This window comes from Streptococcus sp. 27098_8_75, assembly GCF_041432475.1.
Lineage (GTDB): Bacteria > Bacillota > Bacilli > Lactobacillales > Streptococcaceae > Streptococcus > Streptococcus gordonii.
The window spans coordinates 57,672-115,342 of the sequence record NZ_JAPVZR010000005.1; the positions used below are offsets into that span (position 1 = coordinate 57,672).

General features: G+C 40.7%; 51 protein-coding genes and 1 riboswitch (1 of these 52 only partly in view). Of the genes, 41 read left to right on the top strand and 10 right to left on the bottom strand.

Annotated elements, in window-relative coordinates:
- Window positions 1–9: 9 nt before the first annotated feature.
- From O3640_RS08825 to O3640_RS08835, 3 genes are all read left to right on the top strand, one after another.
- A complete protein-coding gene (locus O3640_RS08825; protein WP_002899779.1) occupies window positions 10–945 on the top strand; it encodes a manganese-dependent inorganic pyrophosphatase in 936 nt (311 codons plus the stop codon).
- Window positions 946–1,035: 90 nt separating this feature from the next.
- Window positions 1,036–1,548, top strand: coding sequence for a YiiX/YebB-like N1pC/P60 family cysteine hydrolase (locus O3640_RS08830; protein WP_045773095.1), 513 nt, complete (start codon window positions 1,036–1,038; stop codon window positions 1,546–1,548).
- The gene (locus O3640_RS08835; RefSeq protein ID WP_045773096.1) at window positions 1,541–2,194 is read left to right on the top strand and encodes a DUF1803 domain-containing protein; all 654 of its coding nucleotides are present in this window, start codon (window positions 1,541–1,543) and stop codon (window positions 2,192–2,194) included. The genes O3640_RS08830 and O3640_RS08835 overlap by 8 nt, the downstream gene beginning before the upstream one ends.
- A 253-nt stretch (window positions 2,195–2,447) precedes the next feature.
- Here the strand turns inward: O3640_RS08835 and O3640_RS08840 are convergent, their stop codons facing one another.
- Window positions 2,448–3,893: a UDP-N-acetylmuramoyl-L-alanyl-D-glutamate--L-lysine ligase gene (locus O3640_RS08840; protein ID WP_045773097.1), complete on the bottom strand. Its 1,446-nt coding sequence runs from the start codon at window positions 3,891–3,893 to the stop codon at window positions 2,448–2,450.
- 97 nt (window positions 3,894–3,990) lie between these two features.
- On the opposite strand from O3640_RS08840, the gene O3640_RS08845 reads away from it, so the two are divergent.
- From O3640_RS08845 to O3640_RS08905, 13 genes are all read left to right on the top strand, one after another.
- Window positions 3,991–5,622 (top strand): polysaccharide biosynthesis protein, encoded by a 1,632-nt coding sequence (locus O3640_RS08845; protein WP_223361938.1) that lies wholly within the window; start codon window positions 3,991–3,993, stop codon window positions 5,620–5,622.
- 151 nt (window positions 5,623–5,773) lie between these two features.
- The gene (locus tag O3640_RS08850; RefSeq protein ID WP_223361939.1) at window positions 5,774–6,868 is read left to right on the top strand and encodes a cystathionine gamma-synthase; all 1,095 of its coding nucleotides are present in this window, start codon (window positions 5,774–5,776) and stop codon (window positions 6,866–6,868) included.
- A 1-nt stretch (window position 6,869) separates the two neighbouring features.
- The gene (locus tag O3640_RS08855) at window positions 6,870–8,036 is read left to right on the top strand and encodes a MalY/PatB family protein (RefSeq protein WP_223361940.1); all 1,167 of its coding nucleotides are present in this window, start codon (window positions 6,870–6,872) and stop codon (window positions 8,034–8,036) included.
- Between the two features lie 83 nt (window positions 8,037–8,119).
- A riboswitch (M-box (ykoK) riboswitch) is annotated at window positions 8,120–8,276 on the top strand.
- Window positions 8,277–8,548: 272 nt separating this feature from the next.
- Window positions 8,549–11,209: a magnesium-translocating P-type ATPase gene (mgtA, locus tag O3640_RS08860; RefSeq protein WP_268723244.1), complete on the top strand. Its 2,661-nt coding sequence runs from the start codon at window positions 8,549–8,551 to the stop codon at window positions 11,207–11,209.
- A 97-nt stretch (window positions 11,210–11,306) separates the two neighbouring features.
- Entirely contained in the window at window positions 11,307–11,936 is a 630-nt protein-coding gene (upp, locus tag O3640_RS08865; RefSeq protein WP_002903228.1) for a uracil phosphoribosyltransferase, read from the top strand.
- A 172-nt stretch (window positions 11,937–12,108) separates the two neighbouring features.
- Complete coding sequence (locus O3640_RS08870) at window positions 12,109–12,726, top strand: ATP-dependent Clp protease proteolytic subunit (protein WP_256262209.1); 618 nt, start codon at window positions 12,109–12,111, stop codon at window positions 12,724–12,726.
- A 77-nt stretch (window positions 12,727–12,803) separates the two neighbouring features.
- Window positions 12,804–13,073 carry a YlbG family protein gene (locus O3640_RS08875; protein WP_012130691.1) on the top strand — a complete coding sequence of 90 codons (270 nt, stop codon included), beginning with the start codon at window positions 12,804–12,806 and terminating at the stop codon, window positions 13,071–13,073.
- 89 nt (window positions 13,074–13,162) lie between these two features.
- Entirely contained in the window at window positions 13,163–14,329 is a 1,167-nt protein-coding gene (locus tag O3640_RS08880) for an ABC transporter substrate-binding protein (RefSeq protein ID WP_061594369.1), read from the top strand.
- 158 nt (window positions 14,330–14,487) lie between these two features.
- Entirely contained in the window at window positions 14,488–15,357 is an 870-nt protein-coding gene (locus O3640_RS08885) for a branched-chain amino acid ABC transporter permease (protein ID WP_008809556.1), read from the top strand.
- A gap of 3 nt (window positions 15,358–15,360) precedes the next feature.
- On the top strand, window positions 15,361–16,314 hold the full coding sequence (locus tag O3640_RS08890; protein ID WP_046165252.1) for a branched-chain amino acid ABC transporter permease: 954 nt from the start codon (window positions 15,361–15,363) through the stop codon (window positions 16,312–16,314).
- On the top strand, window positions 16,314–17,078 hold the full coding sequence (locus O3640_RS08895) for an ABC transporter ATP-binding protein (RefSeq protein WP_223361942.1): 765 nt from the start codon (window positions 16,314–16,316) through the stop codon (window positions 17,076–17,078). The genes O3640_RS08890 and O3640_RS08895 overlap by 1 nt, the downstream gene beginning before the upstream one ends.
- Entirely contained in the window at window positions 17,078–17,788 is a 711-nt protein-coding gene (locus tag O3640_RS08900; protein ID WP_008809553.1) for an ABC transporter ATP-binding protein, read from the top strand. Before O3640_RS08895 ends, O3640_RS08900 begins: the two co-directional genes overlap by 1 nt.
- 451 nt (window positions 17,789–18,239) lie before the next feature.
- Window positions 18,240–18,896: a CBS domain-containing protein gene (locus O3640_RS08905; RefSeq protein ID WP_060970182.1), complete on the top strand. Its 657-nt coding sequence runs from the start codon at window positions 18,240–18,242 to the stop codon at window positions 18,894–18,896.
- A gap of 62 nt (window positions 18,897–18,958) precedes the next feature.
- Here O3640_RS08905 and O3640_RS08910 read toward each other — a convergent pair whose 3' ends face one another.
- The 4 genes from O3640_RS08910 to O3640_RS08925 are packed head-to-tail and all read right to left on the bottom strand — an operon-like array spanning window position 18,959 to window position 23,535.
- Window positions 18,959–20,194, bottom strand: a complete 1,236-nt coding sequence (locus O3640_RS08910) for an aminoacyltransferase (RefSeq protein WP_060970183.1) — start codon at window positions 20,192–20,194, stop codon at window positions 18,959–18,961.
- A 14-nt stretch (window positions 20,195–20,208) separates the two neighbouring features.
- Window positions 20,209–21,423, bottom strand: a complete 1,215-nt coding sequence (locus O3640_RS08915; protein WP_061595992.1) for an aminoacyltransferase — start codon at window positions 21,421–21,423, stop codon at window positions 20,209–20,211.
- Window positions 21,423–22,232 carry a sugar-phosphatase gene (gene yidA, locus O3640_RS08920; RefSeq protein WP_082307447.1) on the bottom strand — a complete coding sequence of 270 codons (810 nt, stop codon included), beginning with the start codon at window positions 22,230–22,232 and terminating at the stop codon, window positions 21,423–21,425. The genes O3640_RS08915 and yidA overlap by 1 nt, the downstream gene beginning before the upstream one ends.
- A 1-nt stretch (window position 22,233) precedes the next feature.
- Window positions 22,234–23,535 (bottom strand): HD domain-containing protein, encoded by a 1,302-nt coding sequence (locus tag O3640_RS08925; protein ID WP_045503982.1) that lies wholly within the window; start codon window positions 23,533–23,535, stop codon window positions 22,234–22,236.
- A 104-nt stretch (window positions 23,536–23,639) separates the two neighbouring features.
- Between O3640_RS08925 and O3640_RS08930 the strand changes: the two genes are divergently transcribed.
- The 5 genes from O3640_RS08930 to O3640_RS08950 all read left to right on the top strand — a co-directional run bounded on the left by O3640_RS08930 (window position 23,640) and on the right by O3640_RS08950 (window position 30,385).
- Window positions 23,640–24,026 (top strand): DUF1934 domain-containing protein, encoded by a 387-nt coding sequence (locus O3640_RS08930; RefSeq protein ID WP_082307448.1) that lies wholly within the window; start codon window positions 23,640–23,642, stop codon window positions 24,024–24,026.
- 220 nt (window positions 24,027–24,246) lie between these two features.
- A complete protein-coding gene (locus O3640_RS08935; RefSeq protein ID WP_082307449.1) occupies window positions 24,247–26,943 on the top strand; it encodes a cation-translocating P-type ATPase in 2,697 nt (898 codons plus the stop codon).
- Between the two features lie 538 nt (window positions 26,944–27,481).
- Window positions 27,482–29,026, top strand: a complete 1,545-nt coding sequence (locus O3640_RS08940; RefSeq protein ID WP_061593560.1) for a peptide chain release factor 3 — start codon at window positions 27,482–27,484, stop codon at window positions 29,024–29,026.
- Between the two features lie 314 nt (window positions 29,027–29,340).
- Window positions 29,341–29,589 carry a hypothetical protein gene (locus tag O3640_RS08945; protein WP_008809542.1) on the top strand — a complete coding sequence of 83 codons (249 nt, stop codon included), beginning with the start codon at window positions 29,341–29,343 and terminating at the stop codon, window positions 29,587–29,589.
- Between the two features lie 31 nt (window positions 29,590–29,620).
- On the top strand, window positions 29,621–30,385 hold the full coding sequence (locus O3640_RS08950) for a CPBP family intramembrane glutamic endopeptidase (RefSeq protein ID WP_227221434.1): 765 nt from the start codon (window positions 29,621–29,623) through the stop codon (window positions 30,383–30,385).
- A 151-nt stretch (window positions 30,386–30,536) separates the two neighbouring features.
- Here O3640_RS08950 and O3640_RS08955 read toward each other — a convergent pair whose 3' ends face one another.
- The gene (locus tag O3640_RS08955; RefSeq protein WP_223349820.1) at window positions 30,537–30,941 is read right to left on the bottom strand and encodes a hypothetical protein; all 405 of its coding nucleotides are present in this window, start codon (window positions 30,939–30,941) and stop codon (window positions 30,537–30,539) included.
- A 368-nt stretch (window positions 30,942–31,309) separates the two neighbouring features.
- Here O3640_RS08955 and O3640_RS08960 point away from each other — a divergent pair, with 368 nt between their 5' ends.
- From O3640_RS08960 to icd, 4 genes are all read left to right on the top strand, one after another.
- The gene (locus O3640_RS08960) at window positions 31,310–32,218 is read left to right on the top strand and encodes a magnesium transporter CorA family protein (protein WP_223349821.1); all 909 of its coding nucleotides are present in this window, start codon (window positions 31,310–31,312) and stop codon (window positions 32,216–32,218) included.
- Window positions 32,219–32,430: 212 nt separating this feature from the next.
- Complete coding sequence (acnA, locus tag O3640_RS08965) at window positions 32,431–35,094, top strand: aconitate hydratase AcnA (protein ID WP_227221433.1); 2,664 nt, start codon at window positions 32,431–32,433, stop codon at window positions 35,092–35,094.
- 2 nt (window positions 35,095–35,096) lie between these two features.
- Complete coding sequence (locus O3640_RS08970) at window positions 35,097–36,215, top strand: citrate synthase (RefSeq protein WP_061603125.1); 1,119 nt, start codon at window positions 35,097–35,099, stop codon at window positions 36,213–36,215.
- Complete coding sequence (gene icd, locus O3640_RS08975; protein ID WP_227221432.1) at window positions 36,202–37,413, top strand: NADP-dependent isocitrate dehydrogenase; 1,212 nt, start codon at window positions 36,202–36,204, stop codon at window positions 37,411–37,413. Before O3640_RS08970 ends, icd begins: the two co-directional genes overlap by 14 nt.
- A gap of 28 nt (window positions 37,414–37,441) precedes the next feature.
- On the opposite strand, the gene O3640_RS08980 is transcribed toward icd, so the two are convergent.
- The gene (locus O3640_RS08980; protein WP_061600706.1) at window positions 37,442–37,840 is read right to left on the bottom strand and encodes a hypothetical protein; all 399 of its coding nucleotides are present in this window, start codon (window positions 37,838–37,840) and stop codon (window positions 37,442–37,444) included.
- 357 nt (window positions 37,841–38,197) lie between these two features.
- Here O3640_RS08980 and O3640_RS08985 point away from each other — a divergent pair, with 357 nt between their 5' ends.
- Entirely contained in the window at window positions 38,198–39,769 is a 1,572-nt protein-coding gene (locus O3640_RS08985) for a DEAD/DEAH box helicase (RefSeq protein WP_045773117.1), read from the top strand.
- A gap of 306 nt (window positions 39,770–40,075) precedes the next feature.
- Window positions 40,076–40,822 carry a DeoR/GlpR family DNA-binding transcription regulator gene (locus tag O3640_RS08990; protein ID WP_227221431.1) on the top strand — a complete coding sequence of 249 codons (747 nt, stop codon included), beginning with the start codon at window positions 40,076–40,078 and terminating at the stop codon, window positions 40,820–40,822.
- 17 nt (window positions 40,823–40,839) lie between these two features.
- Here the strand turns inward: O3640_RS08990 and O3640_RS08995 are convergent, their stop codons facing one another.
- From O3640_RS08995 to O3640_RS09005, 3 genes are all read right to left on the bottom strand, one after another.
- A complete protein-coding gene (locus O3640_RS08995) occupies window positions 40,840–41,106 on the bottom strand; it encodes a GIY-YIG nuclease family protein (RefSeq protein WP_227221430.1) in 267 nt (88 codons plus the stop codon).
- Window positions 41,096–41,842 (bottom strand): tRNA1(Val) (adenine(37)-N6)-methyltransferase, encoded by a 747-nt coding sequence (locus O3640_RS09000; protein ID WP_061596289.1) that lies wholly within the window; start codon window positions 41,840–41,842, stop codon window positions 41,096–41,098. The genes O3640_RS08995 and O3640_RS09000 overlap by 11 nt, the downstream gene beginning before the upstream one ends.
- Window positions 41,843–41,946: 104 nt before the next feature.
- On the bottom strand, window positions 41,947–44,316 hold the full coding sequence (locus O3640_RS09005; protein ID WP_268723243.1) for a cation-translocating P-type ATPase: 2,370 nt from the start codon (window positions 44,314–44,316) through the stop codon (window positions 41,947–41,949).
- Window positions 44,317–44,445: 129 nt separating this feature from the next.
- On the opposite strand from O3640_RS09005, the gene O3640_RS09010 reads away from it, so the two are divergent.
- The 14 genes from O3640_RS09010 to arcC all read left to right on the top strand — a co-directional run.
- Window positions 44,446–45,186, top strand: a complete 741-nt coding sequence (locus O3640_RS09010; RefSeq protein WP_061596285.1) for a 1-acyl-sn-glycerol-3-phosphate acyltransferase — start codon at window positions 44,446–44,448, stop codon at window positions 45,184–45,186.
- Window positions 45,187–45,224: 38 nt separating this feature from the next.
- Entirely contained in the window at window positions 45,225–45,752 is a 528-nt protein-coding gene (locus O3640_RS09015; RefSeq protein WP_061596283.1) for an HXXEE domain-containing protein, read from the top strand.
- 96 nt (window positions 45,753–45,848) lie between these two features.
- Window positions 45,849–46,514 carry a helix-hairpin-helix domain-containing protein gene (locus O3640_RS09020; RefSeq protein WP_227221455.1) on the top strand — a complete coding sequence of 222 codons (666 nt, stop codon included), beginning with the start codon at window positions 45,849–45,851 and terminating at the stop codon, window positions 46,512–46,514.
- Window positions 46,498–48,738 carry a DNA internalization-related competence protein ComEC/Rec2 gene (locus O3640_RS09025; RefSeq protein WP_227955674.1) on the top strand — a complete coding sequence of 747 codons (2,241 nt, stop codon included), beginning with the start codon at window positions 46,498–46,500 and terminating at the stop codon, window positions 48,736–48,738. The genes O3640_RS09020 and O3640_RS09025 overlap by 17 nt, the downstream gene beginning before the upstream one ends.
- A 90-nt stretch (window positions 48,739–48,828) precedes the next feature.
- On the top strand, window positions 48,829–49,866 hold the full coding sequence (gene holA, locus O3640_RS09030) for a DNA polymerase III subunit delta (RefSeq protein ID WP_227955673.1): 1,038 nt from the start codon (window positions 48,829–48,831) through the stop codon (window positions 49,864–49,866).
- A gap of 72 nt (window positions 49,867–49,938) precedes the next feature.
- Window positions 49,939–50,544, top strand: coding sequence for a superoxide dismutase (locus tag O3640_RS09035; protein WP_045773124.1), 606 nt, complete (start codon window positions 49,939–49,941; stop codon window positions 50,542–50,544).
- Window positions 50,545–50,655: 111 nt separating this feature from the next.
- Window positions 50,656–51,729 (top strand): serine hydrolase, encoded by a 1,074-nt coding sequence (locus O3640_RS09040; RefSeq protein ID WP_125443582.1) that lies wholly within the window; start codon window positions 50,656–50,658, stop codon window positions 51,727–51,729.
- A 205-nt stretch (window positions 51,730–51,934) separates the two neighbouring features.
- Window positions 51,935–52,723 (top strand): YhfC family intramembrane metalloprotease, encoded by a 789-nt coding sequence (locus tag O3640_RS09045; protein WP_223351792.1) that lies wholly within the window; start codon window positions 51,935–51,937, stop codon window positions 52,721–52,723.
- A complete protein-coding gene (locus O3640_RS09050; RefSeq protein WP_012130660.1) occupies window positions 52,701–52,982 on the top strand; it encodes an autorepressor SdpR family transcription factor in 282 nt (93 codons plus the stop codon). The genes O3640_RS09045 and O3640_RS09050 overlap by 23 nt, the downstream gene beginning before the upstream one ends.
- Entirely contained in the window at window positions 52,969–53,466 is a 498-nt protein-coding gene (locus tag O3640_RS09055; protein WP_045773126.1) for a DUF1648 domain-containing protein, read from the top strand. The genes O3640_RS09050 and O3640_RS09055 overlap by 14 nt, the downstream gene beginning before the upstream one ends.
- A gap of 76 nt (window positions 53,467–53,542) precedes the next feature.
- Complete coding sequence (locus O3640_RS09060; RefSeq protein ID WP_008809520.1) at window positions 53,543–54,229, top strand: Crp/Fnr family transcriptional regulator; 687 nt, start codon at window positions 53,543–53,545, stop codon at window positions 54,227–54,229.
- Between the two features lie 259 nt (window positions 54,230–54,488).
- Window positions 54,489–55,718 carry an arginine deiminase gene (arcA, locus tag O3640_RS09065; protein ID WP_012130657.1) on the top strand — a complete coding sequence of 410 codons (1,230 nt, stop codon included), beginning with the start codon at window positions 54,489–54,491 and terminating at the stop codon, window positions 55,716–55,718.
- Between the two features lie 50 nt (window positions 55,719–55,768).
- The gene (gene argF, locus O3640_RS09070) at window positions 55,769–56,785 is read left to right on the top strand and encodes an ornithine carbamoyltransferase (RefSeq protein WP_012130656.1); all 1,017 of its coding nucleotides are present in this window, start codon (window positions 55,769–55,771) and stop codon (window positions 56,783–56,785) included.
- 175 nt (window positions 56,786–56,960) lie between these two features.
- Window positions 56,961–57,671: the 5' portion of a carbamate kinase gene (gene arcC / locus O3640_RS09075; protein ID WP_008809517.1), read on the top strand. The gene runs 237 nt beyond the window's last position; 711 of the gene's 948 nt are visible here — the first part of the coding sequence; its start codon is at window positions 56,961–56,963; its stop codon lies off the right edge, out of view.

Below are 57,671 nucleotides of genomic sequence, written 5' to 3' on the forward strand. Positions count from 1 at the left end.
AGGTTTATCATGTCTAAAATTTTAGTTTTCGGTCACCAAAATCCTGACTCAGATGCCATTGGTTCATCTTACGCTTTTGCTTACTTGGCTCGTGAAGCTTATGGCTTGGATACAGAAGCTGTTGCATTGGGAGAGCCTAATGAAGAAACTGCCTTTGTTTTAGATTACTTTGGTGTAGCTGCACCGCGCGTGATTACATCTGCTAAGGCAGAGGGTGCTGAGCAGGTTATTCTGACAGACCACAATGAATTCCAGCAGTCTGTAGCAGATATCGCTGAAGTTGAAGTTTATGGTGTAGTTGACCACCACCGTGTTGCTAACTTTGAAACAGCTAGTCCACTTTACATGCGTTTGGAGCCAGTTGGTTCTGCTTCATCTATTGTTTACCGCATGTTCAAGGAGCATGGCGTAGCAGTTCCAAAAGAAATTGCAGGATTGATGCTGTCTGGTTTGATCTCTGACACTCTCTTGCTCAAGTCACCAACTACTCATCCGACTGACAAGGTCATTGCACCAGAATTGGCTGAGCTGGCTGGTGTAAACTTGGAAGAGTATGGTTTGGCAATGCTTAAGGCAGGTACAAACTTGGCTAGCAAGTCTGCAGAAGAATTGATTGACATCGATGCGAAAACATTTGAGTTGAATGGAAACAATGTCCGTGTAGCACAGGTCAATACTGTTGACATTGCAGAAGTTTTGGAGCGTCAAGCAGAAATCGAAGCTGCTATTGAAAAAGCAATCGCTGATAATGGCTACTCTGACTTTGTCTTGATGATTACAGACATCATCAACTCAAACTCAGAAATTTTGGCTATCGGAAGCAACATGGATAAGGTTGAAGCAGCTTTCAACTTTGTTCTTGAAAACAACCATGCTTTCCTAGCAGGCGCTGTTTCTCGTAAGAAGCAAGTGGTGCCTCAACTAACAGAAAGTTTTAATGCTTAAAGAGCTCATTTAACGAAAAAAATTACTAGGAGGGGCTATCCCCCTCATACCTAAAAGGAGTTTTGACTCCTTTTTTGATAGGCGAGAGAAATGAAGATTCAAGATTTACAAGACGGAGATTTGATTTTTACAGTCGGATCTTCAGAAATTGCTGAAGCCATTCGAGCAGCAACTGGTTCATATAGCCACGTGGCCATATTTTTTAATGGAGATATTTATCATGCAACCCATGAGAATGGTGTTGTCAATCAAGATTTGTCTGATTTTTTACAGGATGACGATGTTTATGACGTGTATCGCTATCCAGCTATTGATGCAGATGCTGTCTTTAAAAAGGCCAAATTGCATCTAGGAAAGCCTTACAATTTCGGCTTTTATCCGCAGTCCGATGGTTTTTACTGTTCGGAGTATATTGCGGAAATTTTGCCGATTTTTGATACGATTCCCATGCAGTTTGGCGATGAGGAAAATCTGATTTCTGATTTTTGGAAGGCTTATTATCGAGAATTGGACTTAGATGTGCCTTTAAATCAGCCCGGAACGAATCCTAGCCAGTTGGCTCAGTCAAGCAAACTTATCTATAAAGGAGAACTCCATGATTAAAATTATCAATCCCAGCCGTTTGACACGCCAGCCATTTTTTCAGGAGCTGATTGATTATTTGGATCAACATGAAGAGGTTATTTTGCGGGAGATAAAGCGAGAATTTGCAGGTGTAGCTAATATTGATCGCTCAATCGAGGACTACATTAAGGCTGGCTACATCAAGCGGGAGAACAAGCGATATTACTTATCACTGCCTCTTTTGGAAAGTTTGGAGGATTTGCAATTGGACCAGGAAGTCTTTATCCGTGATGACAGTCCCCTCTATCAGGAACTGTTGGAGCTACGCTTTGAGACCCAGCTTTCCAATCAGACCAATGCGGCGGTCTTGCTGGAAGAGACAGATTTTCTGCGGGATGAGCTGACTTTGGCTAATTATTTTTATAAAATGGAGCATCAATATCCGCTGTCTGAAGCACAAAAACCTCTCTATGCGATCTTGGGCGATGTCAATCCAGAGTATGCACTTAAGTATATGACGACCTTTCTTCTCAAATATGTCCGCAAGGATGAGCTCATGCAGAAGCGGCGGGACATTTTTGTCGATAGCCTCGTAATCTTGGGCTATATTCGGCAAAACGAAGCAGGTAAATACGAGCTAGAGGCTAGCTTTGACAAGGAAAAGTTGAGTTTTCGTTTGAACTGATATTTTAGAAGAATCAGAACTCTTGAGATTTAAAAATGAGAGATTTTTCAGTTTAAAAGGAAAAACAAGGAAAGCAGACAGGAGACAGCAAAACAGAAACGAAAGGTCTTGTAGAAAAGACAATCTCCAAAGTAAAAGAAGTCATTGGAGATGCTAAAAGGTGCTGTTGAAGACGCAGTTTAAGGTATTAACACTAGCTTGAATAAATAATTGTAACTAAAAAGAGAGTTAAATGTTAACTCTCTTTTTATTGTTATAGATAGTTTTCTGCAATTTGATAGTCACCTAGATAGGCTACTTTTTTATCGTGGACAATCTGATAAGCATCGGCCCCTTTACCGGCTAAAATAACAGCATCTCCTTCTTGTTCAGTAAGACTCATTGCTACCTTTATAGCCTCAGCACGATCAGCGATAATGGTGACATCGTGGGATATATAACTAGCGATTTCTTTGGCAATGGTTACAGGATCTTCGCGATTAGGGTCGTCAGCAGTCAGGATGACTTGAATCTCTGGGTGTTTATTGAGTAAGATTCCAAAATCCTTTCGTCTACTTTCCCCTTTGTTTCCAGTTGCTCCTAGAACAAGAACGGTCTGGCCCTTTTGATGTTCCTGGACTACACTGAGCAGTTTGGTTAAACTGTCTCCATTATGAGCGTAATCAACAAAGACTTTAGCACCATTTTTTTGGGTCAGTACTTCCATTCGTCCCGGAACACGAGTCAGAGCAATTCCCTTTTGAATGTCTGTTAAGCTAGCACCTAGTCTAAGACAGGCGAGGCCCGCAGCTAGAGCATTTTCTTGATTGAAACGCCCGATAAGCTGAATGTCGTATTTTCCAGCTAGCTTGCCACTTGCTTCAAAGCTAAAGGCTTGAGAATCTATGATGGTGTTGCTAGAGTTTTCTCCATAGAAATCATGTTCTATCGAAGAGACTTGCTCTTTCACGATTTGGAAATGATCCATGCCACTGTTAACAACCACTGCTCTGCTATTTTCCATCAAGAGCCGTTTATTGTAGAAGTAGTCTTCAAAAGTGGGATGTTCAATTGGCCCGATATGATCAGGACTGATATTGAGAAAAACACTGGCATCAAAGGTTAAACCATAAACACGTTTTTTTAGATAGGCTTGACTGGAAACTTCCATAATCAGATGAGTGCGGTCATTAGCTACAGCCTGGGCCATCATTTTAAATAAATCTAAGCTCTCTGGCGTTGTTAGGCTGGACTTGAAGAAGTTCTTGCCATCTAAGGTGGTATTCATGGTGGATAGGAGGGCTGGTCGGTGACTTTGCGATAGGATTTGGTAGGCAAAGTAAGCAGACGTTGTTTTTCCCTTGGTTCCTGTAAAGGCTAAAATTTTAAGCTTGTCTTGCGGATTACCATAAAACTCCATGGCAATCAAGCTCATAGCCTGCTTGATATCATTAACAACAAGTACAGGGATTCCTACTTCAAAATCGCTCTCACTGATATAAAATTTCAGGCCAGACTCTACAGCACCTTCTAGGAATTCTTTTTTGAAGTTTTCGCCTTTAACAAAGAAGAGGGTCGAATCTGTCACATTACGGCTATCATAGCTAATTTTGTCAAAAGTCAGTCCACCGTCATGAAAGAAGTAGTGGCCGTCTTTGATGATTTCACGAAAATTATGATCTTTTTTTAAAATATCTATTATTGTTTCAATTTTTATCATAATCTTATTGTAAACTTAATGGCTGGGTTTTACAAGAGGAAAGGAAAAGTTTATAATAGGATAAAAGCTATTAAATGATAAGATGAGGTTTGATCGTATGAGTCAAGAAACGACAAGTCAGCAGCAGCAGATGCTGCGGGGAACTGCCTGGCTGACTGCTGGAAACTTTATTAGCCGTCTTTTGGGGGCTATTTATATTATTCCTTGGTATATTTGGATGGGCAAGCATGGTGCGGAGGCTAATGGTCTTTTCACTATGGGCTACAACATTTATGCTTGGTTTTTGCTGATTTCAACAGCTGGAATTCCAGTTGCTGTAGCCAAGCAAGTGGCTAAATACAATACGATTGATCAAAGGGAACATAGTTTTACCCTAATCAGAGAATTTCTCAAGTTCATGTTGTTTCTTGGTGCTGTTTTTGGAATAATCATGTATCTTCTATCTCCTCTCTTTGCTAGTTTATCTGGTGGCGGGAAAGATTTGATTCCAATCATGCAAAGTCTCTCATGGGCGGTGCTGATTTTCCCTTCTATGAGTGTTATCCGAGGATTTTTCCAAGGCTTTAACAATTTAAAACCTTATGCAATCAGTCAAGTGGCTGAGCAGTTGATTCGAATCATTTGGATGCTCCTTGCGACCTTCTTTATCATGAATGTTGGTTCAAAAGATTATGTTTCTGCAGTCACTCAGTCAACATTTGCTGCTTTTATTGGGATGATTGCCAGTGTAGGAGTTTTGGCTTATTTCCTTTCTAAGGAAAATATGCTCCAAGCAATTTTGAAAAAATCGCCAAGCGGAAGCAGTATCGATACCAGAGCTTTGCTTTGGGATACGATTCGTGAAGCCATTCCTTTTATTATCACTGGATCGGCTATCCAGCTCTTCCAAATTATTGATCAGATGACCTTCATCCATGTAATGAGTTGGTTTACGGATTACACTAATACCCAGCTCTTAGTCATGTTTAGTTACTTCTCGGCTAATCCCAATAAAATAACTATGATTTTGATTGCTGTAGCGACTTCTATTGGTGGGGTTGGGATTCCGCTTCTGACAGAGAATTATGTCAAGGGAGATTTTAAGGCTGCTGCTCGTTTGATTCAGGACAACCTAACCATGTTGCTTTTGTTTATCTTACCTGCAACGATTGGTGCCGTTCTGGTTGCTCGGCCTCTCTATACGGTCTTTTATGGTCAGCCAGATAAACTTGCTTTGGGACTTTTTGTATTTGCCCTTATACAGACAATTATTTTGAGCTTTTATACAGTGCTAGCTCCCATGATTCAAGCCCTCTTCCAAAACCGTAAGGCCATTGTTTATTTCTTATACGGTGTTGTGGTAAAGTTGATCTTACAAATTCCTCTGATTTGGCTATTCAGAGCTTACGGGCCTCTGCTCTCAACGACAATTGGTCTGATTGTTCCAATCGTCTTTATGTATCGTGAAATTCGTGATATCACAGGACTCAATCCTCAAAACCTGATCAAACGTAGTTTACTGACTTGTATTTTAACGCTTTTAATGATAGTTGTCATTGCATTAGCTGATTTGCTTCTTGGTTTCTTTTTCCATCCAGCTGGACGTGTCTCAAGTATGATTTATTTGGTTCTAATTGGTGGAGTTGGTATTGCAGTTTATGGTGGCTTGGCCTTGCGTGTTCGTTTGCTTGATCGCTTCGTAGGAGAGGCAAAAGCAAGCAGTTTGAGAAGGAAATTCCATATTTCTTAAATGTTAATTCATAACTATTTACCTCAGCCACTTGAAGGCTGGGGTTTTTATATAGTTTCAGACTATACCTAGCTCTTGAAAAGAACAAAGCGCAGAACTTTCACAAGATGTTACAATAGAATAAGATTTACGAGATTGTGAGGAATAAGAAATGAGTCAAGCATTAAACTTGAATACCATATTGGCCCAAGCTGGGGTGAAAACGGATGCAACAACTGGTGCCTTAACAACACCCCTGCATTTTTCAACGACCTACCAGCACCCAGAGTTTGGCCAATCAACTGGTTATGACTACACTCGGACCAAGAATCCAACACGTGTTAGCCTGGAGGAGACTCTGGCTGCTATCGAAAGTGCAGATTATGCTCTTGCGACTAGTTCTGGTATGTCGGCTATTGTGCTGGCCTTTAGTGCTTTTCCAGTCGGAAGCAAAGTTTTGGCTGTTCGAGATCTCTATGGTGGCTCTTTCCGCTGGTTTGCACAGGCTGAAGCAGAAGGACGATTCGCCTTCACCTATGCTAATACAGAAGAAGAACTTCTGAACAAATTGATAGAAGATATAGATATTGTCTATATTGAGACACCAACCAATCCTCTTATGGTAGAGTTTGATATTGCTCGTATTTCCCAAGTGGCTCATGAGAGTGGTGCAAGGGTAATAGTAGACAATACTTTTTACAGTCCCATTTACCAAAGACCGTTGGAAGATGGTGCTGATATTGTCCTGCACTCTGCGACCAAGTATCTAGGCGGGCACAATGATGTCTTGGCTGGAGCCGTTATGACCAATGACGCGGATATCTATGATAAGCTTTTCTATAATCTGAACACAACTGGAGCGGTTCTTTCTCCATTTGACAGTTATTTACTTTTACGTGGCCTTAAGACACTGGCTCTCCGCGTGGAGCGCTCTACTCAGAATGCCCAGGAAGTGGTTGCTTTTCTAAAGCAATCTCCTGCAGTAAAAGAGGTTCTCTATCCAGGCAAGGGTGGTATGATCTCCTTTAAGATTGTAGATGAAGAAAAGATCCCTCATCTCCTAAACAGTCTTAAAGTCTTCACTTTTGCAGAAAGTTTGGGAGGAGTGGAGAGTTTGATTACCTACCCGACAACTCAAACTCACGCTGACATTCCAGCTGAAGTACGTCATTCCTATGGATTGACTGATGATTTGTTGCGCCTGTCAATTGGGATTGAGGACAGCCGAGATTTAGTGGCTGACTTACGAGTTGCCTTGGAGGACTAGTATGGAAAAATATAATTTTGAAACAGCCCCTAATCGTTTTGGCCATCATACTTATAAATGGAAAGAAGCTGAAGAAGATAGAGATGTCCTGCCTGCCTGGATTGCGGACATGGATTTTGAAGTCCTGCCTGAAATTCAACAGGCTGTTCATGATTACGCAGATCACTTAGTCTATGGCTATACCTATGCTAGTGAGGAGTTGATTAAGGCTGTGCTAGATTGGGAACGGGATGAGCATGGCTACGCTTTTGATAGGGATGCCTTGGTATTTATCGAAGGAGTTGTCCCTGCTATTTCAACGGCTATCCAGGCCTTTACTAAGGAAGGCGATGCCGTTCTAATCAACACTCCTGTTTACCCACCTTTTGCTCGCTCTATCAAGCTCAATAATCGTCGACTGATTACCAACTCTTTGGTAGAGCAAGACGGCCTTTTTCAGATTGACTTTGAGCAGCTGGAGAGGGACATCGTAGATAACGAAGTCAAGATTTATGTTCTCTGTAATCCTCACAATCCCGGAGGGCGAGTTTGGGAACGGGAAGTGTTAGAGAAAATTGGCCGCCTCTGCAAAAAGTACAGTGTCATTCTGGTATCAGATGAAATTCATCAAGATTTGACATTGTTTGGGAATGAACACCAGTCCTTCAATGCTGTTTCTCCGGATTTTAAGGACTTTAGCCTGATTTTATCCAGTGCAACTAAGACCTTTAATATTGCTGGAACTAAAAATTCCTATGCTGTGATTGAGAATCCTAGCCTGCGCCATCAGTTTAAAAATCGCCAACTGGCTAACAACCAACATGAAATTTCAGGCCTTGGTTTTGTGGCAACAGAAGCTGCTTACCGTTATGGTAAATCCTGGTTGACAGAACTTAAGACAGTCTTGGAGGAAAATATCGATTTTGTAGTTGATTATTTTGCCAAAGAGGCACCACGCTTGAGGGTTATGAAGCCCCAAGGAACCTATCTAGTTTGGCTGGATTTTTCAGATTATGGCCTGGCTGATGATCAACTCTTCCAGTTACTGAGGGAAGAGGCAAAGGTCGTCCTGAATAGGGGAAGCGACTTTGGTCAAGAAGGAAAGAGTCATGCTCGACTGAATGCAGCAGCACCAAAGGATATGGTTGTAGAAATTTGTAAACGTATTGGAGCTGTTTTGCCTAAATAGTGGGTTTTAGCATAGGTTTGCAAAAAATTTTAAAATTAGTGATTTCTTTATTGACAATCCTTGCAAAGAGGAGTATAGTAAGAATGGAAAATCGGTAGGTGAGGCTACCATAAGGATACGGGTGACTACCGCAAAGCAGTGGAGACACTACTCGTTGGTCAACAGTCCTGATCGCCAAGGTCAAGACTAAGCTCATTTCATTGCCTTATGGAGTTAAAGCTTGAACGGTAAATACTTGCTTTATCTGTGTTTAAAACAATGAGGCGAATAACCTGACATGCAAACAACCCTGCCGAGAATTGGCGGGGTATTCTTTTTTCTTGAAAATTTTTCAAGTATACAAATAGTTGATTGCCTGCTACTTAAGAAAAAGAAAGGGGACACGCGATGCAAATTGACGATCATCCGGAACCGCACATACACAGCCAATCGCTGATTTGTGTCGTTCGGTCCTTATAAAGTGATTGGTCTCTGTGTATGAACTAGATTATTCATACATGAAGGAGAAACCAATGAAAACAGTAAAAGAAAGATTAGTTGCTGCTTTGCAGCTTCCTATGCAAGAAACCTTGGCCTTTTACAAGACCGCCTTTCGTGGCCTGACAGAAGAGCAGGTCGAAGAAAATCGTGACCTCTATGGGGAAAATATCATCACAAAGGGTCAGGAAGACTCTATTCTAAAGAAAATTTACGAATCTATTATCAACCCCTTTACGGTTATATTACTAGTAATTGCTCTGGTGTCCTTAGTGACCAATGTCTGGCTGGCTAAGCCCGGAGAGGAAGATCCGACAACTTCCATCATCATTGTCGTTCTGGTCTTGATTTCTGGAGGTATTCGTTTTATTCAGGAATTGCGGAGTGACCGAGCTGCTAGCAATCTATCTCGGCTGATTGTCAACACGGCTACAGTCATCAGAGAAGGAGTAGAACAAGAACTTCCCATTGATGAGATTGTTGTAGGAGATATCATCAAGCTTAGTGCTGGAGACATGATACCTGCAGATGTCTTGTTGCTAGAATCACGTGATTTCTTCGTTCAGCAGTCTGGCCTGACAGGCGAAAGTGATGCAGTAGAAAAGGTGTGTCTTGCTAAGGCTGATGGGCAAAACTTTGATAGCCTTTTAGAAACAGAGTCGCTGGCTTTCATGGGAACCAACGTTATTTCCGGAAGGGCAACAGCTCTGGTGCTGGTAGTTGGTGACGAGACCATGATGGGAGCCATTGAGCAGACGCTGAACACCTACGATGAGCCGACTTCTTTTGAGCGTGATATGAATAGCATTTCTTGGCTCTTGATTCGTCTGATGCTCGTTATGGTTCCTGTTGTTTTCTTCATCAACGGACTGACAGATGGAGACTGGTTGGAAGCAGGAGTCTTTGCTCTTAGTGTTGGGGTTGGCTTGACTCCAGAAATGCTACCTATGATTATCACAGCCAGCCTGGCCAAAGGTTCTATTATCATGGCTCAGGAAAAGGTCGTGATCAAAAAACTGAATGCTATTCAGGACCTAGGAGCTATTGATATCCTTTGTACGGATAAGACGGGCACATTGACCCAAGACGAGATTGTCTTGGAATACCCTCTGGATATTCATGGTGATTTGGATTTGGCAGTGCTCCGTCGTGCCTTTCTAAATTCCTACTATCAAACCGGACTCAAAAATCTCATGGATCGGGCCATCATCAACCGGACGGAGAAAGAAGCAGAGAAGCATGAGCTTGTTCGTGATTTAGACCAAACCTTTAAGAAAATTGATGAACTGCCCTTTGATTTCGAGCGTCGTCGCATGAGCGTCATCGTCAAGGATGATGAAGATGTCATCAGCATGGTGACCAAGGGCGCCTTGGAGGAAATGCTGGCGATCTCTAGTTATGTGGAATACAAGAATCGTATTACGGAACTGACTGAGGAAATTCGTCAGGAAATTCTTGCGGAAGTGGCTCAACTTAATGAGCAAGGGCTGCGCGTGCTTGGTGTTAGCTACAAGTCAGACTTAGAAGAAGATTATGACTATGAGGTCAAGGATGAGTCTGATATGATTTTGACGGGCTACCTAGCCTTTCTGGATCCGCCTAAGTCATCTGCAGCTCCAGCCATTGAAACCTTGGCTGAGTACGGTGTTGCCACTAAGATTTTGACAGGTGATAATGAAAAGGTTACTCAGGCAGTCTGTGAAAAGGTTGGCCTTGATGTAGAAAATATCTTGCTAGGCGTAGAGGTAGATGCTTTATCAGATGAGGAATTGAGCAAAGCAGTAGAGAATACAACGGTCTTTGCTAAGCTCTCTCCTGATCAAAAAGCTCGGATCATCCTTCAACTCAAAGCCAATGGACACAAGGTTGGCTACATGGGTGATGGTATCAATGATGCTCCTTCAATGAAAGTAGCAGATGTTGGGATTTCTGTTGATACAGCTGTCGATATAGCCAAGGAAACGGCAGATGTCATTCTGCTGGATAAGGACCTCATGGTTCTGGAGAAAGGGTTGGTAGAGGGACGCAAGGTCTATGCCAACATGACTAAGTACATTAAGATGACGGTCAGTTCCAATTTTGGGAATATCTTTTCTCTCCTCTTTGCCAGTATTTTTTTACCTTTTCTGCCTATGGCACCAGTTCATCTGATTGTTCTTAATCTGGTTTATGATCTGTCCTGTATAGCTTTGCCTTTCGATAACGTTGACAGTGAATTTCTCAAGAAACCACGGATTTGGTCTGCTAACTCTATTACTCGCTTTATGGCTTGGATTGGGCCTATCTCATCCATTTTTGATGTTTTGACATACTTAGCCCTCTACTTTATCATTGTTCCTATGATAACAGGAAGCAGTTATCAAGCTGGCACTGAACAGGCGGCGACCTTTATCACTCTTTTTCAAACTGGGTGGTTTATTGAGTCTATGTGGACCCAGACTATGGTTATTTATATGTTACGCTCCCCTAAGCTGCCTTTTGTGCAAAGTCGTCCTGCTTTGTCTGTCATTGTTACCACCATGGCGGCTGTTCTCTTTGTTACTTCCTTGCCATACAGCCTTTTTGCGTCTGTTCTCAAAACAGCTCCGCTCAATGGAGCATATTTCCTTTTCCTCCTATTGATTATTGTGCTTTACATGGTTAGTGTAACCTTTGTTAAACACTTGTATATCAAGCGTTATAAGGAATGGCTTTAGAACCAAGAAAAACTCTGAAAAGGTTTGCTTATGGCAAGCCTTTTCAGTCTTTTTTTGATATAATAAGAAGAATAAATTGAAAGAAGGAAATCCAATCATGGGAAAACTTGAAGTTATCGCTCATCCACTAATTCAGCATAAATTGTCTATCTTGCGTCGTACAGATACCTCTACCAAGGCTTTTCGTGAATTAGTTGATGAAATCGCAATGCTCATGGGATATGAAGTCTTGCGCGATTTACCACTTGAAGATGTCGAAATTGAAACACCGATTACGAAAACCATTCAAAAGCAGATTGCAGGGAAAAAATTAGCAATTGTTCCTATTCTTCGTGCGGGTATTGGCATGGTCGATGGACTTCTAAGCTTGGTTCCAGCAGCGAAGGTCGGCCACATTGGAATGTACCGTGATGAAGAGACTTTGAAACCAGTTGAATACTTAGTTAAGCTACCAGAAGATATCGACCAACGCCAGATTTTCGTTGTCGATCCAATGCTAGCTACAGGTGGTTCTGCGATCTTAGCTGTGGATTCTCTTAAAAAACGTGGTGCTAGCCACATTACATTTGTATGTTTAGTTTCTGCACCAGAAGGAGTGAAAGCCTTGCAGGAAGCACACCCAGATGTCGATATTTTCACGGCTGCCTTGGATGACCATCTAAATGACCATGGTTATATCGTACCAGGATTGGGAGATGCTGGAGACCGCTTGTTCGGAACCAAATAAGGTTTTGCTGAAGGCGGATCCGAAATCTAAGAATAGGAAAGTAGAGTTGTTTTGAAGAATAGGATTCTCAAGGTCAATATACTTCCTAATCGATTCAAAAATTTGACCTTTATTGACCAAAGAGTTATAATAGATTCATCCTTTGAATATTCTATTTCCTATTTGATAGAAAATCCAACTAACAGAAAGTGAGAAAACTATGATTCCTGTAGTTATTGAACAAACAAGCCGTGGGGAACGTTCTTATGATATTTACTCACGTCTATTAAAAGATCGTATTATTATGTTGACTGGACCGGTCGAGGACAACATGGCTAATTCAGTCATTGCTCAGCTTCTTTTCTTGGATGCACAAGATAGCACCAAGGATATCTACCTTTATGTTAATACACCAGGTGGTTCAGTCTCAGCAGGATTGGCTATTGTTGACACCATGAACTTTATTAAATCTGATGTCCAAACAATCGTTATGGGTATGGCGGCGAGCATGGGAACAATCATCGCATCAAGCGGTGCCAAAGGCAAACGTTTTATGCTTCCAAATGCTGAATACATGATTCACCAGCCAATGGGAGGTACTGGTGGTGGTACTCAGCAAACGGATATGGCTATTGCTGCAGAACATTTGCTGAAGACTCGGAAAACTTTAGAGCAAATTCTTGCTGATAATTCCGGTAAAACAGTTGAGCAAATTCATGCTGATGCAGAACGTGATTATTGGATGAGTGCTGAAGAAACTCTTGCTTATGGATTCATTGATGAGATCATGGCTAACAATAATTTGAGTTAATCATATAAAATCAAATTGCCCCTAAGGGGCTTTTTTGATATAATCAGTAAGTAGTTCTAGTTTGGGAAGGATCGTTTATGTATCAAAAAGAAGAACGAGTTGGAATAATTGTTTATCTTTATTATAATCGTGATGTAAAAAAAGTTGCTGCTTTTGGAGATATAGTTTACCATTCTAAAAAACGTCGGTATCTTCAGCTTTATATACCAAAGACGCAGGCGGAAGACTTGCAGAAGAAGCTGGGACAGGAAAAATTTGTAAAAAAAGTTCGTGCCTGTCATATTCAGGAATTGGACAAAAACTTCGTTGGTAGTCTATATCGTCAAGAGGAAAACGTTATCATTTAAAAAGCGTTTGTTTTTATATTGACAATTTTCTGATAATTCGGTATATTCTTACTATATAGTTTTGAATACACATAAAGGAGAACATTTTGATGAAGAAAAAATTTGCATTAACTTTGGTTAGTCTTGCAAGTGTTGCATTGCTAGCAGCCTGTGGAGAGGTTTCTACAACAGGAAATTCTGGCTCTGCTTCAGGAACTGAGATTGGCAAGACACTTAAAATTGGTTTCAACTTCGAAGAAACTGGTGACGTTGCTTCCTATGGAACTGCTGAACAAAAAGGTGCTAAGTTAGCTGTTGATGAAATCAACAAAGCAGGTGGAGTAGACGGCAAACAAATCGAAGTTACAGATAAGGATAATAAATCCGAGTTGAGTGAAGCTTCTACAGTTTCTACAAACTTGGTGACCCAGGCTAAGGTAAATGCCATCATTGGCCCTGCGACTTCAGGTGGTACTGGTGCAGCGATTACAAATGCTGCCAAAGCTTCTGTTCCTTTGGTTACTCCAAGTGGTACTCAGGATGATTTGACAAAAGGTCAAGACTACTTGTTCCGTGCAACTTTCATCGATAGTTTCCAAGGAAAAATTCTTAGCAAATATGTCACAGACAATTTGAAAGCTAAAAAAGTTGTTCTTTACTACGATAACTCAAGTGACTATGCAAAAGGAATGGCTAAGGCTTTCCAAGAAGAGTACAAGGGTGAAATCGTTGCAACTGAAACATTTGCCTCAAAAGATACGGACTTCCAAGCAGCTTTAACTAAATTCAAAGGTAAAGACTTTGATGCCCTAGTTGTTCCAGGTTACTACACTGAAGCTGGTAAAATCGTAAACCAAGCTCGTGGTATCGGAATTGACAAACCAATTGTTGGTGGAGATGGATTTAACAGTGAAGAGTTTATCTCACAAGCAACTCCAGCAGCTGCAACTAATGTTTACTACGTATCTGGCTACTCAACTAGCGGAGATATGACAGCTAAAGCCAAGAAATTCTTGGAAGCATATAAAGCGAAGTATAATGAAGAACCATCAATGTTCTCTGCTCTTGCTTATGACTCTGTTTATATGGTAGCAGAAGCTTCTAAGGGTGCGAAAAACTCAGTTGATATCAAAGAAAACCTTGCTAAGTTGAAAGACTTCGAAGGGGTGACTGGTTCTATCACAATGGATAAAAATCATAACCCAGTTAAGTCAGCCTTGATGATTGGCTTGAAAGATGGTAAAGTTGATACTGTGGAAACAGTAAAACCAAACTAAGCAATTCAACTGAATTTCTAGAATCTTACAAAAGAAGGAAAAGGAATTGTATTTAAATCAGAATACAGTTCCTTTCTGCGGGTGAGGTGATGAATTCAATTTCTAGGATTGAGTTTGTCTCTTGCCCGATTTTATTATATTAGAAAGTGTGGTGTCTTATGCTCCAACAGCTTGTCAATGGTCTAATTCTAGGAAGTGTCTATGCACTGTTAGCCCTAGGTTACACCATGGTCTATGGTATTATTAAGCTCATCAATTTTGCCCATGGTGATATTTATATGATGGGTGCTTTTATGGGGTATTTCCTCATCAATTCATTGAAATTAAATTTCTTTTTAGCTCTAATTGTGGCTATGATTGGAACAGCTATTTTAGGGGTTGTCATTGAATTTCTGGCTTATCGCCCATTACGAAATTCAACTCGTATTGCTGCCTTAATTACAGCAATTGGGGTTTCCTTCCTTTTGGAATACCTCATGGTTTATTTTGTCGGTGCTAGTACCTTACCATTCCCTCAGGTGATTCCAACTGTTCGTTTTAACTTAGGACCTATTACAGTCTCAAATATTCAGTTGATGATTTTAGGAATCTCTATTTTCTTGATGTTGGCTTTGCAATTTATTGTACAAAAGACCAAGATGGGGAAAGCTATGAGGGCAGTTTCGGTAGATAGTGATGCTGCTCAATTAATGGGGATTAATGTCAACAGGACCATTAGTTTCACCTTTGCATTGGGTTCTGCACTAGCAGGAGCAGCAGGTGTCCTTATCGCTCTTTACTATAACTCATTAGAGCCTTTAATGGGGATGACTCCAGGTATTAAGTCCTTTGTTGCCGCTGTATTGGGTGGTATCGGAATTATTCCAGGGGCTGCCTTGGGTGGTTTTGTTATTGGTCTTTTAGAAACCTTTGCAACAGCCTTTGGTATGTCAGACTTCCGTGATGCGATTGTATATGGTATTTTGATTATCATCTTGTTAATTCGTCCTGCGGGAATCCTTGGGAAAAACGTGAAAGAGAAGGTGTAAGATATGAAGCAAAATCTGAAAGTAAATCTTCTATGGCTTGCTTTAATTCTTGCAGGCTTTGTCTTGATTACTGTCTTAGCTGGTGGAGGAATACTGAACGCCTTCCATTTGCAAATCTTAGAAGAAATCGGTATTAACATTATTCTAGCTGTTGGTCTCAACCTAATTGTTGGATTCTCAGGGCAATTTTCTCTAGGCCATGCTGGTTTCATGGCTATTGGTGCCTATGCGGTTGCGATCATCGGAACAAAATCTCCAACCTATCCTGCCTTTTTTGCTGCTATGATACTAGGGGCTTTCATTGCAGGACTTGTTGCCTTGGGAGTTGGGATTCCTACACTTCGACTAAAGGGAGACTACTTGGCCATTGCAACTCTTGGAGTATCTGAAATTATTCGTATCTTGATTGTGAATGGTGGAGAAGTTACTAATGGTGCTGCTGGTATTTTAAGTATTCCTGGCTTTACTAGCTGGCAGATGGTTTATTTCTTTGTTGTTATTACTACTTTGTTCACATTGAACTTTTTGCGTAGTCCTCTGGGGCGTAAAACCTTGTCTGTCCGTGAAGATGAGATTGCAGCAGAGTCTGTAGGTGTTAACACAACTAAGGCTAAAGTCGTTGCCTTTGTCTTTGGGGCGATAACAGCATCAATTGCAGGTGCTTTGAAGGCTGGTTTTATCGGAGCAGTTGTGCCTAAGGATTACTCTTTTACCAACACGATCAATGTCCTAATCATTGTTGTATTTGGTGGTTTAGGATCTATGACAGGAACAGTTATCGCAGCAATTGTACTCGGTATTTTGAACATGCTCTTGCAAGAGTTCTCAAGCATTCGAATGATTATCTATTCACTCGCTCTTATCTTGGTTATGATCTTCCGTCCAGGTGGACTTCTAGGTACTTGGGAGCTGCAATTGTCACGCTTTTTCAAAAAAGATAAGGAGGTCAAAGAATAATGGCACTTCTTGATGTAAAAAATTTAACAAAACATTTTGGTGGTCTGACAGCCGTTGGAGATGTGACTTTAGAGCTAAATGAGGGAGAATTGGTCGGACTTATCGGGCCAAACGGTGCTGGTAAAACAACTCTCTTTAATTTATTGACGGGGGTATACGAGCCAAGTGAAGGGACAGTGACTTTAGATGGTCACTTGCTAAATGGCAAAGCTCCATATAAAATTGCATCGCTCGGACTTGGACGTACCTTCCAAAATATCCGTCTCTTTAAAGATTTGACAGTTTTAGACAATGTCTTGATTGCTTTTGGGAATCACCACAAGCCACATACTTTTGCCTCCTTCTTCCGCCTACCAGCTTTCTATAAAAATGAAGAAGAGTTGAAAAATAAGGCTCTGGATTTGCTGAAGATTTTTGACTTGGACAAGGAAGCTGAGACTTTGGCCAAAAACTTAGCTTATGGACAACAGCGACGTCTAGAAATTGTTCGTGCTTTGGCTACCGAACCCAAAATTCTCTTTTTGGATGAGCCGGCTGCTGGTATGAACCCACAAGAAACAGCAGAATTGACCGAGCTAATCCGTCGTATCAAAAACGAATTCAACATTACCATTATGTTGATTGAGCATGATATGAGCTTGGTTATGGAAGTTACTGAACGAATCTATGTATTGGAATATGGTCGTTTGATTGCTCATGGTACACCTGATGAAATCAAGAGCAATGACCGAGTTATTGAAGCATATCTAGGAGGTGAAGCCTGATGACTATGTTAAAAGTTGAGAATTTATCAGTCCACTATGGCATGATTCAGGCTGTCCGTGATGTCAGCTTTGAAGTCAATGAAGGAGAAGTTGTTTCTTTGATTGGCGCTAATGGTGCTGGTAAAACAACCATCCTTCGGACGATTTCTGGCTTGGTTCGTCCGAGTGCTGGTAAAATTGAATTTTTAGGAAACGAAATCCAGAAAGTCCCAGCTCAGAAAATCGTAGCAGCTGGTCTTTCTCAGGTTCCAGAAGGCCGTCATGTCTTTCCAGGTTTGACAGTTATGGAGAATCTAGAAATGGGAGCCTTCCTAAAAACGAACCGAGAAGAAAATCAAGCCAACTTGAAGAAGGTCTTTTCTCGTTTCCCACGCTTGGAAGAGCGTAAAAACCAAGATGCTGCAACTCTCTCTGGTGGAGAACAGCAGATGCTAGCGATGGGACGGGCCTTGATGTCTACTCCTAAACTACTTCTTTTGGATGAGCCTTCTATGGGATTGGCACCTATTTTCATTCAAGAAATTTTTGACATCATTCAAGATATCCAAAAACAAGGGACAACGGTTCTCCTTATTGAGCAAAATGCCAATAAAGCACTTTCGATTGCAAATCGTGGCTACGTTCTTGAGACTGGTAAAATTGTTCTTTCCGGAACAGGACAAGAACTCCTCGCTTCAGACGAAGTCCGCAAAGCATATCTAGGTGGTTAAAAAGGTCCATTGGACCTTTTTAAGTTGCAGATAAAGAAAACCAAGTTTTCGTCAGAATTTCCGGGGGATTGTTTCAGGTTGAAGATTTTGGTTTTTAGGATAGAAATGACAGTAGATCTTTCATATTCTGCTTTTTATTAATTTAATTTGAATAAGCAGGAGAAATCACAAAGTTTTGAAGAATACCCTTATATATTAGGATAGGTAGGTTGGTTATAAGATTATTTATATTTAAAAATGTGATTTTGAATAGAATGAGTCTTAAGCTTAAGCCAGATAATTTTTAGAAACTTGAGTAATTCTCCAGTAGTTTTTCATTGAGGTTCTTCCAATTTTGCCAATAGCTGGATTTTTCTTAATTTTGAAAAAGTAAGAAAAATGATGAAAGCGTTTGAAATTGCGAAAAAAAAACAGTATAATAAAAGAAAGAAAAAATAGAGGAGAGACTCTTATGGCAGTAAAAGATTTTATGACACGCAAAGTCGTTTATATTAGTCCTGATACGACGGTTGCTCACGCAGCAGATATTATGCGAGAGCAAGGTTTGCACAGATTGCCAGTTATTGAAAATGATAAATTGGTTGGTCTTGTGACAGAAGGGACAATTGCTGAAGCTAGCCCATCTAAAGCAACTAGTCTATCCATTTATGAGATGAACTACCTCCTCAACAAAACAAAGATTAAGGATGTCATGATTCGAAAGGTCATCACGGTATCCCAATATGCCAGTCTAGAAGATGCGATTTACCTGATGTTGAAAAATAAAGTCGGCATTCTTCCAGTCGTGGACAATGAGCAAGTTTATGGTGTGATAACGGATCGAGATATCTTTAAAGCCTTTTTAGAAGTATCTGGTTACGGAGAAGAAGGAGTTCGAGCGCGCTTTGTTACTGAAGATGAAGTCGGTGTTTTGGAACATATTGTTCGCTTATTGGTGGAAGAAAACCTGAACATTTCAAATACAGTTAATATACCGAGAAAAGATGGTAAAGTTGTCATTGAAGTTCAAATTGATGGCAAGGTGGATTTAGAATCGCTCAAGAAAAAATTTGAAGACAATCAGATTCATGTGGATAGCATCGTTCATACAGAAGCGAAAGCCTTATAAAATATACAAAAGGACTGGGAATCATGTTCCCGGTCCTTTTGTATATTTTAGATTTACGCATCTTAACGTCTTAAAATTTTCTTTATGAGCTGAATGATTTTAAATTTAAGAGGGTTAGGATAATAACGGAAAGTTCCCATTTTTCGGACGATGAAGCCGTTGAAGTTCTGCTTGAAGCGCAGAACTCCATCAGAACCATCGAAAATTCCCATAATGCCGAGGAAATTATAAAATGGAATGCCTCGCTTGATGCTTTCAGTCATAACGTATTCCTGCAGCAGAGCAGGAGCGTAGAATTTGTTAAACTCAGGATAAGAGCCGCTGAAGAGATAGGTCGCTTCCTGAGGGGTGTAGATAAATAGGCTGGCAGCCAGAACTTGGTCTTTGTCACCGTATTTGTCAATCAGATCTTGAGCCTCTGCTTTACGGGTTTCAAAGCTGTCAAACTGACTGGAAAGCTCTCGCAACTGGTTTTGCTTCTTTTCAGATTGAGGATTGTTTTCCAAGTCAGCCTGTAGTTTCTGGATTTTCTGGCCCAGTTTCTCTTGGTCTTTTTGTAAGTTCTGAAGATAGTCCTTGAAGTTAAGGCTGGCTACCATAAAGTCCGCCTGCTGTCCAAAGCTATCATAAAAATCTTGATAGTAGTCTAGTGGCTTGTCGTCATATTCCCGTCGGTCAGAAGTGGTAGCTGTGATGTCTTTAAAAATGCTGAGTTGGTCACGTTCCAGCCTTGTTAGCTTGATACCAAAGGTGTTAGCCTTTTTGACGGTCGCCTTGCCGTTTTTACTGAAGGACTTGAGCAAGTCTTTCTCCGTCAGACCAGCTAGGTCTTTGACATAATGCCAATCAGGCTCCCCGCCTGGATAGCCTGTCTGCAGGCCGTCAAAGTCAAAGCCCAAATCAGTCAGTTGCTGGATAAGCTCGACCTTTTCATCAGATGTGGGCTGGCCATTGCTGTCAAAGGTCTGATAAGTCTCGTAGGGCTTGATGATGAGCTCTAGGGCACCTTCTTTTTTAGCATAGGCTTGCAAAGCTTGATAGAAAGGAGGCAGGTATTGAGCGTCAGTAGAGACAGGACCGCAGTTGATTTCCATATGAAGGCCACCAGTCATAGGCATGCTGTAGAGGACAGCTGACACCACTACCTGTCCCTGTGGGTCAGTGTAGCCGACATACTGGGTGCTGAAGCCCCTCTTGCTCAGTAGCTCTGCCATTTCCACGGTCTGCATAAAAGAGCGTTGGGAGCTAGCTGAGGTATGCTGGATGAATTCTTCTTGACTGAGAAGTTTAAAGGTCATAGGCTTCCTTTCTTTTAATGCTTGCTACGCAGTTTCTTTCTGATAGTGTAGGCCAGATTGGAGAGGTGGTAAAGAGGATTGGTTGGCAGGTTAAACTCACCAGCAAATTCCTCAATGGTCGGATTGAACTTGGATTTAAAGCTGTAGAGACCGCCCTTAAGATCGTTTTCGATTCCACCCATATTTTGCCAATCTGCTCCGCGCTCAAAAGCATGTTTGGCTGTTTCGTACCAAGTGATGATGGCAGGCTGATAACGACGGTATTCCTCGTCCATTCCGGCATAGATATTTTCAGAGGTTTTGCCGTATTCCAAGACCAGTGTACCAGACAGGGGAACGACAGTAGCACCTTGGCTAATTTTGTCCTGCAGAAAGTCAATCTCTTCTTGGAGGCGTTTCTGTTCTTGCTGGTTATTCTCAATCTTGCCAGGCTTGGTTTTCTCGGTAAATTTCTCTGCTTCCTTGAGTGTCTTGGTCAGCTGAGCCTGCAAGTCTTCCAATCGTGCCTTTAGATCAATACTGGACAAGGTGATGTAGGAGTGGTCAGGATAAGTATCCAAGAGTTTTTGATAATAGTTTTTGCCACGCAGGTGGATGTTTTTTCTGTTTTCTGTCTTTTTCATCAGGGCTGAAAAGTCATCCAGTAATTCTGCTCCGCCAAATTGGATTTGAATACCTTTGTTACGGGCTGTACGAATAGCCTGGCGAGTACTTTTAGAAAGCAAATCCTCACTGAAATCTTCTTTATGGATGTTAGCCTGCAAGCGAGGCTGGATGGTTTCGTCCAGAGACTCAGTCCGTCCGACCCAGACAGCTCCAGCATGCTGCAGCTCTTGAATCAGCTTTACCGTCTCGGCTTTGTCTTGCAATTCGCCACCCATCTTGCTTTCTGCCAGAAAGAGGCTAGGGTCAAACTTGACAAAGAGCGCTTTTTTCTCCTTGGCAAATTTCTTGAGCGACGCCAAAACAAAGGTCAGCAGCTCCTTGTCACCATAGTCCATGATGGGACCCCGAGGGATATAAAGCATGGTCATTCCCAAGGGCAGTGGTTTGATCAGGACACTGGCTACAGCAACCAAGTGGTCGTCTTTATAGAAGCCCAAGCGCTCATTAGCCCAGTTATCTTTGATCTGAGCCCAGGCTGAACTCTGCAGGAGATTGGCCTGGGGATGAGCCGTGACAAAATCGTCGTGTTCTTGAGCTGAAATTCCAATTTTGTAACTAAACATTATTTTAAAACCCACTCTCTAATGGCGTATGCTACGCCGGATTCGTCGTTTGATTTGGTGATGTATTTGGCGATTTTCTTGAGTTCTTCCTTGCCGTTTTCCATGACAACAGGAGAGCCGACAGCTTCTAGCATGGCGCGGTCGTTTTCTTCATCGCCGATTGCCATAGTTTGCCCTTTGTTTAAGCCAAGTTTTTCAGCCAGATGCAGGACAGCAGCCCCTTTATTGACAGTCTTTTTGACAATTTCCAGATAGAAAGGAGCTGACTTAACCAGTGTATATTTTTCGGCTAATTCCGGTGGTAGCTTAGCAATGGCTGCATCCAGAATTTCTGGCTCATCAATATACATACATTTGACGATTTCTTTATCAGCCATTTCTTCAGGCGTACGATAGAAGATCGGCATGCTGACCAGATTGGACTCGTAAACAGTGTACTTGCCGATGTTGCGATTGGCTGTATAAATGCCGTCCTTGGTGATGGCATGCATGTGGACACCTAATTTTCGCCCGAGCAGTTCGATATCCAGATAGTCGTCATAGGTCAGTGTTTCTTTGATTAATTCTTGACCTGTAACAGTATCCTGCACCAGTCCGCCGTTGAAGGTAACGACATAGTTATCTGGTTGATTAAGCTCTAGTTCCTCGAGGAGTCTTTGAACGCCAGCAATAGGACGACCGGTTGCAATGACAATTTTGACTCCAGCAGCTTTGGCATCCTGGATAGCAGAAAAGACTTCTGGTGTGATTTCTTTTTTGCTGTTTAACAAGGTGCCATCAATATCGATGGCGACTAGTTTAATGGACATCTTATTCTCCGTAAATAAAAGTATCGTTTTTCATATAGCTTAGAAAAGCTTGGCTATTTTCATTGAACAAACCAGCATCTGTCAGCATTTCTTTAGGAAAATAGAAACGGTTGTCCCCTTGACGTGTACCCGTAAGAGACTGGACAATTGGGGAAAGGCTAGACAGTTCAGCTAAACTACCGTCTTTTTGAATGATTTCAATCTGAGTACGTGGCTTTTCAACGTCTGGACGATAAAAATCATAAGGAAGGTCAAAATTACGGTGAATAGCGGTGTAATAATCAGGTTCAAAACCAACTTGTTTGACGAGTTGCCGTAGGACATCCAGATGTTTTTCATTTTCCTCTGAGAAAATCATGGATTTAAAAACTTTTCGGTTGACATATCGCTGAGCAAGGTCAGATAAGATGGTGTCAGGACTGGTCATCCAGCTTTGGAAGTAGGTGTTCATGACTCCATCGTCCAAAGCTAAATAGTCTTGCAAACTAAATCTTTTTTCAAAGAAAGGTAGTAAATTTGGCGAAGTCAATTTGAAGAAATCCTTCTGATCTTCGTAAAGGAATTTGGCTCTTTTTAGTAAGTTTTGCAACAAAACTTCCATGGCTCGACTAGCTGGATGGAAATAAACCTGCATGTACATCTGATAACGACTGACCACATAATCCTCCACGGCATGCATACCATTACGTTGAAAAGCAATTCCGTTCTCAACTGGTCGTATAACCCGTAAAATTCTTGTCAAGTCAAATTGACCATAAGAAGCGCCGGTATAAAAGGAGTCCCGTAAGAGATAGTCCATCCGGTCCACATCAATCTGACTGGAAATCAGCTGGACCACTTGCTTGTTAGGATAGGTGTGGTTAATGACGCTGGCCACTTTTTCAGGAAAATCTGGTGAAACCTGAGTCAATACACGATTAATCTCGGTTTCAGGACTTGTGATAATCTGGCGTGTGATTTCTTCATGATCGGTATCAAATAAACGCTCAAAGCTATGAGAGTAGGCTCCGTGTCCTACATCGTGTAAAAGAGCGGTGACCATTACCAAAAGAGACTCGTGATTGTCCCAGGTTTGAAGATATTTCTCATCGAAGATTTTGGTAATCCGTCGAGCGATTTCATAGGCCCCCAGACAATGCGAAAAACGGCTATGCTCACCACCATGGAAAGTGTAACCAGATGTTCCCAGTTGCTTGATGCGGCGTAGTCGTTGAAATTCTTTAGTATTAATTAAGTCGTAAATAACTTGGTGGTCCACATGGATATAGGTGTGAACTGGATCACGAAATACTTTTTCAATCATGCTTCTATTATAACACAAATGGCTTTGTAGAGAGTAGAAGAAGAAAAAACCGATAAAATTTGTTAAAATAGAAAGGAAAAAGACTAGATTGAGAGATAAAACTTATGAAGATTCGGATGAAAAACCAGATTCAATTAGATGGTCAGACAGAATTAATTGATCAAATTTACGATGCTGAATGGACTCAAAAAGGTAATCATCATTACTTACTGTTTAAAAACGAGGAAGACGAGAAAGTGGTGCTTAAATTTCATGATACGGAATTGACCATGACCCGCTTTTCTAATCCTAAAACTCTGATGCGGTTCATCAAAGATGACAGAGCCTTGGTTGGGGTGCCTACTCCTATGGGGATGCAGACCTTGATGACGGATACTCAACGATATTATCTGGATCTAGATAAGCAAATCATTTGTCTAGATTACCAGCTTAAAACACCTGATGGAGAACGATTATTTGCTGATTACCAGATGGAGATTTCTTGGTTGTAAAAAATGTGAAATTTTTTCAAAGAAGCTAGAAGATTTTCTTGCGAAAAAAGAGAAATTTTGATACAATGATAAACAACTCAAGGGAGTAGCTAACGGAATAACCGTTACATGGTCGTCAATACGAAAGCAATTTCCGGCCTTGTATGAAATAGCGAGACTTGTTTAATAAACAGGTCTCTTTTTCTATTTTAAAGAGACCCTATAAAAAGGAGGAGACAATTTGTCTAAAGAACAGAAACGTCAGGCTTTCTATACTCAGGATCAAGACTTAGTCTTGCAAGAGATGGAGACGTCTAAAGAGGGATTGACCAGCAGTGAGGTTGCAAAACGCTTATCTGAATATGGTCGCAATGAATTGGATGAGGGTGAAAAGAAATCTCTCCTCGTGAAATTTATCGAGCAGTTCAAGGATTTGATGATTATTATCTTGCTAGTAGCTGCTGTTCTTTCAGTTGTTACATCTGGTGGAGAAGATATTGCGGATGCCATTATTATCCTGGCCGTTGTTATCATCAACGCTGCTTTTGGTGTCTACCAAGAAGGTAAGGCTGAGGAAGCTATTGAAGCCCTCAAATCTATGTCTAGTCCAGCAGCGCGTGTTCTTCGTGATGGACATGTAGCCGAAGTGGATTCAAAAGAACTGGTCCCTGGTGATATTGTCATTTTAGAAGCTGGAGATGTTGTTCCTGCGGATTTACGTCTCTTTGAAGCCAACTCTCTTAAAATCGAGGAAGCTGCTCTGACAGGTGAATCTGTTCCTGTTGAAAAAGACTTGTCTGTAGAACTTGCTGAAGATGCTGGTATCGGTGATCGTGTTAATATGGCCTTCCAAAACTCTAATGTCACTTATGGTCGTGGGATTGGTGTGGTTGTAAATACTGGTATGTATACGGAAGTAGGGCATATTGCTGGTATGCTACAAAATGCTGATGAGACTGATACCCCACTCAAACAAAATTTGAATAACCTTTCTAAAGTTTTGACATACGCTATTTTGGTGATTGCAGCAGTTACCTTTGTAGTTGGTGTCTTTATCCAAGGAAAAGATCCACTTGGTGAGTTGATGACGTCTGTTGCGCTTGCTGTTGCTGCCATTCCAGAAGGTCTGCCTGCTATCGTAACTATCGTTCTTGCCCTGGGTACTCAAGTTTTGGCCAAACGAAACTCTATCGTTCGTAAGTTGCCAGCAGTAGAAACACTTGGTTCAACAGAAATCATTGCTTCTGATAAGACTGGTACTCTTACAATGAATAAGATGACGGTTGAAAAAGTCTTCTACGATGCAGTCCTACATGACTCAGCTGATGAGATTGAACTGGGCTTGGATATGCCTCTTCTTCGTTCAGTTGTTTTGGCTAACGATACCAAGATTGATGCTGAAGGAAACCTGATTGGGGATCCAACTGAAACAGCCTTCATCCAGTATGCCTTGGACAAAGGCTATGATGTTAAAGGGTTCTTAGAGAAATATCCTCGTGTGGCTGAGTTGCCATTTGACTCAGACCGCAAGCTCATGTCTACCGTTCATCCACTTGCAGATGGTCGTTATCTTGTAGCGGTTAAGGGAGCTCCTGATCAACTCTTGAAACGTTGTGTTTCTCGTGATAAGGCCGGAGATATTGCAGCAATTGATGATGCTACATCGCATCTGATTAAATCAAATAACTCAGAAATGGCTCACCAAGCCTTGCGTGTCCTAGCTGGTGCCTACAAGATTATCGATAGTATTCCAGCAAACCTTACTTCTGAAGAACTTGAAAACAACTTGATCTTCACTGGTTTGATTGGGATGATTGACCCTGAACGTGCCGAGGCAGCAGAAGCGGTTCGTGTCGCTAAAGAAGCTGGAATCCGTCCAATCATGATCACGGGTGACCACCAAGACACGGCAGAAGCCATTGCCAAACGTTTGGGAATCATTGATGAAAATGATTCTGAAGACCATGTATTGACAGGTGCTGAGCTCAACGAACTTTCAGATGAAGAATTTGAAAAAGTAGTTGGCCAATACTCTGTTTATGCACGTGTATCTCCAGAACACAAGGTTCGTATCGTCAAAGCTTGGCAAAATCAAGGTAAGGTTGTTGCTATGACAGGTGATGGTGTCAACGACGCTCCTGCTCTGAAGACAGCGGATATTGGTATCGGTATGGGGATTACCGGTACAGAGGTATCTAAGGGTGCTTCTGACATGATCCTAGCTGACGATAACTTTGCTACTATTATCGTTGCCGTAGAGGAAGGACGTAAGGTCTTCTCTAATATTCAAAAGACTATCCAATACCTCCTTTCAGCTAATACTGCTGAAGTTTTAACCATCTTCCTAGCCACCTTATTTGGATGGGATGTCTTGCAGCCAGTTCACTTGCTTTGGATTAACTTAGTAACGGATACCTTCCCAGCTATCGCTCTTGGTGTTGAGCCAGCTGAGCCTGGTGTCATGACTCATAAACCGCGTGGGCGCAAGTCAAGTTTCTTCTCAGGTGGTGTCTTGAGTTCTATCATTTATCAAGGTGTCTTACAAGGAGCATTGGTTCTGTCTGTTTATGGTTATGCTATTGCAAATCCAGTTCATGCGGGAGATCATACAGCTATTCACGCAGATGCTCTTACTATGGCCTTTGCAACTCTGGGATTGATCCAGCTCTTCCATGCTTATAATGTGAAATCTGTTTACCAGTCTATTTTGACAGTTGGTCCATTCAAATCTAAAACCTTTAACTGGTCAATCTTGGTATCCTTCATTTTACTAGCAGCAACGATTGTTATCGATCCATTAGAAAGCATCTTCCATGTAACCAAGCTTGACTTATCACAATGGGCGGTTGTTCTCTTGGGTAGCTTCTCTATGGTTATCATTGTAGAAATTGTTAAGTTTGTTCAACGTAAAATGGGATTGGATAAAAACGCGATTTAAAACTTGGTTTAATAATAAATATCATTGAGGGGGAATCGGAAAGGTTCCCTCTCTTTACATTATCTACTGCTGAAAATATAGTTTAAGATAAAATCACGGAATGAGAAAATTTTTTTACATGATTTGTCCATGATGTAAGTCAATGTCAAAAAAATAGATTTTAGGCATGAAAAGAGTGAAATGAAGATAGAAGATTTTATCCTCTATCTCTAAAAACGGAACAAAGCTGTTTTATCATGACAATTGAAGAAAAAGAAGAACTGGAAATCAGGAAAGAACGACTACTCTATTTGCTGGTTTTAATCCTAATCTTTGTAATTTTCCTCTTTAGCAATGCCATGTCAGATTTTTGAGATGAATTATATTGATAGAAATGACAGAATCGCTCACAAGGGCGATTTTTTATCTTTTCTAGATAATTGAAAAAAAGGTCTAAATCCGCTATAATAGGTAGGTTGAAAGAACTGGACTATTCCGATGTAAAATAGAAGAAAAATGAACATTCACCATTATCCTAAAACGAGAGAAAGAGAAGAAAATGAATTTACAAGAAGAAATTAAGAAACGTCGTACCTTTGCCATCATCTCCCACCCGGACGCAGGTAAGACAACCATCACTGAGCAGTTGCTTTACTTTGGGGGCGAGATTCGTGAGGCCGGTACTGTAAAAGGAAAGAAAACAGGGACTTTTGCCAAGTCTGACTGGATGGATATCGAGAAACAACGTGGGATTTCGGTAACTTCGTCTGTTATGCAGTTTGACTACGATGGCAAGCGCGTGAATATCCTAGACACGCCAGGGCACGAGGACTTCTCAGAAGATACCTATCGTACCTTGATGGCGGTGGATGCTGCGGTAATGGTAGTTGACTCTGCCAAGGGTATTGAGGCTCAAACCAAGAAATTGTTTGAGGTTGTCAAACACCGTGGCATTCCAGTCTTTACCTTTATGAATAAGTTAGACCGTGACGGTCGTGAGCCACTGGATCTCTTGCAAGAATTGGAAGAAGTCTTGGGCATTGCTAGCTACCCTATGAACTGGCCAATCGGTATGGGGAAAGCCTTTGAAGGCTTGTATGACCTCTATAACCAACGTTTGGAGCTTTATAAAGGGGATGAACGTTTTGCTAGTCTAGAAGATGGGGATAAGCTTTTTGGTAGCAATCCTTTCTACGAGCAAGTGAAAGAGGATATTGAACTTCTAAATGAAGCCGGAAATGAGTTTTCAGAAGAAGCTATTCTTGCTGGAGGATTAACACCAGTCTTCTTTGGGTCAGCCCTGACAAACTTTGGGGTGCAGACCTTCCTTGAGACTTTCTTGAAATTTGCTCCAGAACCACATGGACACAAGAAGACAGACGGAGAAATTGTGGATCCTTATGACAAGGACTTCTCAGGATTTGTCTTTAAAATCCAAGCCAACATGGACCCTCGTCACCGTGACCGTATCGCCTTTGTTCGTATCGTTTCAGGCGAGTTTGAGCGCGGTATGAGTGTCAATCTGCCTCGTACTGGGAAGAGTGCCAAACTATCTAATGTCACTCAGTTTATGGCGGAAAGTCGTGAGAATGTGACCAACGCTGTAGCAGGAGATATCATCGGGGTTTACGATACCGGTACTTATCAGGTTGGGGATACCCTGACTGTTGGAAAAAACAAGTTTGAATTTGAACCACTTCCAACCTTTACACCTGAGATTTTCATGAAGGTTTCAGCTAAGAATGTCATGAAGCAAAAATCCTTCCATAAGGGGATTGAGCAGCTGGTACAAGAGGGAGCCATTCAGCTTTATACCAATTACCAGACGGGCGAGTATATGCTGGGTGCTGTTGGTCAACTCCAGTTTGAAGTCTTTAAGCACCGGATGGAAGGCGAGTACAATGCTGAGGTGGTCATGACACCAATGGGCAAAAAGACTGTTCGTTGGATTTCTCCAGATGACCTGGACGAGCGTATGTCATCTAGTCGAAACATCCTGGCCAAAGACCGCTTTGACCAACCAGTCTTCCTTTTTGAAAACGACTTTGCCCTACGTTGGTTCGCGGACAAGTATCCGGATGTCAAGTTGGAAGAGAAGATGTAACGTACTAAGATTGCTTGGCTACATAGTAGTCTAAGCAATCTACGCCATGTCCTATGGGACCATGGCTAAGTACCTTACTAACTGCATTTGGCAAATAAAATCGATTTGCCAAACTCCGTGTCGTAACGCATTGTTTACCTGATTTAGGCTGATTCATTGACTGAATCTGAATCAAAAGTTGCTAATCAGTTGATGGCAATCGCTATGGTGATTGTCTAGCTATCTTACTAATTTTGGCGAGTAATTTGCCTCTATTTGTTTGATTTCATGTTGTAATTAATAGAAGGAATATAATTAGTGAAGTCAACTACATTGTGGATAATGAGGAAAAAGAAATTATATGGAAAATGCCTTTTAATCCATTAAAAGACAAGGCAGCTAAAGAATATATGATTAAAGAAAATGCAGAAATGCAATTATCTTACAATATAACAGAGCAGATAGGTGGACAGTTGAAGGCAGGGTTCACTTTACTTGATATATATGAAGATACGAATGGCTCTGGTAGGCTTCATGAACTGAATATTAAAACCTATATTGCAATTAAATCAGTTAAAAGATAGAAATGGGTAAATTAAAATTTAGGGGAAATTTATGAGTCGAAAAAAAGCGATCTTCCTTTATTTATTAGGGACCCTAGGTCAAATATGGCTTATATCTATTATAGTTTTTGTATTGCGTCATTTGGGAATGGTTGTAGATTATAGGACGCCAATGGGAATGCTTGCTATTGGCATAGGTGGCCTTTCCACTGCTCTATGGGGAACTATTATTGCAGTTAGATACAAAAAGTACAGTACGAAGAAAATATTAAAGGATTTTTTCGCTATAAAGCAAAACAGGGGCAGTTATTTATTTGCTATTGTGTTCTTGTTTTTGGATTTTTGCTATGTTGCATTTGATGGGGAATTAGCGTTTAATACGTGGTATATTCCTATTATCTTATTTCTTAAAGCAATCCTTTTTGGTGGAATTGAAGAAGTAGGGTGGAGATATGTTTTTCAACCAATTATGATGGAACGCCATAGTTATATTAGTTCAACTATATTTACTTTTGTTCCATGGGGAATATGGCATTTTTCTTATTTCTACATTGAAGGCACATTGCCGCAGGTACAGGCATTGGGATTTTTGCTTGGATTGTTGACTAATTGCTTTATTTTATCCGCATTATTTATAAAGACAAACAGTTTGTGGATATGTGTGATGACACATTCGGTAATAAATGTTTTCTCACAATTAGCGGTAGGTGGTAATCAAAATATATCTTATGCTTGTAGAATAATTATTATAGTAATGGCAACTGTTCTTTCGATTAGAGAGCAAAATAAAAAAGTAACTGGTGTGTCAGTTCTTTAAAGAGCAACAAATTTCAGTTTGTCTAACTTAAACAATTAAATAAAATGCTACAACATACCATTACTTTAGCTAAAGCTGTTTTGCGTTAGTTCTAACTAAAGTTTTGAAATGGATTGCTAATAAAAACACCTAAAGCGACTAGGAGATTTCTCTAATCAGGAGAAGTCTCTTGGTCACTTTTCTTTCTTTTTTTCATTTCAATGCTTAATCCAATTATCCACAAAAGCACGAGCAGATGATTCTCAATCCAGCCCACCAAATTAGCTTGATTGGATTGCTCTAGATAACCTATTAAATGGTTTGTACCAAAACCTAGTCCTCCTAGTATCAATGTTAGTAGGGGCATCTGCAGGTAAAACCGGTCATACTTGAGGTTGACTGCTAATAGCAAGGGTAAAATGGCTAGATTCCAAAAGCCGATTTTCCGCTGCCAATGAATAGATAGACCATAAGCTGATTTCTCGCCTAAAAGGTGAGGTAGAAAAATTTGGATGATTGCAACGCTCAGCATAGCTAGAATAATCAAAATAAATTTAGCACGTAAAAATTTATTCATAGTTCGCCTCCTTTTCTTATCAATTACAACTTATTTGAAAGTGATTTTAAATTTTTCATTTTGTTTCAAAATGAGTGTTAAATAGAAATGATTTTATATTCATGTTCTATCTTTTTATGTACTTTTGTGATATACTAGGTAAGTGACAGTTCTGTTTGAGGAGTAATATGCTATTCCTATTGAGATATTGCAGCAGATACAATGGGAGGCGATTCCCTATATTGGACGCTAGCCACTACTGTACGGACTGGCTACCTGCCATACTCAATATAGTGGTAGATTCTATTTGAGTGCAAAAACTTAAGGTCAAATCAGGCAGGCTTGTTGCTAGTTCTTGAGCCGAGATTCAAGACTCAGAAAGGAGTTCCATGTTTCTAGAAAGAAAACTAAAAGATCAATCTGTCTGGATCAACATTGACTCAGATAATTTCAAAAGAAATGCCCGAATTTATCAGGATTATAAGATTGATCAGGAGACCATCGAGTATGCGCTGGATAAGAACGAGCGGGCTCACATGGACTACAATCGTGAAAATGGAACGGTTACTTTTATCTATAATGTTTTAAATTTGGAGATGGGAAAGGATTATTACGAAACCTTACCTATGACTTTTATCGTCCAGACCAATCGCTTGATAACAATTAGCAACGCAGACAACGCTTATGTTGTTGCTATGATGGATAATTACTTGAAACATCATGAACCGGTAACTGTTTATAAGTTCCTTTTTGCAAGTTTGGAATTTATCAGTAATTCCTATTATCCGATTATTGAAAAAATGGATAAGAGCAAAGATGAAATTAATCGCTTGCTAAGAAAAACAACGACCAAGAAGAATCTATTTGCACTCTCTGACTTGGAGACATCTATGGTCTACTTGGTGGCTGCAGCAAAACAAAACCATATGTTATTAGAGCATATCAAAAGCCACGCTATATACCGACAATTGGATGAAATTGAAATGGAGCAGTTTGAAGATGCTTTGATTGAAGCTCGCCAGCTAGTATCGATGACTGATTTGATTGCTCAAGTTTTAAGCCAGCTTTCTGGATCTTACAACAATATTTTGAATAACAATCTAAATGACAATCTTACCCTACTAACCGTTATTTCTGTTCTATTGGCTGTTTTGGCTGTTATCACAGGCTTTTTTGGTATGAATGTACCTTTACCTTGGTCTAATGATGAGAATGCATGGATATACATTGTCTTGATCAGTCTTGTCCTTTGGGCTATTTTAGCTCAGGTCTTAAAGTGGCTGGCCAATAAGAAATAAACAACTGAAATTATTTTTCTATAACAAGCATCGAGAATGGTGCTTGTTTTTTTTCTTGCTTGGGAAAGAAAATGATTGGTACAGTTGGTCTTTATTTAAAAAACTGTATTTCTATGTCAGAAAACATAACGTATTGCCAAGAAATCTTATTGCATAAAATTACATAATAAAGTATAATATAAAACAATTTAAAATAAGTGAGGGGTAGAAATATGGCAGAATACCTAAGCGATTTAAATTACAAAGGCAATGTATACCGATATATAGATCTTAAGAAAGCCTCGGCTTTACTAGGAGGAGATATAAAACATCTTCCTTATTCTATACGCATATTATTCGAAAGTGTCCTTCGTAAAGAAGACGGAATTGATGTAACTAAAGATAACATTTATTCTTTGATGCATTATCAAGCTAAATCACCAAGCGGAGAAGTTCCTTTTAAGCCTAGTCGAGTTATTCTCCAGGATTTTACGGGTGTTCCTGTCGTGGTGGATTTGGCTAGTATGCGCGATGCGATTGTTGGCCAGGGAGGTCAGGCCGATCAGATTAATCCAGAAATTCCGGTTGATTTAGTCATTGACCACAGTGTTCAGGTGGACTTTTATGGCTGTGACACAGCTCTAGAGGCCAATATGAATCAAGAGTTTGTCCGTAACAATGAGCGCTACGAATTTCTAAAGTGGGCAGAAAAATCATTTGATAATTATCGAGCAGTTCCTCCTGCTACTGGGATTATCCATCAGGTTAATATCGAGTTTCTCAGTGATGTCATCATTGAAAAGGATGGGCAACTCTATCCAGATAGTATGTTTGGGACAGACAGTCATACGACTATGATCAATGGCATTGGTGTTCTGGGCTGGGGTGTTGGTGGGATTGAGGCTGAGGCTGCCATGTTAGGTGAGGCTTCTTATTTCCCAGTTCCTGAGGTGATTGGTGTTCGTCTCTTGGGAAAGCTGCCTAAGATTGCGACAGCGACAGATTTGGCTTTAAAGGTCACGCAAATTTTGCGGCAGGAAAATGTTGTTGGTAAATTTGTCGAGTTCTTTGGGCCTGGTTTGTCTAATCTAAGTCTGGCTGACCGGGCTACAGTGGCCAATATGGCGCCAGAATACGGAGCTACCTGTGGTTATTTTCCGATAGATGAGGAAACGCTCAATTACATGCGTCTGACCAATCGAACGGAAGATCATATCAAGCTGACCCGTCTCTATGCTCAAAAAAATCACCTCTTCTATGATGAAAAGGTTGAGCCGAACTATACCAAGGTAGTCGAAATTGATTTGTCCAGTATTGTACCGAGTATCTCAGGACCTAAACGACCTCAAGATTTGATTGAATTAACAGCTGCTAAAGAAGAGTTTCAAGCTAGTCTAGTCAGAGAAGCGGGGGTCCGAGGCTTTGGATTAGATGAGAGCGAGCTGGAAAAGTCTGCAGTGGTTCAGTTTTCTGACCATGAGGAGACAATTAAGACCGGTCATGTGGCTATCGCTGCTATCACTAGCTGTACCAATACATCCAATCCCTATGTCCTGATGGCGGCAGGGCTTTTGGCCAAGAAAGCAGTAGAAAAAGGTTTACGGGTCTCAAAGACTGTCAAGACTTCTTTGGCTCCTGGCAGCAAGGTGGTCACAGGCTATCTCAAGAAGAGTGGTCTTCAGACCTATCTGGATCAGCTTGGTTTCAATGTAGTCGGCTATGGCTGCACTACTTGTATTGGAAATTCAGGAAATCTCCGACCGGAAGTGGCTCAGGCGATTACGGATACTGACTTGCTGGCTAGTGCTGTTCTTTCAGGAAATCGGAATTTTGAAGGACGGATCAATCCACTGGTCAAGGCTAATTTCCTAGCTAGTCCACCCTTGGTGGTCGCCTATGCTCTGGCTGGAACTACCAATATCGATTTGACCAGCGAGCCACTAGGTTATGATCAAAAGGGGCAGCCTGTTTATTTGATGGATTTGATGCCGGAGCATGACTTGGTTACTGACTATGTTCAAAAATATGTGACGCGCCAGCTTTTTGAAAAAGAATATGCCCATGTGTTTGACGACAATGAAAAATGGAATCAGATTCCGACAGCCTTTTCTCAAAATTATCAGTGGAATCAGGCTTCGACCTATATTCAAAATCCACCTTACTTTGATGGCTTAGCTGATGATTTGGCCATTCAGCCACTGAAAAATCTTGCAGTGCTGGCAAAATTTGGGGATACGGTGACGACAGACCATATCTCCCCAGCAGGAAATATTGCCAGAAACAGCCCAGCAGCATCTTATTTGCTGGAGCATGGAGTAGATTACCAAGAGTTTAATTCCTATGGTAGCCGTCGGGGCAATCATGAGGTCATGATGCGGGGGACATTTGCCAATATTCGGATAAAAAATGAATTGGCGGATGGAAAGATTGGTGGTTACACAGACTATAAAGGAGAGTTGTTATCCATTTATGAGGCGGCCATGCGCTACAAGGAAGAGCAAATTGACACCATTGTCCTAGCTGGTAAAGACTATGGTATGGGGTCCAGTCGTGATTGGGCAGCTAAGGGAGCAAATCTTTTGGGTGTCAAGGTGGTGTTGGCAGAGAGTTTTGAGCGTATCCACCGGTCCAATCTGGTCATGATGGGGATTCTCCCTCTGCAGTATCTAGAGGGCGAAAATGCGGCTAGTCTGGGCTTAACAGGCAAGGAGACTTTTGACATCAATCTGCCAAAGAACCCTCAAGTTGGTCAGCTAGTTGACGTGGTAGCGCGGAAGGGTGCTGAAGAAATAGCTTTTCAAGCTCGGCTGCGCTTTGATGCAGAAGCGGATATCCGTTACTACGAAAATGGAGGAATTTTGCCCATGGTCGTTAGAAAGAAATTAGAGGAGGTGTGAGCATGAGTCAGACGGACGGTTTGAAAGATACCATTGCCTGTGATACTCGGATTAGCCAGATTGTGGATGATTCCTTATCTTATGCAGGCTACAATATTTCTGAATTGGTAGAGCACCATGCGAGTTTTGAAGAGGTGATTTATCTGCTGTGGCATTTGCATTTGCCGACTCAGATTGAGCTCAAGCATTTTGAAGAAGATCTGCGAGCTAATTATGCTATTAGCGATGCAGTGGAGCAGTGCATTCTTATCCAGTCCCGTAAGCACCTTCATCCCATGAGCGTTTTGCGCTCAACGGTCAGTCTTTTGGGGGTTTATAATGTCCATGCTGAGGAAACTTCTCTAGAAGCGACCTATGAGCAGAGCATCCAGCTTATGGCAAAGATGCCGACTATTATTGCGGCTTTTGCCAGACTGAGGTCAGGTCAGACTCCGGTAGAGCCGCGGGAGGATTTGGGCTTTGCGGCTAATTTCCTCTATATGCTCAAGGGAGAAGAGGCTAGCGAGCTTGAAGTCAAAGCCTTTAACTGTGCCTTGGTGCTCCATGCCGATCATGAACTCAATGCTTCAACCTTTGCGGCTCGTGTTTGCGCCTCGACTTTGACCGATATTTATTCCTGCGTGACAGCAGCTGTTGGAGCGCTCAAGGGTTCCCTTCATGGCGGTGCTAATGAATGTGTCTTTGATATGCTGAAAGAGATCAGAGAGGAAGGGGATTGCCAAGCCTACCTAGACCGCAAGCTGGCCTCTCACGAGAAAATTATGGGCTTTGGTCACCGGGTTTACAAGACCCAAGATCCGCGTGAAAAATACCTGCGTCAAATGGCTAAGGATTTGACACAGGGGACCAAGGATGAGGTTTGGTATCAGCTTTCAGTGGAAATTGAAGCCTATATGAAGCATACCAAGCATCTGATACCGAATGTCGATTTTTATTCGGCTACGGTTTACCATGTGTTGGGCATTGACAGCAGTATCTACACCCTGATTTTTGCCATGAGTCGGGTGGCTGGCTGGATTGCCCATATTCAGGAACAGCGCAAGAACAATAAGCTGATTCGGCCGCGTTCTAACTATATTGGTGCTCAAGGTTTGGAGTATCTTCCCATTGGAAGGAGATAAAATGGCAGATAAGATTTTGTTTGAGAAAGGGCGCTTGCAGGTACCGAATTCCCCTATTATTCCTTACATCCAAGGTGACGGGATTGGGGGTGATATCTGGAAAAATGCCCAGCTGGTCTTTGATAAGGCTGTAGAAAAGGCTTATGGTGGCCGGAGAAAGGTTGTTTGGAAGGAAGTTCTGGCCGGGAAAAAAGCAGCAGACCAGACAGGTGACTGGCTACCGGACGAAACGTTGGCAACGATTAAGGATTGTCTGGTGGCTGTTAAGGGACCGCTAGAAACCCCAATCGGAGAAGGGCTTCGTTCCTTGAATGTGGCCTTGAGACAAGAATTGGACCTTTACGCCTGCCTGCGGCCGGTTCGTTATTTCAAGGGAGTTCCCAGTCCGCTCAAGCACCCAGAGAAGACTGACATCACAATTTTTCGGGAAAATACAGAAGACATCTATGCAGGGATTGAGTGGGAGAGTGGAACGACTGCAGTCCAAAAAGTTATCGATTTCCTGCAGAAGGATATGCAGGTTGATAAGATTCGCTTCCCAGAAAGCTCTGCTATTGGGATCAAGCCTATCTCTAAGCAGGGCAGTGAGCGGCTGATACGGGCAGCTATAGACTATGCGCTAGCCAAAGGACTAAGGCGTGTCACTCTGGTTCACAAGGGCAATATCCAGAAATTTACAGAAGGTGGTTTTCGAAAATGGGGCTATGAACTGGCTCAAAGAGAGTATGCGGATGAGCTGGCTTCTGGAAAACTAATTATCCAGGATGTCATTGCAGATAATTTTCTGCAGCAGATTCTGCTCTATCCCGAGAAATTTGATGTTGTTGCCTTGACCAATTTAAATGGTGACTATGCCAGCGATGCCTTGGCTGCTCAGGTGGGCGGGATTGGTATTGCGCCAGGAGCCAATATTAATTACGAGACTGGTCATGCTATTTTTGAAGCAACTCATGGAACGGCGCCAGATATAGCGGGTCAAAACAAGGCTAATCCTTGTTCACTTCTCTTATCGGGGGCCATGCTCTTTGATTACATTGGTTGGCCGGAGGTCTCTCAACTCCTGACTAAGGCTATTGAGGAGGCTCTCTTTGAGCAAAAAGTGACAGGCGATTTTGCCAGTCAGCTGGAAGGAGTAGCACACTTGACCACTAGTCAATTTGCTGAGGAGCTGGTAGCTAATATAGAAAAGTGTCCATAATGAAAAAAATGATGAAGAATCTGCCTATCTAGACAGTCTCTTCATCACTTTTTTGTCTTTTTCGGTATTCCAGTCCCCAGCCGATGATCCAGCAGAAGACTAGTAGATAATTTTCAATCCAGCCCAGTAGATTCGCTTGATTCACCTTTTCCAGATAGCCTAGCAGATGGTTGGTGCCAAAGCCCAGCCCACCCAGAATCAGTGCTAGCAAGGTCATTCGCAGATAAAACCAATCATATTTCATGTTGGTAGCAATGACTAAAGGCAGAATAGCCAGATTCCAGAAACCAATTTCCCGCTGCCAGTAGGGAGCTAGACCATAGATGGACTCATTGCCCAAGAGCTGGGGATGAAAAATTTGGATCATAGCCGCGCCCAGCATAGCTAAGATAAGTAAAATGAAAGTCACTCGTAAAAATTTATTCATACCTGTCTCCTTTCTCATTTGTAGATTATAATGCTTTTGAAAATGATTTTCAAGTTTTCATTTTTTACAAAGGAAATCTCTAATAAAATATTTTACAGGCAAGTCCTATCTTTTTAGGTGCTTTTGTGGTATACTAGGTTAGTTGCAGAAATACAGTTTTTCTATTCAGTGGGAACTAGCGACCGAGTCGGCGCTTTTTTAGTGCCTGGACTTGAGAGACCATATTTATGAAGAGAAGAGCGAATACTCTCAGAAAATCGAGATTTAGCAAGAGAAAAGCACTTGGTATGTTTCGATAATTGAGTATCAAAAGCCTTATAAGGTGGCTTCGCACCGCCTTTAGAAAGAAGAAGAACATTGAAATTTAATGAATTACATTTATCTACTGAATTATTAGCAGAGATTGAAAAAGCTGGCTTTGTAGAAGCAAGCCCTATTCAAGAGCAGACGATTCCACTTGCTATGGCAGGTAAGGATGTCATTGGCCAGGCCCAGACGGGGACAGGAAAGACAGCAGCCTTTGGCTTTCCAACTCTGGAGAAGATTGATACAGATAATCCTGCTGTGCAAGCGTTGGTTATCGCTCCAACCCGCGAATTGGCTGTGCAGAGTCAGGAAGAGCTTTTCCGTTTTGGCCGCAGCAAGGGTGTCAAGGTGCGTTCTGTCTACGGTGGCTCCAGCATCGAAAAGCAAATCAAGGCCCTCAAATCAGGTGCTCATATCGTCGTAGGAACACCTGGTCGTCTCTTGGATTTGATCAAACGCAAGGCGCTTAAGCTGAATCAGATTGAAACTTTAATCTTGGACGAAGCGGATGAAATGCTTAACATGGGCTTTTTGGAAGATATTGAATCGATCATTTCTCGTGTACCAGAAGAACGTCAGACCTTACTCTTTTCAGCGACCATGCCGGATGCTATCAAGCGCATCGGTGTCAAGTTTATGAAAGAGCCTGAGCATGTCAAGATTGCTGCTAAAGAGTTGACGACAGAGCTGGTAGACCAGTATTATATCCGTGTCAAAGAAAATGAAAAATTTGATACCATGACCCGCCTGATGGACGTGGAGCAGCCTGAGCTGTCAATCGTCTTTGGTCGGACCAAGCGTCGGGTGGACGAGCTGACTCGTGGCCTAAAAATCCGCGGTTTCCGAGCAGAGGGTATCCATGGTGATTTGGACCAAGGCAAGCGCCTCCGCGTTCTGCGCGACTTTAAAAACGGCAATCTGGATGTCTTGGTGGCAACAGATGTGGCAGCGCGTGGATTGGACATTTCTGGTGTGACCCATGTCTACAACTATGATATTCCACAGGATCCAGAAAGCTATGTTCACCGAATTGGTCGGACTGGTCGTGCTGGTAAGTCTGGTCAGTCTATCACTTTCGTAGCGCCAAATGAAATGGGCTATCTGCAGATCATCGAAAATCTGACCAAGAAGCGTATGAAGGGCCTTAAGCCTGCGACTGCAGAGGAAGCTTTCCAAGCTAAGAAAAAAGTTGCTCTTAAGAAGATTGAACGTGATTTTGCTGATGAAAGCATCCGTTCTAACTTTGAGAAATTTGGCAAGGATGCTCGCAAGCTGGCAGCAGAATTCAGCCCAGAAGAGCTGGCTATGTATATCCTCAGCTTGACGGTGCAGGATCCAGATGCTCTTCCTGAAGTAGAAATTGCCCGTGAAAAACCATTGCCATTTAAACCGTCTGGCGGCGGCTTTGGCGGAAAAGGCAAGGCAAGTCGTGGCGGAAATGGCAACCGTCGCAACAATGACAATCGCCGTGACCGAGGTGGCCGTCGCGACCAATTTAAGAAGGGTCGTAAAGAAGAGCGTTTTGACAAAGAAAATCGCTACCGCAAGGACCACAAGAAGCCACGCAATACTTCTAGTGAAAAGAAAACCGGCTTTGTTATCCGTAATAAGGGTGATAAATAAACAATTGAAAGACTGCTAGTTAAAACTAGTGGTCTTTTTCTGTTCTAGAATTGTGAGATACCCTTGTAAAGAGTTTTTGTTTTTTGTAGTAAAAGACAAGCTCAAGTTTAACAAAGTAAAACATTTTTTAACAAAAATAACTAAATTTCATATTTTTATGTGTATCTTTTTCAAAAAGTGTAGTATAATAGGCGTAGAAGGCCTACTCATATTAAGATAGGCATTACATTGAATACGGGTTAACCAATAATGTTGAAGATTAGGCGCTGCCATCTCATTTTAACAATAAACAAAAGGAGCAGGTAAATGAAGGAAGGTAGACATAGAATTATTCTGCAGGAGCTTGACCGGGCGGGTTTGGTATCAGTTAGGAAATTAAAGGATCTTTTGAATGTAACGGATATGACCATTCGTCGCGATTTAATTGATCTTGAGAAGCAAGGTTTTTTAGTTCGAGTTCATGGAGGGGCACATAAAAAAGTTAGAGATGGCTTAGTGGAAGTTCCTCATGCTGAAAAAATCATGATCAACACGGAAGAAAAAGAAGCTATTGCTAAAAAATGTGCAGATCTCATTTCTTCAGGAGATACAATTTTTATCGGTTCAGGTACTACAACAGCTTTGATTGGAGATTTCCTTGATGATAAGACTGTTAATATTGTTACCAATTCCTTGCCAATCTTTGAAAAGTTAAAGGATAATCCTCACTATGATATCCTTTTGATTGGTGGTCGTTATCGGGTTAAAACGCAAACTTTTGTAGGACAATTTGCTGTTAATTTACTCAAAGAAATCAAGGTTTCTAAGGCTTTTATTGGCGCTAATGGAATTGATGGTCACAATATTACAACGGCTAATGAAGAAGAAGGAAATGCGGATGCTATTATCCTTAACAATGCGATTGAAAAATACATTGTCGCTGATAATAGCAAATTTGACAGTTATTCTTTCTACACTTTTTATCGCTTAGATGATGTAAATGCTATTGTAACGGATGACAATATTTCTCAGAGAATGAAAGATAAGTATCAATCTTATACAAAAGTTTTATAAAAAACAAAAATGCCAAACTAGTGTTGGGCATTTTTTTGTGTTTCAATATAAGCCAATTTTTCTTGACGAGTTTTCTGTTTGAAGAGAGCTTCTGCTGACATGGCAGAAGATTTGTCAGGGTATTCTTCCTGATAAAGCAGTTTAACAGGCAGTCTGGCACGAGTATACTTTGCACCTTTTCCTGTATTATGGACAGCTAAGCGCTTTTGAACGTCCGTGCTATAACCGGTATAGAGAGTACCATCAGCGCACTCTAAGACATACATATATGCTTTAGCTTCCATGGTAGATCTCATATATTTCTGGAGTATAGCTACCGTCTTCCTCATGCAGAATGAGAGGTGGTAGTATCTTTAAGCCGTCCCTTGAGCCATCTTTAATAGCCTCAATCAAAAGCATATTGGCTCCTTTACCCATCTTGGGATAGACAAATTGGATTCTTTTTGGTGCCAGGTTATGAGCTTTCATAGTATCCAAAATATCTAAGAAGCGGTCGGGTCTGTGAACCATAGCAAGGCGCCCGTTCGATTTGAGGACACGCTGGGCGATAGTACAGATTTCTTCAAGATTGGTTGAAATCTCATGTCGGGCTAGGAGATAGTGCTCGCTTTCATTGAGATTGGAATGTTTGTCAACCTTGAAATAGGGAGGATTACAAAAGATCATATCAACCTTACTACAAGGAATGTAGTGAGGAAGGTTTTTCAAATCGTCATGAATGACTTGCATTTGCTGGTCAAGCTGGTTAAGTTGGATGGAGCGCTGCGCCATATCTGCCAGACGTTCCTGGATCTCAACTGCAATAATCTTAGCCTGAGTGTGGGCACTGGCAAATAAGCCGACAGCGCCATTGCCAGCACAGAGGTCTACAATCAAGCCATTCTTGGGTAATTTTGGAAAGCGAGAGAGCAGAACACTATCAACAGAATAGCTGAAGACCTCTCGGTTTTGAATGATTTTCACGTCAGTAGAAAAGAGCTGATCCAGCCGTTCTCCTTCTTTTAATACTGCTTTTTCCATAGTGTTATTATAGCACGAGTCAAAGGACGAATTCAATCTTGAATAGAAAAAAGTTCTAACTAGAAAAAAGTTAGAACTTTAATGAATGTTTCTTAATTCTATCTTCAATTGCTGAATTGGCCATTATCGGATTTTTCATTTTTTTCTTGGAGATAATTGACCAAGATAAAAATAAGGCTGAAAAAAAAGGCTAGGATAAGGAAGATAGGGGTAGTTTGACTGGTCAAGGTTCCAATTTCGATAAAGGAACGAAGGAGGTAGGCTGTTCCGAAAAATCCTCCAATAGACCAGATGATGAGAAGAATTCTCCAAAGATTGAGCGGAATACAAGCGCGTGCTACAGAAAGAAAACCAATGGTTCCTAGTAAGTAGTAAGAGACTGTAGACATATCAAGAGAACTCCAGCCATTATAAGAACCGAAAATTCGGACAAATAGTACACTGAAGACAACCATGAGTCCGCTTGGTAGGGCTTTGAAAATTGCTTTTTTAAGGAACTTAGGCTCTACCGGACGGATATTACGCTCGAATGTCAGCACAAATGGAGGGAATCCTTCAACAAATTGGTCAAAGAGAGTGATTTGCACTGGAATGAAAGGAAAGACTAGAAGCCATTCTTTATTTCCTAACAAGACACTGGAGATACAAATCATGGTCAAGATAAAGGAGTAGATGGTCTTCACCAAGAAAATAGGAGCGATACGGGCAATGTTATTTACCACGCGCCGACCTTCAAAAAGAATCTCAGGGACATCATTAAAATCTGAGTTGAGAAGAACGAGATTAGCAATCTGTCGTGTCGCTGGATCTCCTTCAGCCATAACAATTGAGCAGTCTGCTTCGCGCAGAGCTAGAATGTCGTTCACCCCGTCTCCAGTCATGGCTGTTGTATGGCCAGCTTTTTTCAGGGTTTGAATAATGAGCTTTTTCTGATGAGGAGACACACGACCAAAGATTGCTGTTTCTTCAGCTGTAGCAATCAAGTCAGTATCTGAGACAGTCGAACAGTCAAGATAGTCTTGATAGTTTTCAAATCCTGCCTTGGCGGCAATATTTGAAACAGTAATTGGATTATCACCAGAGATGATTTTCAGATTAACGTCTTGGGATCGCAGGTATTCGAGCGTATCAGCAGCCCCTTGCCGGATAGGATCTGTAATTTCTAAGACAGCCAGAACTTCAATCTGTTGTGGCAGAGTCATGTGCTGGTGGTTAATTTTATCAGTGCTAGAAGCCAGAGCCAGAACCCGCGAGCCACGTTCTTGGGCTTCTTGAACTGGTTTTAGATTTTGCTGATGGAGCAAGATTTCGGGTGCTCCTAGGAAGATAGTTCCAAAAGGTTCCATTTCCATAGCTCCCCATTTTCGATCACTGGAGAAGGGGATGGTATTGGAAGTTTGATATTTTGTTTGGGCTGAAGGAAATCTTTTACGAATGGCTTGGGCAGTAGGGTTCTTATCATCGCTGTTGGCCATATAGGTGGCTAAAATATCTGAGATAGTCTCTGCTGAAACAGATTCTGACAAGGGATAAACTTGCTCGACCTTCATCTTACCTTCAGTAATAGTTCCTGTTTTATCCAAGCATAAAGTATCCACATGAGCCAGGGTTTCAACTGAGTACATTTCTTGTACCAGGACCTTGCGCATTCCCAGCTTAATAACAGCTGTTAAGAGGGAGGTGATAGTCAGAAGGGCAATACCTTTTGGAAGCATGCCCAAAAGAGCTGTTGATGAGTTGATAACAGAGTCTTTGACAGGAAGCTGTTTGATGAGTAAGGCTTCAAAAAAGAGAGCTAAACCGCAGGGGATGATGATTTTTCCAGTAAAAGCAGCGATTTTATTCAATGAATCCAAGATGCGAGAGTTAAGTGGCTTAAGAGTTTTGGCTTCTAGCATCAGTTTAGCAGCGTAGTTATTGGCCCCTACTTGAGATACCTGGGCTAAGACCTGTCCGCTGGCTAAAAAACTACCAGACAGCAATTGATCGCCAATTTCTTTGAGTACAAGATCGCTTTCACCAGTAAGCATGGCTTCGTTGGCTTCTGCAAAGCCATCTAGTACAATAGCATCACTGGGAACCTGTTCTCCAGCTGACAACTGAATCACGTCCTCTAAAACGATTTCTTCAGGATCTATTTTTTCTTGCTGGCCATTTCGAATAACGCTAATCTTTTCTCTAGTCATAAGATTCAGCTTGTCGATCATTCTTTTAGCCCGAAGCTCAGTCATAATACCGGTTAAGGCATTGAATGATATGACCGCAAAGAATACCATATTACTCCAGGCTTGAACAAAAGCCAGCGCAACAGCAATAACAAAGTTTAGGGCGTTAAATAGTGTAAAGACATTGCGTTTAATAATATCCCAAGTGCTGGAGCTGGTCTTAGCCGTAAAATCGTTGGTTAGGCCTTGTTGGATTTTTTCAGACACCTGGTCAGATGTTAAACCAGTAACGTTTTTCATATTTTCCATGTCGCTATCATATCATTTTTTAGGGAAAATTTCTAATGGAATCTGCCTCCAAGCAAAAATGAAAAACATTGCAGTTGATAGAAGGTTGAGGTATAATGGAAAAGTGAATGCATAGAAAGGTTTATGATTATGTTTTATACCTATTTAAGAGGATTAGTAATGTTTATTCTATGGGCTTTAAATGGAAATGCCCATTATCATAATTTGGATAAAATTCCTTCTAAGGATGAAAATTATATTTTAGTCGCTCCACACAGGACCTGGTGGGATCCTGTTTATATGGCTTTTGCTACCAAGCCTAAGCAATTTATCTTTATGGCTAAAAAAGAGTTGTTTAAAAATCGTATTTTCGGCTGGTGGATTCGGATGTGTGGTGCCTTCCCTATTGATCGTGAAAATCCAGGACCTTCAGCTATCAAATACCCAGTTAACATGTTGAAAAAGAGCAATCGTTCCTTGATCATGTTTCCAAGTGGCAGTCGCCATTCAACAGATGTAAAGGGCGGTGTCGCTGTTATTGCTAAGATGGCCAAGGTTCGGATTATGCCAGCTATTTACGCTGGTCCTATGTCTCTTAAGGGATTGGCTTCTGGTCAACGGGTGGATATGAATTTTGGTAATCCAATTGATATTTCTGATATTAAGCGGATGGATGATGCAGGGATTGAAGAAGTGGCAAGACGGATTCAAGCTGAATTTGACCGGTTAGATGCTGAGGTAGTACCTTATCAAGAAGCTAAAGCGCCAAACATCTTATGGCGCGTATTGCGCTTGTTGGCCTTTGTTCCAGCAGCCATCATTGGTCTTTTAACCATTCTTTTTAGCTTCCTAGCTAGCTTTGTCTGGGATCCGGATAAACATAAAAAATAGGATTAGTTATCATTTTCTTTTAGGAGAAAGGAGAAGCTATGTCACTAGCCTTATTGTCTTTTATCGTCCTATCGCTTTTTATGATTCATGAGTTTGATGAAATTATACTTGTCAAACCTTGGATCAAACAGAATCAAGACCACCCTGCTTATCAGAAGGAAATGTTCATTGCAGGAAAGTCAAGTTATCCTTCGACCGAGAGCTTAGCCTTGATGATTGCTGAGGAATTTATTTTAGCTTTCCTCCTGCTCTTAGTAGCAATTTTCTGCCGATTTTCTGAGTTAGCCTTAGCAATTACTATCTGTCATACCTTGCATTTATTGGGCCACATTAGTCAGGTTATAAAATTTCGCTCTTTGGTTCCAGGTGGACTGACTGCAGTTCTAACCTTTCCAATCTTATTAGTGATTTTAGCAGTCTATTTATCTCAGAATTCAGTTTCTTGGGTTTTACTGATTCTACTCAGCATTCTAGTCATGCTAGCTCTCTTAGGTAATCTGCTTTTTCTACATAAACAGGCTCCAACCATTCATGCCTGGATTTATAGAATCAGTAAAAGAAATTAAGAAATATCCTAAAATTTTCAAAAGTCAAGTTTACTTGGCTTTTTTTCTTCTTTTACGAATAAATAGGTGATACTTAATTTTGTTAAAGGAGAAATGATGATAGGAGATTTGATAGAAAAAGCAAAGCAATATAAAATTGCTTTAAGTCTAGGCTTATTAGGAGCGATTGTAGCAGGCTTTATTTTACTACAGGGAAGAGACCAAGGGGGGACAGATGTCCAGCAATTGACAGAGCAAACTTCTTCCTCTAGCTCATATAAGGATGAAAAAAGTAACAAAAGCAATGAGATCAGTCAAGCCGATACAGAAGATCAGTTGGTTACAGTTGATGTCAAGGGTGCGGTAAAAAAGCCAGGTGTCTATCAGTTGCAATCTAATAGTCGGGTTCATGATGCTTTGGAGAAGGCAGGTGGCATGACGGAAGAGGCTGACTTAAAATCCATCAATCAGGCTCAGAAACTGAGCGATGAGGCGGTAGTATATGTAGCCAAGGTCGGAGAAAATGCTGTAGATGTTACGACGAGTGCCCCTGCAAATGCAACATCAGGAACAGGTCAGACAAAATCAGCACTGGTCAATCTTAATACAGCAACAGAAGCAGACTTTCAAACTATTTCTGGTATCGGGCAAAAACGAGCACAGGATATTATTGCTTATCGAGAAGCCAATGGCAAATTTAAGTCTGTAGATGATCTGAAAAATGTATCAGGTATTGGGGCCAAAACTCTAGAAAAATTAAAAGAATATGTCACAGTGGATTAAAAAACTTCCCCTTTCACCAATCTATTTGTGCTTTCTTTTGGTTTGGCTCTACTTCGCTATTTATAGTGGGGAAAAGCTCGCTTATCTAGGTTTTTCCCTGCTTATAGCTCGCCTAATCTGGCATTATCCAAGAAAGAAATGGTTGCCAACTGTAGCTATCCTAATTGCTTTTTCTATCTTTTTTTATGTTAGACGTGAGTTGGCGGAGCGAACCTTTCAGTCTCGACCAGCTCCAGCAAGACAAGTCTTAGTTTTACCAGATACAATTAAAGTAAATGGAGATTCCCTGTCATTCCGTGGTAGAATAGGTGGCAGATTCTATCAGCTCTACTACAAATTAGCAAGTCCAAGAGAGAAAGAATCATTTCAAAAACTAACTGACTTGGTCACTTTAGAGATTGAAGCAGAGTTTAATCTAGCAGAAGGTCGGCGAAATTTTTCTGGTTTTGACTATCAGGCTTATTTAAAAAGTCAGGGAATATATCGGACAGTTAAGATCAGTAGGATTATGTCCAGTCACTCTAGTCAATCTATCAATCCATTTGATTGGCTGTCTGCTTGGCGTAGGAAGGCTTTGGTTTTCATTAAGACTACATTTCCAAGTCCAATGAGTCACTACATGACAGGACTCTTGTTTGGTGATTTGGATATTGACTTTGCAGAGATGAATGACTTGTACTCAAGTTTAGGCATTATCCATCTTTTTGCTTTATCAGGAATGCAGGTTGGCTTTTTTATGGATGCCTTTCGGAAAATTCTTCTGCGCATAGGCTTAAGGATGGAAACGGTAGATTGGTTGCAATTCCCGTTGTCCTTTATTTATGCAGGTTTGACAGGATTTTCTGTGTCAGTAGTGAGAAGTTTAGTGCAAAAATTATTGTCTCAATTTGGAGTGAGGCGCTTGGATAATTTTGCGATGACCATGATGGCCTTGATGTTTCTTATGCCGAGTTTTCTCCTGACAACAGGCGGAGTCCTATCTTGCACTTATGCTTTTATCATCACTATGTTGGATTTTGAGGATTCTAGTGGTTTTCGTAAAGCCGTGCTAGAGAGTTTAAGTATCTCGTTAGGCATTTTACCGATTCTTATCTACTATTTTGCAGAATTCCAACCTTGGTCTATCCTCTTGACCTTCCTTTTTTCAATCGTCTTTGATACATTTATGTTACCTCTCTTGAGTCTAATTTTTCTCATTTCACCTTTGTTTGCCTTCACTCAAGTTAATATCTTTTTCCAATGGCTGGAAATGGTGATTCGTTGGGTAGCTAGTTTGTCAACAAGGCCGATAATTTTAGGACAGCCAAATCTGCCTTTGCTTATTATTCTCCTGCTGGTCTTAGCCTTGCTCTATGATTTTAGAAAGCAAAAAAAGATTAGGGCTGGTCTGAGTCTCTTAGCAATCGTGCTATTTTTCCTAAGTAAATATCCCTTGCAAAATGAAATCACAGTGGTAGATATTGGGCAGGGAGACAGTATATTTCTGAGAGATATTAGTGGCCGGACTATCGTGATTGATACAGGGGGACGGGTGGAGATTGGAAAAAAAGAAGCTTGGCAAGAGCGCGTGAGAAAAAGTAATGCGGAAACGACCTTGATCCCTTATCTAAAAAGCCGAGGAGTGGATCGATTGGATAAATTGGTCTTGACTCACACCGATACAGACCATATGGGAGATATGTTGGAGTTAGCTAAGCACTTTTCTATCCGAGAAATTTATGTTTCCAAAGGAAGTATGACTCAAGTTGATTTTGTAGACAAGTTAAAGAAGATGAAAGCTAAAGTTCATGTGGTCGAGGTGGGAGATCGGCTTCCTATTTTTGATTCGGCTCTTGAAGTGCTCTATCCGCTTACTCAAGGAGATGGAGGTAATGATGATTCAATTGTCTTGTATGGTGAATTTTTCCGAACCAAGTTTCTTTTCACAGGAGATTTAGAAGCTCCAGGTGAAGGTCAGATGGTGACAGCCTATCCAGATTTAAGAGTAGATGTGCTCAAAGCTGGGCATCATGGTTCTAAAGGATCTTCTAGTCCAGAATTTCTAGAGCATATTAAACCTAAGTTGGCCTTGATTTCAGCTGGTAAAAACAATCGCTACCAGCATCCGCATAAGGAAACTTTAGATAGATTCGAAAAAATCCAGACTAAGATTTTTCGGACAGATGAGCAGGGAGCTATTCGATTTAAAGGCTGGAATTCTTGGCAGATAGAAACGGTTCGCTAGCCACTTAGGAATGAGATTGGACAGGCATTATCTTAAGCTGTGTGGTATAATATAGAGAACCAAAATAAGACAAACTAGGAGAAAGATTTCTTGTTAGCAATTGAGGCCATCAAAAAAATAAATTTATCCAATCTACCTCCTCTTACGGTGTTAACAGGAGATGATTTGGGACAGTTCGAATTGCTGAAAGAACAGTTGTTGAAGCAAATTGAATTTAATGCAGCTGACTTGAATTATGCGCTATTTGATATGAAGGAAGCGGATTATCAGCAAGTGGAATTAGACTTGGTGAGTCTTCCTTTTTTCTCAGATGAAAAAATAATTATTCTAGATCATTTTATAGATATCACAACTGCTAAAAAGCGAAATTTGTCAGATGATGAATTGAAGTCTTTTGAGGCGTATTTGGAGCATCCGGTTGAGACAACCAAGCTAATTATCTTTGCGGAAGGAAAGTTAGACAGCAAACGTAGAATTGTTAAGCTTTTAAAACGAGATGCAGAGATTTTTGAAGCATCAGAGCCGAAAGAACAGGATTTAAGGTCCTATTTTAGTAAAGTGGCTCAAGTAGATAATCTTCAGTTCGCTCCGACAGTGTTTGATCAGCTCTTGATTAAATCGGGGTTTCAATTTAGCGAAATTAGTAAGAATTTATCTTTTTTAAAGGGATATAAGCCAGATGGTCAGATTGAGCTTGAAGATGTTACAGAAGCTATTCCAAAGACCCTGCAGGACAATATTTTTGACTTGACTCAGTTAATCCTAAATCAAAGGGTTGATGAAGCTCGAAGTCTTGTTAGTGACCTAAGACTACAAGGAGAGGATGAAATCAAACTGATTGCTATCATGTTGGGGCAGTTCCGTATTTTTACCCAGGTCAAGATTTTGTCGGGAAATGGCAGGGCAGAAAGCCAGATTGTATCGGACTTATCTAATTATCTGGGACGCAAGGTCAATCCTTATCAAGTCAAGTTTGCCTTAAAGGATGCTCGTTCCTTGGATCTATCCTTTTTGAAAAAAACGATGGCTTGCTTGATTGAAACAGATTATCAGATTAAATCTGGACTTTACGAAAAGGATTATCTATTTGATCTTGCATTGCTTAGGATTGCAACTGGAAATCTGTAAGCAAAATAGTTGAAAAAAAAACATGATTGCGTTATCATTTTCATAATAAATAAAGAAAAAGAGGTTTTGCAAATGGCAATTATTTTACCTGATCTTCCTTACGCTTATGATGCATTGGAGCCATATATCGATGAAGAAACTATGCACTTGCACCATGACAAACACCATAATACTTATGTAACAAATGTCAATGCGGCACTTGCAAAACACCCTGAAATTGGCGAAGATTTAGAAAAATTATTGGCTGATGTCGAGTCTATTCCAGCTGATATCCGTCAAGCAGTTATCAACAATGGTGGTGGACACCTTAACCACGCTCTTTTCTGGGAATTGATGACAGCAGAAGAGACTGCTCCTTCTGCAGAATTGGCAGCTGACATTGATGCTACTTTTGGTTCATTTGAAGAGTTCCAAGCAGCTTTCACAGCTGCAGCAACAACTCGTTTTGGATCAGGCTGGGCTTGGTTGGTTGTTAATAAAGAAGGAAAATTAGAAGTGGTTTCAACTGCAAACCAAGATACTCCAATCTCAGAAGGTAAGACTCCAATCTTGGGCTTGGATGTTTGGGAACATGCTTATTATGTAAAATACCGTAATGTTCGTCCTGATTACATCAAAGCTTTCTTCTCAGTGATCAACTGGAATAAAGTTAACGAACTTTATGCAGCAGCTAAATAATAGAAACTAGGAGCGAATCACTTAGATTCGCTTTTTTAGTCACTTTTTTGCCTTTTAGACTTGTTATTTTTCTCATATTTTTTTATAATACTAAAAATTAGGAGAAAAAATTTGTCTAAAAAATATATAACAATTGCCGTTGCTGTCATTTCCAGCCTCTGCCTGATCGGTTTGTTTATCTTCTTTGCTATTGAGTGGAAGATGGCCTATGAAAAACAAAGTCGGATGAATGCTGAAGCTACAAGCTCTGCTAGTCATCAGAGTCAAAAAGACAAAGAAGCGGCTATAGAAAAGCCAGAAGAAACCAAGCTTGTTCAAAAAAGTCCTGAAGAAAAGCAAAAAGTCATGGAGGCGGATGGGCCAACTATGGATGCTTTAGGTTTACGTTATGACTATGCCAATTTAGATTTGACTCAGGTAGTTCAGGCTTATTTAGCAGAAGCGGGAATTGAACAATCGCAGATTGCCTTTTCTTATAAGGACTTGACGACAGGCCAAACATTTGCCATGAATGATACCCAGCCTATGACAGCCGGCTCAACTTATAAACTACCACTCAATATGTTGGTAGTAGATGAAGTGGCTGAAGGGAAATTGTCTATGGAAGAGCGCTTTGATATTACCCAAACTCACTTTGAGTATCAAGGAGAGCATGATAATTATGTTGCAGCCTTTAATGGTGCTATGTCGATTCCTGATATGCAAGAGTATTCCTTGGTTTATTCTGAAAATACACCGGCTTATGCTTTGGCAGAGCGTCTGGGCGGGATGGACAAGGCTTATGAGATGTTCAGTCGCTACGGTCAGTCCAAGGGTGAGCTGAAAACTATTAGTCGTGAAAATAATAAGACCACAACGGATTACTATATCCAAGTACTAGAATATCTGTCCAAAAATCAAGAGAAATATAAGGATATTCTTTACTATATTGGCGAATCCTTCCCTGGTGAATATTATAAGCGCTATCTACGTGATATTACTATTTACCAAAAGCCAGGTTATGTTCGTGAAGCGCTAAATGTTGATGCTCTAGTTATGGAGGAGAAACCCTATATTGTAGCTCTCTATACGGCTTACTTAGGGGGCAGTACTGAATCTAGTGATGAAATCAGCGGACTTGGAATTGAGCAGGTGGGCCAACTAGCCTATGTTATCAATGAATGGCATCGGGTTAATAAGAATTAATTGACAATGAATTATAAAATTTTAAAAGTATGCTTAGATACAGATCTGAGCATATTTTTTCTTATAATGAATGATACTTTAAATAGTATAAGTAAAACTCATAAAAGAATCTATTTAGAAAAACATCGAAATATCCTTGACGCTTAAAAGATAGAGGTGTATAATTCTATTTAGAAAATAATCAAAATAGTTTGGGAGAATGGCTATGATTACTACACATATTATGATTTCCATGTTGCTTATTCTAGTGGCAGTCTTAGTTCCTGTTATTTATTTCAAAAAGAGCAAGCACATTTCTCTAGTAGTCTTTTTTTTAGGAGGAGTTGGTTTTTATTTATCGAGCCAAGTTCTTGAAAAAATCTTGCACAGGATTGTTTTACAGCCTAAGGCTGATGGGAGTATAGCTTTGCAAATGGAAAATCCTTGGCTATATGTCCTTTATGGTGTTGCTGTGGCAGCTATTTTTGAAGAAACAGCCCGATGGATCGTCTTTTATTTGTTACAAAAGAAGCGCCCGATGACAGTTAGCGATGGCCTGGCTTATGGCTTGGGGCATGGCGGTATTGAGGCTCTGTTTATTGGCATTGTCAGCCTCTTAAACTTTTGGATTATAGCTCAAGCAGTGACTCAGGGGAATGCGCAGTTAGTGACGAAAGTTCCTCAAGCAACGATTGACTATATTAAGTCTCTGAGTGCTGGAAGCATCTATCTTTTGGTTTTTGAACGTATCGTGGCAGTAATCTGTCAAGTCTTACTAAGCTTTTGGGTTTGGAAGTCAGTCAAAGAAAAGGCCCCGATTTATTTTCTAGCTGCTCTAGGACTCCATGCTTTGATTGATCTAGCTCCTGCATTGGGACAGATTCAGTTTCTCTCACCTCTAGTTGTTGAAGCGATATTCTTTGTTGAAGTAGTTGGTCTAGCTTATCTGACCAAGAAAATAATGAAGGGTTATCTGAAAGAAGGTTCTTATCATGGGAATCAATCAAACACTTAAAGCCTTAGCGGATCCAGTCCGGAGAAATATTTTAGAAATGCTAAAACAGGGCCCTAAGTCGGCGGGAGAAATAGCTCAAGCTTTTGAGCTAACTCCCGCCACAGTGTCCTACCATTTATCGCAGCTGAAAAAGGCAGGCTTATTATTAGAAGAAAAAAAGAAAAACTTTATTTATTATAGTTTAGATATCACAGTTTTTGAGGAAATTTTAGTTTGGTTCCAATCTCTCGGAGGAGGAAATGGAAATGAAAAAAAATAGTTTACAAGAATTAGGTTGGGCACTTGGTGTCATGCTCTTGCCAGTTTTATATGCCATCTGGGTCTATCAAACATTACCAGAAAACCTGGCTATTCATTTTGATTTGTCTGGGAGGGCTGATGCTTTCTTACCCAAATTTTTGGTAGTTTTTATTTTTCCTATTATAATGATGGTTCTTGAAGCAATTATTTATTGGTCGACAATGGTTAAAGATATAGTCAATAGCAACTTTAAACAGATCATCCGCTGGTTCATTCCCTTCATCTTTGTTTTGTTGTATATGGCTACAATTTATCGGAGCATAGATGAAAACTTTAATATTCGTAAAATAGTACTTATTATAGTTGCTTTCGTTTTACTGATTATAGGAAATTATTTGCCTAAAAAAGTACAAGAAAACAGACGACCCCTGAATAGAAAACTGGCTTATCTTTTTGTTGGAATAGGATTTTTATTGTTTGTAATTGCTATCTTCTGTTTGTAAGCAGAATACATAGATATATCTTTATTTGTAAGCGTATTTATGATATACTGTCATTATCAAATATAAAAGGGTTATTATGATTAATAAGGAACATTATCAGTTTATCCGCCAGCATCCTGCATTTGAGAATTTTCCAGTAGAGTCTTTTGATAAATTAGCCATTGAAATTCAATTTCATAAGGTTTCGAAAGGTCAAATTATCTTTTTTTCTGGAGATCGGCGTGATCGCCTTTTCCTTCTCTATCAAGGATATGCTCGAATAGAACAGTATGATGCTACCGATACTTTTTCTTATACTGATTATATAAAAAAGGGGAATGTTTTCCCTTATGGTGGCATCTTCTTTGATGAGCGCTATCATTATACTGCAAGTGCTGTGACACAGGTGGAATATTTTAGTATTCCTATGAAATTGTTTGAAGATTTTTCTAAGAAAAATGTGAATCAGCTGTTGTTTATTACGCAGAAACTATCCAGAATCTTGGAGTTTCAAGAATTACGCTTGCGAAATGTTGTTGCGGTCAGTGCAACAGACAGAGTTGTTCAGTCCCTTTCGATCTTATGTATGGATTTATGCAAAACAGGGGATGTTTTGCCATTTCCAATTAGTATGAAGGAGTTGGCTAAACTAGGAGCTACAACCCGTGAAACAGTTAACCAGGTTCTCAAAAGGTTGAGAGAAGAAGGACGTATCAGCTATGAGCACAAACAGTTGGTTTTTACTGATAGAGAATATTTTATGAAATATTTCAAAGAAAGTTAGTCTACTGGACCGACTTTCTTTTTTAGCAAAAACAAAGATTTTATCAAAAAAATAAATATTCGCAAAAATCATAAAATATACAAAATATGCAAAGAAAACGCTTCAAAACATAAAAATATCTAAAAAAAATCTAAAAGTGATAAAAATTTGGCATATAGAGTGTCAGTTTTTTTGTGTAAGTGTTTTCAAAAAATGATAGAATAATATATGTAAACGGGCTTAGGAAAACCTAAACCGCAAAGAATAAGGAGGAAAGTAGATGTCTACACATCCAATTCATGTTTTCTCAGAAATTGGAAAACTGAAAAAAGTTATGTTACATAGACCTGGTAAAGAGTTGGAAAACTTGATGCCAGACTATCTCGAACGTCTTCTCTTTGATGATATTCCGTTTTTGGAAGATGCACAAAAAGAACACGACAACTTTGCTCAAGCGCTTCGCAATGAAGGTATTGAAGTGCTATATCTAGAAAAACTGGCTGCTGAGTCTTTGACCTCACCAGAAATTCGCGACCAATTCATCGAAGAATATCTTGATGAAGCAAATATCCGCGGACGCCAAACTAAAGTGGCTATTCGTGAGTTGCTTCAAGGTATTAAAGATAACCAAGAATTGGTTGAAAAAACAATGGCTGGTGTACAAAAAGCTGAATTACCAGAAATTCCAGAAGCAGCAAAAGGCTTGACTGACTTGGTAGAATCAGACTATCCATTCGCTATCGATCCAATGCCAAACCTTTACTTCACACGAGATCCATTTGCTACAATTGGTAACGCAGTATCACTCAACCACATGTATGCAGATACACGTAACCGCGAAACTTTGTATGGTAAATATATCTTCAAATACCATCCAGTTTATGGTGGAAATGTTGAGCTTGTTTACAATCGTGAAGAAGATACTCGTATCGAAGGTGGAGATGAGTTGGTTCTTTCTAAAGATGTATTGGCAGTTGGTATCTCACAACGTACTGATGCTGCATCAATTGAAAAATTGTTGGTAAACATCTTCAAGAAAAACGTTGGCTTCAAGAAAGTATTGGCTTTCGAATTTGCTAACAACCGTAAATTCATGCACTTGGATACAGTCTTCACAATGGTAGACTACGATAAATTTACTATTCACCCAGAAATCCAAGGCAATCTTCGCGTCTTCTCTGTAACTTACGAAAACGAACAATTGAAGATCGTTGAAGAAAAAGGTGATTTGGCAGAACTTCTTGCTGAAAACCTTGGTGTTGAAAAAGTAACATTGATTCCATGTGGAGATGGCAACGCTGTTGCTGCAGCACGCGAACAATGGAACGATGGTTCAAACACTCTTACAATCGCTCCAGGTGTTGTTGTTGTGTATGACCGCAATACAGTTACTAATAAGAAATTAGAAGAATACGGCTTACGTTTGATTAAGATCCGCGGAAGTGAATTGGTTCGCGGTCGTGGTGGACCTCGTTGTATGTCAATGCCATTCGAACGTGAAGAAATCTAAACGTTCAATATCTTAAGAAATTCTAATAGATAGAAAGAGGAAATAAAAGAATGACAAATTCAGTATTCCAAGGACGTAGCTTCCTTGCAGAAAAAGACTTTACCCGTGCAGAGTTAGAATACCTTATTGGTCTTTCAGCTCACTTGAAAGATTTGAAAAAACGTAACATTGAGCACCGTTACCTTGCTGGTAAAAATATCGCTCTCTTGTTTGAAAAAACATCTACTCGTACGCGTGCAGCCTTTACTACAGCAGCTATCGACCTTGGCGCACATCCAGAATATCTTGGTGCTAATGATATTCAGCTTGGTAAAAAGGAATCAACTGAAGATACAGCTAAAGTTTTGGGCCGTATGTTTGATGGTATTGAATTCCGTGGTTTCAGCCAACGTATGGTTGAAGAATTGGCAGAATTCTCAGGTGTTCCAGTTTGGAATGGTTTGACTGACGAATGGCACCCAACTCAAATGTTAGCTGACTACTTGACAGTACAAGAAAACTTTGGTCGCTTAGAAGGCTTGACATTGGTATACTGTGGTGACGGACGTAACAACGTTGCTAATAGCTTACTAGTGACTGGTGCAATTCTTGGTGTTAATGTTCACATCTTCTCTCCAAAAGAACTCTTCCCAGAACAAGAAATTGTTGAATTGGCAGAAGGATTTGCGAAAGAAAGTGGCGCTCACATCTTAATCACTGAAGATGCTGACGAAGCTGTGAAAGGTGCTGATGTACTTTACACTGACGTTTGGGTATCAATGGGTGAAGAAGATAAATTTGCAGAACGTGTTGCTCTTTTGAAACCATACCAAGTAAACATGGATTTGGTTAAGAAAGCTGATAACGAAGACTTGATCTTCTTGCACTGCTTGCCTGCTTTCCACGACACAAATACTGTTTATGGTAAGGATGTTGCTGAAAAATTTGGCGTAGAAGAAATGGAAGTAACTGACGAAGTATTCCGCAGTAAATATGCTCGTCATTTCGACCAAGCAGAAAACCGTATGCATACAATTAAAGCAGTTATGGCTGCAACTTTAGGTAATCTTTACATTCCAAAAGTATAATCTTAAAAACAATTAAACTGTAATACCAACAGCTATGAGGGCTGCGACTAATAGCTTTAGTCCGCCCTCATTTTTAATAGTCAAACAGTTTGTCTTTCTAAATTGAAAAATAAACTGGAGGACATTATTGTAATCAAAATTAAAACGCATTTACTTTGCGTTGAAGGAGAATTATATGGCAAATCGTAAAATCGTTGTAGCCTTGGGAGGAAATGCCATCCTTTCATCTGATCCGTCAGCAAAAGCCCAGCAGGAAGCCCTAGTTGAAACTGCTAAGCATTTGGTGAAACTGATTAAAAATGGAGATGACCTTATCATTACTCACGGGAATGGTCCTCAAGTAGGAAATCTCTTGTTACAACATTTAGCAGCTGATTCTGAAAAGAATCCTGCTTTTCCACTCGACTCTCTCGTAGCCATGACAGAAGGAAGCATTGGCTACTGGTTGCAAAATGCTTTGCAAAACGCTCTCTTGGATGAAGGAATTGACAAAAACGTTGCTTCAGTTGTAACACAAGTGGTTGTAGATAAGAACGACCCAGCTTTTGTTAACCTCAGCAAACCAATCGGACCTTTCTATTCAGAAGAAGAAGCAAAAGCAGAAGCTGAAAAGAGCGGAGCAACTTTCAAAGAAGACGCTGGACGTGGCTGGCGTAAAGTCGTTGCTTCACCAAAACCGGTTGACATTAAGGAAATCGACACAATTCGTACTCTTTTAAATGACGGCCAAGTAGTTGTAGCTGCTGGTGGTGGCGGTATTCCTGTCATTAAGGAAGACAACGGTCATCTTTCAGGAGTTGAAGCTGTTATTGATAAAGACTTTGCTTCTCAACGTTTGGCTGAGTTAGTGGAAGCTGATCTCTTCATCGTGTTGACAGGAGTAGAC

Excerpts from the sequence above, each read along its gene's own strand:
- O3640_RS08825 (WP_002899779.1), top strand. The coding sequence starts at position 10 with ATGTCTAAAATTTTAGTTTTCGGTCACCAAAATCCTGACTCAGATGCC.
- O3640_RS08830 (WP_045773095.1), top strand. The coding sequence starts at position 1,036 with ATGAAGATTCAAGATTTACAAGACGGAGATTTGATTTTTACAGTCGGA.
- O3640_RS08835 (WP_045773096.1), top strand. The coding sequence starts at position 1,541 with ATGATTAAAATTATCAATCCCAGCCGTTTGACACGCCAGCCATTTTTT.
- O3640_RS08840 (WP_045773097.1), bottom strand. The coding sequence starts at position 3,893 with ATGATAAAAATTGAAACAATAATAGATATTTTAAAAAAAGATCATAAT.
- O3640_RS08845 (WP_223361938.1), top strand. The coding sequence starts at position 3,991 with ATGAGTCAAGAAACGACAAGTCAGCAGCAGCAGATGCTGCGGGGAACT.
- O3640_RS08850 (WP_223361939.1), top strand. The coding sequence starts at position 5,774 with ATGAGTCAAGCATTAAACTTGAATACCATATTGGCCCAAGCTGGGGTG.
- O3640_RS08855 (WP_223361940.1), top strand. The coding sequence starts at position 6,870 with ATGGAAAAATATAATTTTGAAACAGCCCCTAATCGTTTTGGCCATCAT.
- mgtA (WP_268723244.1), top strand. The coding sequence starts at position 8,549 with ATGAAAACAGTAAAAGAAAGATTAGTTGCTGCTTTGCAGCTTCCTATG.
- upp (WP_002903228.1), top strand. The coding sequence starts at position 11,307 with ATGGGAAAACTTGAAGTTATCGCTCATCCACTAATTCAGCATAAATTG.
- O3640_RS08875 (WP_012130691.1), top strand. The coding sequence starts at position 12,804 with ATGTATCAAAAAGAAGAACGAGTTGGAATAATTGTTTATCTTTATTAT.
- O3640_RS08880 (WP_061594369.1), top strand. The coding sequence starts at position 13,163 with ATGAAGAAAAAATTTGCATTAACTTTGGTTAGTCTTGCAAGTGTTGCA.
- O3640_RS08885 (WP_008809556.1), top strand. The coding sequence starts at position 14,488 with ATGCTCCAACAGCTTGTCAATGGTCTAATTCTAGGAAGTGTCTATGCA.
- O3640_RS08890 (WP_046165252.1), top strand. The coding sequence starts at position 15,361 with ATGAAGCAAAATCTGAAAGTAAATCTTCTATGGCTTGCTTTAATTCTT.
- O3640_RS08895 (WP_223361942.1), top strand. The coding sequence starts at position 16,314 with ATGGCACTTCTTGATGTAAAAAATTTAACAAAACATTTTGGTGGTCTG.
- O3640_RS08900 (WP_008809553.1), top strand. The coding sequence starts at position 17,078 with ATGACTATGTTAAAAGTTGAGAATTTATCAGTCCACTATGGCATGATT.
- O3640_RS08905 (WP_060970182.1), top strand. The coding sequence starts at position 18,240 with ATGGCAGTAAAAGATTTTATGACACGCAAAGTCGTTTATATTAGTCCT.
- O3640_RS08910 (WP_060970183.1), bottom strand. The coding sequence starts at position 20,194 with ATGACCTTTAAACTTCTCAGTCAAGAAGAATTCATCCAGCATACCTCA.
- O3640_RS08915 (WP_061595992.1), bottom strand. The coding sequence starts at position 21,423 with ATGTTTAGTTACAAAATTGGAATTTCAGCTCAAGAACACGACGATTTT.
- yidA (WP_082307447.1), bottom strand. The coding sequence starts at position 22,232 with ATGTCCATTAAACTAGTCGCCATCGATATTGATGGCACCTTGTTAAAC.
- O3640_RS08925 (WP_045503982.1), bottom strand. The coding sequence starts at position 23,535 with ATGATTGAAAAAGTATTTCGTGATCCAGTTCACACCTATATCCATGTG.
- O3640_RS08930 (WP_082307448.1), top strand. The coding sequence starts at position 23,640 with ATGAAGATTCGGATGAAAAACCAGATTCAATTAGATGGTCAGACAGAA.
- O3640_RS08940 (WP_061593560.1), top strand. The coding sequence starts at position 27,482 with ATGAATTTACAAGAAGAAATTAAGAAACGTCGTACCTTTGCCATCATC.
- O3640_RS08950 (WP_227221434.1), top strand. The coding sequence starts at position 29,621 with ATGAGTCGAAAAAAAGCGATCTTCCTTTATTTATTAGGGACCCTAGGT.
- O3640_RS08955 (WP_223349820.1), bottom strand. The coding sequence starts at position 30,941 with ATGAATAAATTTTTACGTGCTAAATTTATTTTGATTATTCTAGCTATG.
- O3640_RS08960 (WP_223349821.1), top strand. The coding sequence starts at position 31,310 with ATGTTTCTAGAAAGAAAACTAAAAGATCAATCTGTCTGGATCAACATT.
- acnA (WP_227221433.1), top strand. The coding sequence starts at position 32,431 with ATGGCAGAATACCTAAGCGATTTAAATTACAAAGGCAATGTATACCGA.
- O3640_RS08970 (WP_061603125.1), top strand. The coding sequence starts at position 35,097 with ATGAGTCAGACGGACGGTTTGAAAGATACCATTGCCTGTGATACTCGG.
- O3640_RS08980 (WP_061600706.1), bottom strand. The coding sequence starts at position 37,840 with ATGAATAAATTTTTACGAGTGACTTTCATTTTACTTATCTTAGCTATG.
- O3640_RS08990 (WP_227221431.1), top strand. The coding sequence starts at position 40,076 with ATGAAGGAAGGTAGACATAGAATTATTCTGCAGGAGCTTGACCGGGCG.
- O3640_RS08995 (WP_227221430.1), bottom strand. The coding sequence starts at position 41,106 with ATGGAAGCTAAAGCATATATGTATGTCTTAGAGTGCGCTGATGGTACT.
- O3640_RS09000 (WP_061596289.1), bottom strand. The coding sequence starts at position 41,842 with ATGGAAAAAGCAGTATTAAAAGAAGGAGAACGGCTGGATCAGCTCTTT.
- O3640_RS09005 (WP_268723243.1), bottom strand. The coding sequence starts at position 44,316 with ATGGAAAATATGAAAAACGTTACTGGTTTAACATCTGACCAGGTGTCT.
- O3640_RS09010 (WP_061596285.1), top strand. The coding sequence starts at position 44,446 with ATGTTTTATACCTATTTAAGAGGATTAGTAATGTTTATTCTATGGGCT.
- O3640_RS09015 (WP_061596283.1), top strand. The coding sequence starts at position 45,225 with ATGTCACTAGCCTTATTGTCTTTTATCGTCCTATCGCTTTTTATGATT.
- O3640_RS09020 (WP_227221455.1), top strand. The coding sequence starts at position 45,849 with ATGATAGGAGATTTGATAGAAAAAGCAAAGCAATATAAAATTGCTTTA.
- O3640_RS09025 (WP_227955674.1), top strand. The coding sequence starts at position 46,498 with ATGTCACAGTGGATTAAAAAACTTCCCCTTTCACCAATCTATTTGTGC.
- O3640_RS09035 (WP_045773124.1), top strand. The coding sequence starts at position 49,939 with ATGGCAATTATTTTACCTGATCTTCCTTACGCTTATGATGCATTGGAG.
- O3640_RS09045 (WP_223351792.1), top strand. The coding sequence starts at position 51,935 with ATGATTACTACACATATTATGATTTCCATGTTGCTTATTCTAGTGGCA.
- O3640_RS09050 (WP_012130660.1), top strand. The coding sequence starts at position 52,701 with ATGGGAATCAATCAAACACTTAAAGCCTTAGCGGATCCAGTCCGGAGA.
- O3640_RS09055 (WP_045773126.1), top strand. The coding sequence starts at position 52,969 with ATGAAAAAAAATAGTTTACAAGAATTAGGTTGGGCACTTGGTGTCATG.
- O3640_RS09060 (WP_008809520.1), top strand. The coding sequence starts at position 53,543 with ATGATTAATAAGGAACATTATCAGTTTATCCGCCAGCATCCTGCATTT.
- arcA (WP_012130657.1), top strand. The coding sequence starts at position 54,489 with ATGTCTACACATCCAATTCATGTTTTCTCAGAAATTGGAAAACTGAAA.
- argF (WP_012130656.1), top strand. The coding sequence starts at position 55,769 with ATGACAAATTCAGTATTCCAAGGACGTAGCTTCCTTGCAGAAAAAGAC.